We start from the raw sequence: 56618 nt of genomic DNA, 5'->3' as shown, positions 1-56618 counted from the left end.
GCCGGGCCGCGGGTCCGGCGCGGGGTCCCTGGTCGCGTGGTCGCTCACGATCACCGATCTCGACCCGATGCGCTTCTCACTGCTGTTCGAGCGATTTCTGAACCCGGAACGTGTGTCGATGCCGGACTTCGACATCGATTTCTGCCAGACACGGCGCGAGGAGGTGATCCGCTACGTCCAGAGAAAATATGGCCGTCAGCAGGTTGCGCAGATCATCACGTTCGGGTCGCTGCAGGCCCGTGCCGTTCTCCGCGACGTCGGCCGGGTGCTGCAGATGCCCTATGGCCAGGTTGACCGGCTGTGCAAGCTGGTGCCTGCGAACCCGGCCAATCCGGTGACACTTGCCCAGGCGATTGCGGACGAACCGCGCCTGCGCGAGGCGGAAAAGGAAGAAGAGATCGTCGCCCGGCTTTTGAACATGGCGCAAAAGCTTGAAGGGCTTTACCGGCACGCTTCGACCCATGCCGCCGGCGTCGTCATTGGCGACCGGCCTCTCGAACAGCTTGTTCCGCTATATCGAGATCCGCGCTCCGACATGCCGGTCGCGCAGTTCAACATGAAGATGGTGGAAGACGCCGGGCTGGTGAAGTTCGACTTCCTCGGCCTGAAGACGTTGACGGTGATCGACACCGCTGTGAAGCTGATCGAGCGCCGCGGCGTGACCGTCGATGTGGCGGGTCTGCCCATCGACGACGAGAAGACCTATCAGCTTCTTGCTCGAGGCGAGACCTTCGGCGTGTTCCAGCTGGAAAGTCAGGGCATGCGCCGGGCAATCGCCGGCATGAAGCCGGACCGGTTCGAGGACATCATTGCGCTTGTCGCGCTCTATCGTCCGGGACCGATGGAGAATATTCCGGTCTATAACGCGGTGAAACATGGCGAACAGGACCCGGACTGCCTGCATCCGCTGCTCGAACCGATCCTCATGGAGACGAATGGCATCATCGTCTACCAGGAGCAGGTGATGCAGATCGCCCAGGTGCTGTCCGGCTACTCGCTCGGCGAAGCGGATCTGCTGCGCCGCGCCATGGGCAAGAAGATTGCCGCGGAAATGGAGATCCAGCGAGCCCGCTTCGTTGACGGCGCGGTGGAACGCGGCATCAACAAGACCCAGGCCGGAACGATCTTCGACCTCGTTGCGAAATTCGCCAACTACGGTTTCAACAAATCGCACGCGGCCGCTTACGCCCTGGTCTCTTATCACACGGCCTGGCTCAAGGCGAACCACCCGGTGGAGTTCATGGCTGCCTCCATGACGCTCGATCTCGGCAACACCGACAAGCTTGGGGATTTCCGGCAGGAAGCGCGGCGCATGGGGATCGACATCGTGCCGCCGTCGATCAATCGGTCGCAGGTTCATTTCGATGTTGCGGACGGCAAGATCCTTTACGCCATGGGGGCGATCAAGGGTGTCGGCGAACAGGCGGTGGAACACATCGTCGAGGCGCGGGGTGACAAGCCTTTCAAGAGCCTGGGCGATTTTGCAAGACGAATCTCGCCGCGGGCGCTTAACAAGCGGACGCTCGAGAACCTGGCCGCCGCCGGTGCCTTTGATGAATTGGAACCGAACCGGGCCAGGGTCTTTGAAGGTCTCGACCGGGTTATGGGGCTTGCGCAACGCACGGAAGAAAACCGGACGCTCGGTCAGGATGAACTCTTCGGCGCCAGCGACAGCGAGGAACCGTTGCAGCTCGACGAGGTCCGACCGTGGACCAACGAGGAAAAGCTGCAGCGCGAACATGCTGCCATCGGGTTTTATCTCTCCGCCCATCCGATCGACGAATATGAGAAAATCCTCGCCAAGATGCGGGTTCAACCCTGGACCCGTTTTGCCGAGGCGGTGAAGAGCGGCAAGTCTGCACATGGCCGATTGGCCGGAACCGTCATTTCCATGCAGGAGCGCAAGACCAAGTCGGGTACCCGTATGGGAATCGCGCGGCTGTCCGACGCCACCGGACAGTACGAGGCTCTGCTTTTCCGTGAAAAGCTTGAGCAGTTCCGCGACGTCCTTCAGGCCGGACGGTCCGTTGTCGTACTGGTCGGCGCGGATATGCGCGACGACGAACCTTCCTTGCGCATTGAGAAAGTCGATCCCATCGAGACCGAGGTTGCGCGCCTGCAAAAAAGCATGCGCGTCTTTGTGCGCGACGAACGTCCGATCCAGAGCCTCGCCCGCCATCTCCATGTGCGCGGCGAGGGGGACGTGACGGTGATCGTGCTTCTGGAAAACGGTGCGCGCGAGGTTGAGGTGAAATTGCCCGGCCGCTTTCGCCTGTCGCCGGAAATCGCCGGGGCGCTCAAGGCTGTGCCGGGCGTAACCGATGTGCAGATGGCGTAGGCCTGCGCGCTTTCCAGGGTCTGGCCGTTGTGCGGGGCCGGCAGGTGCCGCGTGAACCGGACGGCTGTTTCGTGATCGGCCGATTCGAAGCTTTCCGACAATCGAGCTGAATGGCTCGGCGGCGGACATGACTTCCAAACCCTTGGAGAACCAGGAAGCGCGGGCGTGCCTGCGGTTCAGGTCAGTACGATAATCGCCGTGCCGACAATCGCGGCAACTGCCCCAAAGACCGCCCTTGGGGCGGGTGCCCGTCCTTCCCGCACCCAGAGAATCGGAAGCACGAGAACGGGTGAGAGTGATCCCAGAACGGCGGCGAGCCCGGCGTGGAAGTTGGCGAAGGCATAAAGCAGCAGGGACGAAGAGACGACGTAGCCGATAAAGCCGGGCAAAATCGTCCGGCCGAGCAGAGAAGGTGTCAGTTTCTCGCCAGGCCGGAAAGCTTCCGCGGGCCAAAGGCCGATGATCGAGATCAGGAACGCGGCTCCCAGCAAACGAACGGCCGAGACGGCGAGGGGGGGCATGCCTTCCGCCATTGCAGGTTTCACCACCAGGAAGCCGAAGCCCTGGCTGACGACGGCAAAAAGGCCCAGCAGGACAACGATGCCTAGGCTTCCGCTGACCCTGTCGCTTCGTGATGTTTCCGGACCGGAAAACTGAACCGAGAGCCAGATGCCGGAAATGACAATCAATCCGCCAGCGACATCCCAGAGGTTCAGGGTCTCTCCGAACCACAGATAGGCCATCAAGGCGACGACAGGCCCTCTTAGCGCGAGCAGGAGTTCGGTCCTGCGCGGGCCGCCCCGCCGCAGACATTCGATCATTGCGAGGTTCCCGGCAAGAATGCCGAAGACCGCGCTCAGCAAGAAAGAAGGCCAATGGTGCCAGGGGATGGCGGACCAATAGCCGAGGCCCGCCGAGAGCAGGGAAACGAGTGCCGCGCAGGCGGTGAGCTGTATCCGCGTGAATTCAAAGGCTCCCAGACGTCTCGCAGGTTGCTGGGCAAGCACGATGCCGGAGGCCCAACCCAACGATGCGCCGACGGCGGCGGCAACTGGCAAAAGCAACATGACAGTCAACCCAATATTTGCTACATAAACGGTAGCAATATGGCTGCTACATAAAAAATAGCAAGAGGGGTGAATGGCAGTATCCATTCCAAGACCGGGAACGCCCGTCCGGGGCTCGAAGACCGGGAAGCCGATTATGGCTCTTTTCGACCTGCTGGGACGAAGCTGGACGCTCGGAATCATTTGGCAGCTCTCGGAAGACGCCCTGACCTTTCGCGATCTTCAGAGCCGGTGCGAGGGCGTATCGCCGACAGTGCTCAACAAACGCCTGAAGGAGTTGAAGGAATGCGCTCTGGTCGACCACGGCGGCGAGGGATATCGCCTGACGGCGCTGGGGCAGGAGCTGTTTGCTCTTCTTGCGCCGTTCGGCAGCTGGTCGCAAAACTGGTCGCGTAACGTGTTCGGCGAGCAAGGAGGGGAGGAATGACCGGCTCCGGGCGGTCTTTCGTTCAAGCGTAAGGCGGAAAGAAGCAACTGTGTGGCTGGGTGAAGAAAACCAGCCGTTGGCCCTTGAAATAAAATTCCTCTCCCACTATAAGGCGCGCATTCCACACGCAAGGGGCGGAACCTGAGCTTATCGGGGTCCATCCGGTGGCCGATCGGGAGCGATCCTCCGGCCCAAATCCTCTTGCGGAGGTTAAACCGGAAAACTCAGGAGATATAGGGCCATGGCATTGCCCGATTTCACCATGCGTCAGCTCTTGGAAGCTGGCGTGCACTTTGGTCACCAGAAACACCGCTGGAACCCGCGTATGGGTCAGTACATCTTTGGTGTACGCAACGACGTCCACATCATGGATCTGTCCCAGACCGTTCCGCTTCTGCACCAGGCGCTGAAGGCCGTGTCCGACACGGTTGCAGGCGGTGGCCGCGTGCTGATCGTCGGCACCAAGCGTCAGGCACAGGAAGCCGTTGCAGCATCCGCGCGTAACTCCGCCCAGTATTTCGTCAATGCCCGCTGGCTCGGCGGCATGCTGACCAACTGGAAGACCATTTCCCAGTCGATTCAGCGCCTGCGCAAGCTGGAAGAGACCCTGTCTTCGGACGCGGCCAACGCCCTGACGAAGAAAGAGCGCCTGTTCATGGACCGCGAGCGCGAGAAGCTTGAGCGGAACCTTGGCGGCATCAAGGACATGGGCGGTATCCCCGACCTGATCTTCGTGATCGACACCAACCGCGAAGCCATCGCCATTCAGGAAGCTCGTCGTCTGGGTATTCCGGTTGCCGCGATCCTGGATTCGAACTCCAATCCGGATGGGATCACCTACCCGGTTCCGGGCAACGACGACGCCGGACGCGCGCTGTCGCTCTACTGCGACCTGATCGCCCGCGCCGCCATCGACGGTATTTCCCGTGCGCAAGGTGCCGCTGGAATGGATATCGGCGAATCGGAAGAGGCGCCGGTTGAAGAAGCTCTTGCCGAAGCCTCCGAAGAGGCGGCTCCTGCCGAAGAAACTCCGGCCGAAGCAGAACCGGCTGCGGCTGAAGCTTGATGATCTGCTGCCGCGGCTGCCCGCGGCAGTTTCTTGTTAAATTCGCTAGACGGGCTGCAATTTGTTGCGGTCCCGTCATAAAGGCGCGGAAAGCCATCGGCTAAACCGTGTCTCATCTGAAACCCCCATCCACGAGGCAATCGATGAGCATTACCGCTGCGATGGTAAAAGAGCTCCGCGAGAAATCCGGCGCTGGCATGATGGACTGCAAGACCGCCCTCAATGAGTCGGGCGGCGATATGGAAGCGGCTGTTGACTGGCTGCGCACCAAGGGCCTGGCGAAGGCGGCCAAGAAGGCCGGCCGTGTTGCCGCTGAGGGTCTGGTCGGTGTTGCCGCCGAAGGCGGCAAGGCTGCGGTGATCGAGCTGAACTCCGAGACCGATTTCGTTGCGCGCAACGAAGGCTTTCAGGAGCTTGTCTCCAAGGTTGCCAAGGCGGCTGTCGAAACAGACGGTTCCGTCGAAGCTGTTGCGGCCGCCGATCTCGACGGCAAGCCGGTTTCCGACGCAATCACAGATGCTATCGCGACCATCGGCGAGAACATGACCCTGCGCCGGTCCGCGATCCTGTCGGTGAACGAAGGCGTCGTCGCCACATACGTACATGGCTCCGTTGCCGATGGACTTGGCAAGATCGGCGTTCTGGTCGCTCTTGAATCGTCCGGCGACAAGGACAAGCTGAACGCCCTTGGTCGTCAGATCGCCATGCACGTTGCGGCAACCAGCCCGCTGGCTCTGAACACGGAAGAACTGGACCAGGCTGTCGTCGAACGCGAAAAGACCGTGTTCTCCGAGCAGGCTCGGGAATCAGGCAAGCCGGACAACATCATCGAAAAGATGGTGGAAGGACGTTTGCGCAAGTTCTACGAGGAAGTTACCCTCGTCAAACAAGCCTTCGTCATCAACCCGGATCTGACGGTTGAAAAGGCTGTCGAGGAACTTGCCAAGGAACTCGGCACGGAAGTCAAGCTCACCGGATTTGTCCGCTTCGCCCTAGGCGAGGGGATCGAAAAGGAGGAGCAAGACTTTGCCGCGGAGGTGGCGGCAGCCACCGGGCAGTAAGCTTCAGAAAAAGCGCCGGCCAGTCCGGCGCTTTTTTTATAGAAAGACAATTTGACCAGGGTGCACCTATGACGACCTCCTTACGTTGGAAACGGATTCTCCTGAAACTCTCCGGTGAGGCCCTGATGGGGTCCCAGGCGTTCGGAATCGATCCCTCCATCGTTCAGAGGATCGCGAAGGAAATTGCGGACGCGGTCGCCCTCGGTGCCCAGGTCGGCGTGGTTGTCGGTGGCGGCAACATTTTCCGCGGCGTTGCTGTGGCCGCCAAAGGCGGCAACCGGGTGACCGGCGACCACATGGGCATGCTCGCGACGATCATGAACAGTCTGACCCTTGCGGACGCTCTCAGGCGGCTGAAGGTGAATGCCCGGGTTCTGTCCGCCGTTGCCGTTCCATCCATCTGCGAGACGTTTTCCCAGAGGGTTGCGGACCGCTATATGGAAGACGGCGACGTCATCGTGTTTGCGGGCGGAACGGGCAATCCGTTTTTTACCACGGACAGCGGTGCGGCCCTGCGCGCCGCCGAGATGAAATGCGATGCCTTTCTGAAGGGAACTCAGGTGGACGGTGTCTATTCCGAGGATCCGAAGGTCAATCCGGATGCCGAACGGTATGAAACGCTCGGCTATGAAGAAGTTATTCAGCGCAACTTGAAGGTCATGGACACCACGGCCATCGCTCTGGCGCGGGACAACTCAATTCCCGTCATCGTGTTTTCCATCCACTCGCCCGGCGCCTTGGTCAGCGTGCTGCAGGAAACCGGAACCTACACGGTCGTCGGCGACTGAAAGTTTTCAACCGTATCACCGCACAAGCACTTGTGTTTCGGCGCGTTTATGCCATGTTGGCGCGCGCCGGGACTCTATGAAACCAAGTACAAAACAACTGTGAGGACAAAATGTCGGTAGAAGGTGTAGATCTGGACGATCTGAAGCGCCGCATGCAGGGGGCTCTTTCGGTGCTGAAAACCGATTTCGCCGGCCTTCGAACCGGCCGGGCATCTTCTTCCATGCTGGACCCGATCTCAGTTGAGGCCTACGGACAGTCCATGCCGATCAATCAGGTGGCAACCGTTTCGGTCCCCGAACCGCGCATGGTCGCCGTTCAGGTGTGGGACAAGAGCATGGTTGCGGCGGTTGAAAAGTCGATCCGCGAATCCAACCTGGGCCTGAATCCTGTTGTTGACGGTCAGTTGCTTCGCCTGCCGATTCCCGAACTCAACCAGGAACGCCGGCAGGAACTCATCAAGGTCGCGCACAAATATGCCGAACAGGCGAAGGTCGCTATCCGTCATGTCCGCCGCGATGGCATGGACGATGCGAAGAAGGCCGAAAAAGACGGTGACATTTCCCAGGACGATAGCCGTGTCGCTTCAGAAGAAGTGCAGAAACTGACCGATCAGATGATCGCCGAGGTGGACAGCATGCTGGAAAAGAAAGAACAGGAAATCTCTCAGGTCTGATTGAACCAGACCTGAACAGCGGGGTAGCCCATGAGCGCCAGCCAGAACCGGAAACCGCATGTGCTTGCTGCGGATGGCTCCAGCGTCAAGCTGCCGCGCCATGTCGGCTTCATCATGGACGGCAACGGACGTTGGGCGACTTCGCGCGGTCTGCCGCGCACCGAGGGGCACCGGCACGGGCTCCAGGCCCTGCGCAACGTGATCCGGCATGCGGGCAAGATCGGTATCGAAGTCATCACGATCTACAGTTTTTCGTCGGAGAACTGGAACCGGCCGGAAACGGAAGTCGCTTTCCTCATGAGTTTGCTTCGCCGGTTCGTGCAACGGGACCTGAGCGAACTTCACGACGCCAATGTCCGTATCCGCATAATTGGCGGGCGCAGCGATCTTGAGCCGGGCATTTTGTCCCTGCTCGAGGAGGCGGAGGAACTGACGCGCAACAACACGGGCTTGAACCTTGTCGTGGCTTTCAACTACGGCGCCCGTTCCGAGATTGTGCGTGCGGTGCAAAGTCTGGCAAAACAGGTCGCGGCAGGGGACTTGAAGCCCGAAGACATTTCCGAGGAACGCGTGTCCAATGCATTGGACACCGGGGGGCTGCCGGATCCGGATTTGATTGTGCGAACCAGCGGTGAAATGCGTTTGTCGAATTTCCTGCTCTGGCAGGCAGCATATTCGGAATTCTATTTCTGCGATCTGCATTGGCCCGATTTCGACGAAGCGGCCTTTGACAAAGCGCTTGAATGCTATGGTAGCCGCGAGCGCCGGTATGGCGGACTTGACGCCAAGGCGCTGTGACGGCCGGCTGATGTGATGGCGGTTTCCGATCGACCTCCCGGGAAAAACTCGGATCTTGGCTTGAGAGTGGCATCCGCCGCTGTCCTGGCACCCGCGGTGCTTGGTCTCACGTATCTGGGGGGGGCGGCGTATTCCGTTCTGATGTTTGCCGCTGCCGCCCTTTTTCTGTGGGAATGGTTCAAGATCACGGGAATTGGTGTTTCGTCGGGTGCGGCTCTGACCGGTTTCGCGTCGCTCTCTGCTCTCGCTGTCCTGGTCTTTTTCGGGTTTCCGCTGGCAGGGCTCGCCGTTCTGCTTGCGGGCGTCGCCAGCGCATATGCGCTTCTCCGGTTTCAACGGTCCGCGCGCTGGTGCCTGGAAGGTATTCTCTACAGTGGGTTTGCACTCTATTCGCTCCTTCTCGTCAGGGAAGGGGAGCATGGGTTGCTGTTCTCTTTCTTTCTCCTGATTGTGGTTTGGGCCACAGACATTTTCGCCTACTTCACCGGACGCGCGCTCGGCGGCCCGAAACTCTGGAAACGGGTTTCTCCCAAGAAAACCTGGTCTGGTGCGATCGGTGGCCTGGTCATTGCCACGTTGTTTGGGGGGGGCATTGCCTATTTCTCCGGGGCGCGCAACGTTGCGGCCTGGACTGCGCTTGCCTTGGCTCTGTCTGTTGTTTCCCAAGGTGGAGACCTTTTGGAATCCGCGATCAAGCGACGGTTCGACGTCAAGGATTCCAGTCAACTCATACCCGGCCATGGCGGCATTATGGACCGTATTGACGGGCTCGTTGCAGCGGCCATCGCCGCCGTCGTCGCCGGACTGGCGTTCGGCGGGACGCTGGACGATCCGATTTCCGGTTTCGGACTGAGTTAGGTTCGCGGAACATCCGAGACGTCTTGAGCGGGGATGTTCGATGCGACAGGACCCGGTAAAACAGGACCTTTGATCTTCGAGGCCTGATCCGGTGTGGCGCTCAGGTGCCTGACGTGGCCTGACGGCCAGGCCGATACGGAGTTCAGGCCGTTACGGAGTTGATGGCGTTTGAAAATTTCTTTTTGACCATTAACACGCCGTAATTTTCTTTTTAGTACAGAGCTAGGCATACGTCCAAGCTGCGCAGGTGGGATACACTCAATGGATCTTGTTCTTTCCGCTTATTCTCTCATTGTCGGAACCATTGTTCCCTTCCTGTTTGTTTTGACGATTGTCGTTTTTTTTCATGAGCTTGGACACTTTGCGGTCGCACGTTGGTGCGGTGTGAAGGTGGATGCGTTCTCGGTTGGCTTCGGCCGGGAGATATTTGGCTGGACAGACAGCAAGGGAACGCGCTGGAAGCTGTCCTTGATCCCCTTGGGCGGTTACGTGAAGTTTTCTGGCGACGAAAACGCGGCCAGCGTGCCAAATCGTGACGCGATCGCACAAATGAGTGAGGAGGACCGTAAAACGGCCTTCATCGCCAAACCCGTGTGGCAGCGAGCGGCTGTGGTTGCCGCCGGTCCTCTCGCGAATTTCCTGTTGGCCATTGTCATCTTCAGCGTTCTCTTCATGTCTGCCGGGAAACAGGGATTCGTGCCGGTCGTGGAAGAAGTGTTTCCTGGCGGCGCTGCCCAACGGGACGGCATTCAGGCAGGGGACATCGTCCGGGAAATCGACGGTCGAAAAATCGATACCTTCGCGGATCTGCGCCAGATCGTGCTTATGAGCCCGCATACGCCTCTCCTGTTTCAGGTGGAGCGTGGCGGTGAACTGGTCGACCTGACCGTTACGCCCGGCGCAAAGGAAAAGGAAGTCATGCTCGGCGAGCGCCAGATGGCGGGGGATGTCGGGCTGCGCGGAACCAATGATCCGGAAAACATGGTCCGCATCAAATATTCGCCGCCCGAAGCGGTGGGCGAGGGTGTCAAGGAGACATACCGGATCATCGAAGGAACCTTCAGCTATGTCTGGGGCATGATCAATCAAACCCATTCGGCTGATCAGCTCGGAGGTCCCATCCGGGTTGCGCAGATTTCCGGAAAAGTTGCCGAGATCGGTATTTTGCCGCTAATTTCTCTCACGGCTGTTCTTTCGGTGAGCATTGGCCTGATCAACCTGGCACCGGTGCCGATTCTGGATGGCGGGCATCTTGTCTATTACGCCGCCGAGGCCTTGAGAGGAAAGCCGTTGAGCGAAAAGGTTCAGGATGTGGGATTCCGGATCGGATTGGGGCTGGTTCTGATGCTTATGGTGTTCGTGACGTGGAAGGATATTTTAAGACTTGTCGGTACCAATTCTTAGTTGCCGTGACATTGACGCAACGTCTTCTGACTAAATCGCTTTCAGCCACGAAGGGCGGTTGCGTTATCGGTAAAAACCTATAAAACGATCCTCGGTTCCGAGAATCCGCTGGGGTGAAGCGGGTCTCGGGAGGGGTTTAAAAACAAAGGCATAGCGCACTAATGCAGCGATTGCAGAAATACATACAGGCCGTTTTGATGGCCGTCGCCATGTTCACAGCGGGAGCGGCGCTGCCTCATGGGAATGGGTCCTTTTCCTTCGTTACGCCGGCAGAAGCCGCCGTTGCCAGAACCATTCAGGTCAATGGCAATACGCGTGTCGAGGACGAGACCGTTATCAGTTACCTGACCATCGTTCCCGGGCGTTCCTACAGCGCGTACGACGTCGATGAGTCTCTGAAGGCGTTGTACGCTACCGGCCTGTTCGCCACGGTCGACATCACCCCTCGTGGCAGCGTTGTCGTCGTTACCGTTACGGAGAACCCGATCATCAACAGGGTTTCCTTCGAGGGTAATCGCAAGATCAACGACGAGGCGCTCGGTACGGCAGTCCGTTCGCAGCCGCGGGCGATGCTGTCGCGCGCCAAGGTTCAGGCGGACGTTCAAAACATTCTTGAATCCTATCGTCGTTCCGGCCGTTACGGCGCGTCCGTTGAACCGAAGATCATCGATCGCGGCCAGAACCGCGTCGACCTGGTCTTCGAGATCAACGAAGGTGCGAAGACCGGTGTGGAGCGCATCAGCTTCATCGGCAACAAGGCTTTCAGCGACGGGCGCTTGAGGGAAGTCATCCGGACACGGGAGAGCGGGTTGTTGAGCTGGTTGCGCAGCTCGGACACCTATGATCCAGACCGGTTGGCCGCGGATGAAGAGCTGCTGCGTCAGTACTACAACAAAAAGGGCTATGCGGACTTCCGTATTGTCTCCGTGAGCGCGGATCTCGATCGCGAGCAGAACATCTTCTACGTGACCTTCACGGTCGACGAGGGTGAAAAATACAAGATCGGGGACGTGGAAATCGTTTCGACGATCTCCGATGTCGATCCCGATGAGCTTCGCCGCTTGCTGCGGACCCGTTCGGGTCAGACCTTCAACGCCCTCCGTATCGAGCAGACTGTTGAAGACATCACGTTGCGCGTGTCGGAAGAAGGGTATGCCTTCGCTCGCGTTCGTCCTCGGGGTGCGCGCGACTACGACAACAACACGATCTCGTTGATTTACTACATCGAGGAAGGTTCGCGGGCCTATGTCGAGCGGATCAATATCATCGGTAACGACCGGACTCGCGAGTATGTCATTCGCCGCGAATTCGACATCGCCGAAGGGGATGCCTTCAACAGGGCGCTTCTCGACAAGGCGGAGCGCCGGCTGAAGAATCTCGGTTTCTTCGAGCGTGTCGCGATCACGACGCAGCAGGGCAGCTCTCCGGACCGCGTGGTCGTCAACGTAAGGGTGGAAGAGAAGCCGACTGGAGAAATCTCCTTCGGTGTCGGCTATTCCACGGTCGATGGAATCGTTGGCGATATCTCGATCACGGAAAAGAACTTCCTGGGCCGCGGTCAGTTCGTGAAGATCGCCGTTGGTGGCGGTACGGATACCCAGTCCTACGAGTTCCGCTTTGTCGAGCCGTTCTTCATGGGTCGGCGCATCGCCATGGATCTGGACCTGTATCGGCGGGTTGACGATGCCAACGACTACCGATCCTTCGATCAGGAAACGACCGGCGGTGCGATTGGTTTCACGCTTCCTCTTCGGGAAGACGAGCTGACGGTTCGTTTGTTCTACAACCTGTTCCAGGAGCAGAACACGGATCCGGACGACCAGTCCACGAACATCAACAACTGTAACACGTCCAAGCTGTCCCTTGCGGTCTGTGACTCGCTCGGTACCTATCTGACGTCGTTGGTCGGTTATGAGTTCCGCTACAACACGCTGGATCGTTTCCTCGATCCGACGGATGGCATCTACGCGTCCTTCGGGCAGGAATTCGCCGGCGTGGGTGGCGACAGCTACTACATCAAGACCGAAGCCGAGGCACGCGCCTACAAGGAAATTCTGGCGGATTACGGTCTTGTCGGCAGCCTTGCGGTTCGCGGTGGTAACATCATGGCCATCGGTGACGAGCGCCTGAGGGTTTCCGATCAGTTCATGCTTGGCGGCACGCTTGTTCGCGGCTTTGAAAATCAGGGTATCGGCCCCCGGGATGCGCGCACGGAAGATGCGATTGGCGGTCGTTTCTACTTCGCCGCAACCGCCGAGTCCGTGTTCCCGTTCCCGATCATCCCCAAGGAAATCGGGCTCAGCGGCGCAGTGTTCGCGGATGCCGGCTCACTCTGGGACGCAGATAGCGATCTGGTCAATCTCGTGGAGAACAACGGCGGCGTGATCGACTCCAATGACTTCGCGCTGCGTGCGTCGGTCGGTGCGGGTATCCGCTGGCAGTCGCCCTTCGGGCCGATCCGGGCCGACTTCGCTTATCCGCTCGTGAAGGAAGATTCGGACCAAACCCAGATCTTCCGGTTAAGTGGCGGTACCCGCTTCTAAAGTGCGGTCATATGAGATAAAAAACGGCCGCCGAAGCACCGGCGGCCTTTTTTGTTGGCTGGCCAACAAGGATTAAATCATGTCCGAGCCAAGATTCTTCGAAACGCCTGCTCCCGTTTCCCTATCCGATATCGCCGACTGGGCTGAAGCCGAGGTCGCGCGGGGAGAGGGAACTTTGGAAATAACCGGCGTTGCTCCCTTGGAGGAGGCCGGGCCGGGCAGTCTCGTATTCTTCGACAACACCGCCTACCTCAAACAACTTGAGACAACGACTGCCGCTGCCTGCCTCGTCGGCAAACGCCACAAGGACAAGGTGCCGGAGGGCGTTGCATTGCTGGTGTGTGCGGATCCCTATCGGTCCTGGGCCAAGGTTCTGGCGAAACTTTTTCCCGCGGCAATGGTGCCGAAAGACGATGTTGATCCGTTCGTTTCAGAACGGGCGGCGGTCGACAGTCAGGCGCGTCTTGAACCGGGAGTTACGGTCGAACCCGGGGCGGTGATCGCAGCCGGCGCCGAAATCGGCACGGGGACGGTAATCCGGGCCAACGCCGTGATCGGACGCGGTGTTAAGATTGGCCGTGATTGCGTGATTGGGCCAAATTGCTCTGTTCAGCATTCTGTTCTTGGCAATCGTGTCTATTTCCATCCTGGCGTATGCTGCGGGCAGGATGGCTTCGGATACGCGATGGGCCCGCAAGGCCATCTGAAGGTGCCACAGGTCGGTCGCGTGATCGTTCAGGACGATGTGGAAGTCGGCGCGAACACGACCATCGACCGGGGCGCCAATCGGGATACCATCATTGGGGAAGGCACAAAAATCGATAACCAGGTTCAGATCGGACATAATGTGGTTATCGGTCGTCACTGTGTTCTCGTTTCCCAGGTCGGTCTTTCGGGTAGCTGCACGCTCGAGGATTTCGTTGCGATTGGCGGTCAAACCGGCGTTCGGGGGCACGTGACAATCGGCATGGGGGCGCAGGTCGCGGCGGTCAGCGTGGTGGGCGACGATTTGGCGCCGGGAGGCCGCTATGGCGGCGCACCCGCAAAACCCGTCAAACAGTGGTTCCGCGAGGTCGCGGCGGTCAGAAAACTTGCAGAGCGTGGCAGCGGGTCGTAAACGACAACATATTTGGATCTGAAGGCGCTCATTTGCCGAGGGGCTTTACATGGATGAAATAGAAAACAAGGTGCTGGCCAGCGCGGATATCATGCGCATCCTGAAGCTTTTGCCGCATCGTTATCCGTTTTTGCTTATCGATAAGATCATCGAAATGGACGGCGATAACAGCTGTATCGGCATAAAGAACGTCACGATCAACGAACCGCATTTCAGCGGTCACTTTCCGGAGCAACCGGTTTTTCCCGGCGTGCTTCTGATCGAGGCGATGGCCCAGACCGCCGGGGCGCTTTGCGTTCATTCGAGAGGCGACGATGCGCCGCCGCAACTTGTCTATTTCATGACCATCGACAAGGCCAAGTTCCGAAAGCCGGTTATGCCCGGCGATCAGGTCCATTTTCATGTCAAGAAAATCAGGCAGCGGGCCAACATCTGGAAATTCGATGCCGTCGCCCTGGTTGAAGGCGCCAAGGTTGCCGAAGCCGAGGTGAGTGCCATGCTGGTGGATGCGTGAGGATACATGACTAACATTCATCCGACAGCCGTCATCGAAGACGGGGCCGTCATTGGCGAAGGGGTTCGCATCGGACCCTTCTGTGTGGTCGGTCCGCAGGTCTCTCTTGGCGACGATGTCGAGCTGAAGTCGCATGTGGCCGTGGCCGGGGAAACGTCGATTGGCGCCGGTACCTCCATTTTTCCCTTCGCCTCCATCGGGCATCAGGCGCAGGACCTGAAGTTCAGGGGCGAGAAGGCGACCCTTACGATCGGCGAGGGCTGCATCATCCGTGAAGGGGTGACAATCAATCCGGGGACGGAGGCCGGCGGTTCTTCGACGACGATCGGCGACAATTGCGCCTTTCTGGCGAATTCTCATGTCGGTCACGACAGCCATCTCGGAAGCCGGATCATCCTCTCCAACAATGTCATGATCGCCGGACATGTGGACGTCGGAGACAATGTCATCTTCGGTGGAGGCTCAGCCGTCATTCAGTTTGCGCGTATCGGCAGGAATGCTTTTGTCGGCGGTCTGTCTGGCTTGGAAAACGATCTTATTCCCTTTGGCATGGTCACCGGAAACCGCGCGAAACTGGGCGGTTTGAATCTTATCGGTCTGAAGCGGGCGAATTTTCCCCGCGAGCAGATCCATGCCCTGCGGGCGGCCTATCGGGACCTGTTTGAAAGCACTGAAGGCACGTTGCGCAGCCGGGCGGAGGCAATCGCTGCGGAGATGACCGATCAGCCGCTGGTCAGGACCGTGACCGATTTTATCCTGGAAAAGGATGACCGGCGCTTCTGTACGCCTGGGCTCGAAGACTGATGCGATGGCAGGCGCGGGGGAAGGGCAGATAAGAAGCCTTGCGCTTGTAGCCGGCAACGGCAGTCTGCCAGGGCAGATTGCCGATGCGTTGACCGGTTCGGGGCGAACCTTTCGGGTCGTTGCGATCAAGGGCGAAGCGGACGAGCGTACGCGTGCCCTGGCCGATACGGAACTCGGCTGGGGAGAAATCGGCCGCCTTTATGAGTTTCTGAACAAAACGGGCGCGCAGGATGTGCTTCTCATAGGCGGGGTTTCCAAAAGACCGGATTTCACGTCGATCCTGGGCGATTTCGGTACCTTAAAGCGCCTGCCGACCATCATTCGTGCGCTGGCGGGCGGCGACGACAGTTTGCTGACCAAGGTGATCCGTCTGTTTGAAGTCGAGGGGTTTCGTATCGTGGGGATCAAGGACGTCGCTCCTCAGTTGTTGGCTTCAAGCGGGGTGCTGGGAAAGGTAAGGCCGAAGGACGCGGATTGGCGGGATTTGCAGCTTGCCCTGCAAGCGACCGAGAAGCTGGGTGAACTCGATATCGGCCAGGCAGCGGTGGCGGTTGGCGGGCGTGTCGTCGCGCTTGAAGGCGCAGAAGGAACCGATGCCATGCTTGCCCGCTGTGCGGAGCTGAAACGCATTGGCCGGGTACGGGCTAAGGGGCGTTCGGGTGTTCTCGTAAAGACGGCCAAGCCTGATCAGGATTTGCGGGTGGATCTTCCGACCGTCGGTCCACAGACAATCAAGCTTGCGGTTGATGCGGGTCTTGCGGGCATCGCGGTCGAAGCCCATGGCGCGTTGATCGCGGAAAAAGACGAAACCCTGGCCATGGCCGACAAATCCGGATTGTTTGTAATCGGCATAGACCGGGCGCGGGACACCGAGGACGCCTTCTAATGACTGGTGCGATGCCAACGATTTGTATAGTCGCGGGCGAGGAATCGGGGGACCAGCTTGGATCCGAGCTGATGAAGGCCCTCAATGCCAGGTTGGGGGAAGGGGTCAGGTACTGCGGCGTCGGTGGCGAGCGCATGACGTCGCTTGGTCTGGCCAGCTTTTTTGAGATGTCCGATGTATCGGTCATGGGCATCAGCGCGGTTCTTGCCCGACTGCCGCTTATCGTTCGCAGAATCTATCAGACGGTTGATGCCGTTATTGCCGCGAAACCGGATATTCTGGTGATCGTCGATAGCCCCGATTTTACCCATAATGTCGCGAAAAGGGTTCGCCGCCGCGCACCGGAGATACCGGTGGTCGGTTATGTTTCTCCTTCGGTTTGGGCCTGGAGGCCGGGCCGGGCGAAGAAGATGAGCGCCTATGTCGATGAGCTTCTGGCGTTGCTCCCTTTCGAACCGGAAATTCATAGAAGGCTGGGTGGTCCGAATACCCACTATGTCGGTCATCCGTTAAGCGAGAACGTCGCTGAATTGCGCCCTGCCGACGGAGAAAGGGCTTCCCTGGACGATCGCGGAGCGAAAAAGGTTCTGCTGGTGCTGCCCGGCAGCCGCCGATCCGAGATCGACCGTCTTTTGGATGTGTTTGGTGAAACCGTCGCAAAGGTGAAGCAAACCGAGCCGGATATCGAGGTCACGCTGCCTGCGGTAAGCCACCTGGAAGACCGCATTCGCGCAGGCGTGGCCAATTGGCCGGTTCAGCCGGAGATCGTAACGGGTCTGGACGCCAAGAAGGCGGCATTCCGGCGCGCCCATGCGGCTCTTGCGGCATCCGGTACCGTGTCGCTGGAGCTCGCTCTTGCCGGCGTTCCGATGGTCGTTGCCTACAAGATCGATTGGTTCTTCCGCCGCATCAAAGAGCTCAACAAGATCTTCAAGTTCTCCAGTGTGGACTCTTTCGTTTTGCCGAACATCATTCTCGGCAAGATGGCGATACCTCAATTTCTGGATGACGAGGTTGAACCGGAAATTCTGGCACGCCACCTGACGAATTTGCTTTCGGACAGTGAGGAGCGGCGGGACCAGCTTTCCGAGCTGGCCCGGCTCGATGATGAGATGCGGCTGCCGGACGGATACAGTCAAAGCGCTGCGGCAGCCGATGTTGTCGTGTCTTTGATGCAATCGCACCGGGCTCGCCCTGAGACGATCTCCCGGACATGAAGCAAAAAAGCTCCCGGAACATTTCCGGGAGCTTTTTCTTCTCAGATGAGCTGACCTTGAAGGTCCTTTGCCAGGTTCAACGCCGCTGATCGATCGGCGTGTAGTCGCGTTTGGAGGCGCCTGTGTAAAGCTGGCGCGGACGGCCGATACGCTGGGACGGATCTTCCACCATTTCCTTCCACTGGGCGATCCAGCCGACCGTGCGCGCGAGGGCGAACAGAACGGTGAACATGTTGGTCGGGAAACCAAGAGCGCGCAATGTGATGCCGGAATAGAAGTCGATGTTCGGATAAAGCTTTTTCTCGACGAAATATTCGTCGTTGAGGGCGATTTTTTCCAGCTCGATCGCGACATCCAGCAGCGGATCGTCCTTGATGCCCAGTTCTCCGAGCACTTCGTGAGTGGTCTTCTGCATGATCCGCGCGCGGGGGTCGTAGTTCTTGTAGACCCTGTGGCCGAAGCCCATCAGGCGGAACGGATCGTTTTTGTCTTTCGCGCGGGCGACGAACTCGGGGATCCGGTCGACACTTCCGATTTCCGAAAGCATGTTCAGGGCCGCTTCGTTCGCGCCGCCGTGGGCGGGGCCCCACAGACAGGCGATGCCGGCTGCGATGCAGGCAAACGGGTTGGCGCCCGAAGACCCGGCCAGACGCACCGTGGAGGTGGATGCGTTCTGTTCGTGGTCGGCGTGCAGGATGAAGATACGGTCCATGGCACGGGCGAGAACCGGGTTCACCTTGTATTCCTCGCAAGGCACGGCAAAACACATGTGCAGGAAGTTCGCCGAGTAATCCAGATCATTGCGCGGATAAACGAAAGGCTGACCGATGTGGTACTTGAACGCCATTGCGGCGATCGTCGGCATTTTGGCGATCATGCGCAGAGACGCGACCATGCGCTGATGCGGGTCGGTGATGTCGGTGGAGTCGTGATAGAAGGCCGACAGGGCGCCGACCGTGCCGACCATGATCGCCATCGGGTGCGCGTCGCGGCGGAAGCCGGAGAAAAACCGGTTCATCTGCTCGTGGATCATCGTGTGATAGGTGACCCGTTGAACGAAGTCGTCCTTTTGAGCCTTGGTCGGAAGCTCGCCATACAGCAGCAGATAGCAGGACTCGAGAAAGTCGCCATGGTCGGCAAGCTGCTCGATGGGATAACCGCGGTAGAGCAGCGTGCCTTCGTCACCGTCGATATAGGTGATTTTGGATTCGCAAGACGCGGTCGAGGTAAAGCCCGGGTCGTAGGTGAACATTCCCGTGTCCTTGTACAAGGACGAAATGTTCACAACCGACGGTCCGATGGAGCCGTCAAGAACGTCGAAAGAGTGGTCGTTGCCACCGACGTTGAGCTTGGCGTTGTTGTCGGCCATTCAGAAAACCCCTTTGCGTTAACCTGGCGAACCGTCCTGAAACCGGCTGTCTCGCAAAGGGAGATGGCGGGTGCCGGACGGCACTGGAGAATTTTTCGCGTCTTGCGTAGCCCATTTACCGCACTGCCGCAAGCAGGTCGGTATAACCCTTTGGTCAAATGTAATTTTCCGCCGGACAAAGGGCGCTTATCGGCGGAAAACGGTCAACGAGAGAATTGTTGCCGGTTGTGGCGGCGGACAGTTCCCTAGGCACCTTGATCGTCAATTCTACCGAGGGATTCTTCCTGCCCCAGGGCGACCAGAACGTCATAAATGCCGGGTGAAGTGCCGCGGCCGGTCAGAGCTGCGCGAAGCGGTTGCGCCACCTTGCCGAGCTTCAGGTCCTTTTGCTCGGCATAGGCTTTGACGGAGGTTTCCAGCGGTTCCGCAGCCCATTCGGGCACGGTGGAGAGAACGCCGTGGAGGTCCCGCAAAATCTGCCTTGCTTCGTCGGTTAGGATCTTTTCGGCCTTTTCATCGGAGTCCAGCGGACGCTGGCGCCACAGATAAGAGGCGCTTTCGGTCAACTCCACAAGGGTCTTGGCGCGTTCTTTCAGGCCGGGAAGGGCGGTGAGAGCGGTTTTCTCGTTGTCCGGATTCGACATCCATTGGAGAACCGGGGCTCCGTCTTCCGCGTGGGTGAGATAGGTTTTCCAGTGGCCCAGCAGTTCGGCGTCGTTTGTGGCCCGCATGTAGTGGCCGTTTAGATTTTCAAGTTTCTTGAAATCGAAACGGGCCGCGGACTGGCCGACGGCGTCCATCCTGAACCATTTTATCATGTCCTCCAGTGACATGATTTCCTCGTCGCCATGGCTCCAGCCCAGACGGGCGAGATAGTTGCGCATCGCCTGTGGCAGGTATCCCATGGCACGGTAAGCTTCCGCACCCGTTGCTCCATGACGCTTTGAGAGCTTCGCGCCGTCGGGACCATGGATAAGTGGAATATGGGCCATCTGCGGTACGTCCCAGCCAAGCGCCTTGAAGATCAGCGTCTGGCGGGCGGCATTGGTCAGATGGTCAACACCACGAATGATATGCGTGACGCCCATGTCGTGATCGTCGACCACGACGGCGAGCATATAGGTCGGCGTGCCGTCGGACCTCATCAGAACGAAGTCGTCCAGATCCTTGTTTGGGATCACGACGCGGCCTTGCACCATATCGTCGACAACCGTTTCGCCTTCCCGTGGCGCCTTGAGCCGGATGACCGGAGCAACACCCTCAGGGGCTTCGGACGCGGAACGCTCGCGCCAGGTGCCGTCATAGCGCGGCGGTCTGCCTTCCGCGCGTGCCTTCTCGCGCATGGCGTCGACTTCTTCCGGGGAGCAGTAGCAGCGATAGGCGGTTCCGTCGGCGAGCATCTGGTCGACAACTTGCCTGTGACGGTCGACGCGGGAGAACTGGGAGACCGGCTCACCGTCCCAATCGAGCCCGAGCCAGGTCAGGCCGTCGATCAGGGCGTCGACTGCCTCCTGTGTTGAACGGGCGCGATCCGTGTCCTCGATGCGAAGCAGCATCTTGCCGTTGTGATGCCTGGCGAACAGCCAGTTGAAGAGCGCGGTGCGGGCTCCGCCGATATGGAGGAAACCGGTCGGGGACGGCGCGAAACGCGTGACGATGTCTTGTGCCATGGTGCTTTTTGAAAGTCTCTGTCAGAATGCTGGCGCAAGGAGCGCCTCTTGTCGTGGCGCGGTCTTAGCACAGGCTTTTGCCGGGGCAAAGTGACCAGGAGTTCTCTTCAATTTTGGCCGGAAAGGTGAGAGCAATTGGTGGCGCGTGACCCGCCGCCATCGACACTAAAAATCAAGCGCCGTGTGAAACCGGCTCGGGAAGCTGATTCCGGTTCGGTAATACAGAAACCAGCGCAGGACGATGGGCGGGCGGCGGAGGGGAAATGGCCCGGTGAATTTTGGCGGCGGTCGACGACCGGTGCAGGGGACCGGCGCGGTGAGGCGTCTGACGACGGTTTTTGGGACCGCCAGGGTCTTCTCTGGCTGAGTTTCGCCTTCGCGGCCGGAATCGCCGGATATTTCTTTTTGCCCGAGGATCCCTTTTGGCCCCTGCTGGTCTTCCTCTGGCTATCGATAGGGGTGGTTGCAGCCTGGCAGGGGCGCGGACGGTCTCTCGGCAGGCCGGTTCTTTTTGCGTTCGCCGTCGTGAGCGGGCTCACGGCTGGAGCGGTCCGGACTTCTTCAGTGGACGCGCCGCGGCTCGCGGAGGCGATGAATGTCACGGTGACGGGCCATATCGCCGAGCGCGTCCGGCTGGGGTCCGCTTTGCGGCTGCTATTGAAGGTTGAGACTGCGGATGGGCGAAGCCGGGACGAAGTGTTGTTTCCCGAATACGTGCGGGTGCGGGTTCCGAAGGAGACAGACGCGCGCGTCGGCGACCTTGTTCGTGTTCGTGCCAGGTTATTTCCGCCCTCGGGACCGGTCAGCCCGGGCGGTTACGATTTTTCGTTTCGGGCCTATTTCTCGCAAATCGGCGCGACAGGCTTCAGTTATGGTGCTCCTGAAACGATTGGACCGGGCGACACGCCTTTCCGTGTTTCGCTTGCGGCCAGGGTGCAAGGCGTTCGGGACTTTCTGTCTTCCAGAATAAGAAACAGTCTAGCCGGACATCCGGAGGCTGAATTGGCCGTCGCCTTACTGGTCGGCGAGCGCTCGGGTATTTCCGAGGAACAGGAAGACAATCTGCGGGCGGCGGGGCTCGCGCACATCCTGGCAATCTCCGGGCTGCACATGGCGTTGTTCGCAGGCGGGGCCTACAGTGCCTGCTATCTGCTGCTGGCGCTGGTGCCATCCTGGACGCTTCGCTGGCCGACGCACAAATGGGCCGCGCTCATCGCGTTGTCGGCGGCCTTTGCCTATCTGGTCGTCTCGGGGGCCGCCGTCGCGACGCAGCGTTCTTTCCTGATGATCGCGCTTGTGTTCTTCGGCGTGCTGTTCGGCCGCAGGGGGCTGACCCTGCGCAGTGTCGCGCTGGCCGGCTTGTTTTTGTTGCTCCTTGCGCCCGAACGTCTGTTTTTTCCAGGGTTTCAAATGTCTTTCGCAGCGGTGATCTGTCTGGTCGCGGTCTATGATGTCTGGCGGCGGCGGGAAAGATTGACTGTGGGACAAGACGCCATGCCCGGCACCGCGGGCCGGATCGGCCGGTTCCTTTTCAAATGGGGGGCGGGCGTTTTCGTGACCGCGCTTGTTGCCGGACTGGCAACGGGTATCGTCGGAGCGCATCACTTTGGACGAATTGCCCCCTTCGGTCTGCTGGGCAACCTTCTCGGAATGCCGGTTTTCACACTGCTGGTGATGCCCGCGGGAGCATTGGCGCTGGTTCTGATGCCCTTCGGCCTCGCCTGGATGCCGCTTGTGGCGATGTCCTACGGCCTCTCAATTCTTCTCGATATTGCGGAGTTTACTGCCGGACTGGGAGAGGGGGCCGGTTCGGTTGGCCGATTGAGCGCCTTCGCCGCCTTCCTGCTTCTGTCCGCGCTGTTTCTTGCCCTTTTGCTTCCGGGACGCAGGCGTCTGACGGCAGCTATTCCGCTTATTCTGGGCGTCGTGTTGGTGGCTGTCTCACGGCCTCCGGATATCCTTGTTGCCGCGTCAGGCACTTTGATCGCCGCGCGGGATGAAACCGGAACCTTGAGACATACCGGGCGGCGCGACACTTTTGCCAGCGAGCTATGGCTGCAGGATGAAGGTGTCTCGAGCGAGGCGATTACATCGCGCAAGATGAAATCGCCTCAGTTGAGCTGCGATCCCAAGGGGTGCGTTGCATTCGGCCATGGTGGTGCAGGACGAGACGGAAGCCGATACACACTCGTAATTGCCACACCAAAGCTTGCCGGAGCCCTGGAATCCGACTGTCGCTTCGGCGATATCATCGTGAGCGATCTAATCGCTCCTGAAGCGTGCGGCGCGGCTCTACTTCTCGACAGGAAGATCAGAAAGAAGAGAGGTGCGGTCGCAATCTGGTTGTCGTTGGAAAGAGAAAACGAAAGCACCACCAAGGGTGCGGGGCCGGTCGACAGGGGCAGATCGGAAACCAGGCCGAACGGGGTGAAACGCCCCCGGATCGAAAAGGTCGTTTTCGCAATTCCCGATCCACCAAGACCCTGGCACCGGCCGGGTGATGTCACAAGAACAAGTCTGAGGAGACAATCGCGCGCGCCCCGATAAGAGGGCGCGCGGTTCGTGATTTCGTGTCAATACTGACGGAACAGGGCGACGAGCCGGCCCTGGACCCTCACGCGGCCGGGGCCGAAAATACGGGTTTCGTAAGCCGGATTGGCCGCTTCCAGCGCGATCGACGCGCCTTTTTTCCGCAGGCGTTTCAGTGTCGCTTCCTCGTCATCCACAAGGGCGACGACGATATCGCCACTGTCCGCGGTGTCGGTTCGGCGGATGAGGACCGTGTCGCCGTCAAGAATGCCGGCATCGATCATGGAGTCGCCACGCACTTCCAGCGCGTAATGCTCTCCCTTTCCGAGCAGTTCCTGCGGCACGGTGATGGAGTGGCTGTGGGTCTGGATGGCTTCGATCGGTACACCGGCGGCAATCCGGCCCATCACCGGAATTTCGGTTCCAAATGTCTCCGGTTCGGGGGCAAGCTTCTCGGCCTCCGGTTTGCCGAGGGACCCCTCAATCACTTCCGGAGAGAAACTGCCTCGCGGTCGCGGATGACCGAGGCCGGGCGAAATCGAATCCGGCAGTCGCACGACTTCCATTGCCCGGGCACGGTTCGGCAGACGCCGGATAAAGCCGCGTTCCTCAAGCGCCGTGATGAGGCGATGTATGCCCGATTTCGAGCGCAGATCCAGGGCATCCTTCATTTCATCGAAAGACGGCGGCACGCCGGTTTCCTTCAGTCTTTCTTGAATGAACATGAGCAGTTCGTACTGCTTGCGTGTGAGCATTTTGGAATCCCCTGACCGTATCTCGGGCTGGTACAAATCAAGAACATCATACCTGTTCCCATTGTGTTCCGCAAGGGTAAATGTTCTCTTACTGTTCCGGGTGCGTCCTGTCCGCTGCGGCTGGTCGGGCACGGGTTTGCAGGTCTTGCGGCAACGTGCCGTTTGTCCGCTCAGGCCGGCGCAACGGTGCGGATCAGCAGCAGTTCGCAGGTGATCAGGGTCGGGCCTTCGCCTGCCAGGATCCGGCCCTCATGAAGACCTCCGTCGAGGTCGACGGCCCTTACCGGCAGATTCGAAACGCGTCCTTTCTTCGGGAGGTCAGGGGAATTGACGAAGATTTCCGAGATCAGCGCGGTCATGGGAGGGGCTTCCGCGAATCGCGCGCCGGCAAGGCTGCCGACACCGTAAACGGCACATGTGTCGGCGTTGAGTTTAGACGAGAGGTCTTCCACGCTTCTCTGGAGGTCTTCGAACGGGGCCAGGGTGGCAATCAGGGCGTTTGGCTCGCCGCCGGTCCAGCTTGCCGCATCCGGCTTGACGCGAAAGAGCGAAAATTCCGTTTCGGGGTCCGGGGCGACCTCGAATTTTGCTCCTTTCAGCCCATAACCTGAAATCCTCGAGCAGGTGCTGGCGACGAGGGTGTCGGGCAGCAGGTGCGCGAGATGGCCGGTTCCAGCGTCTTCCCAAAATGCATGAATGTGCGCAAACCAGTGGCCGTTCCTATGGCCCAGTATGGCAACCCCATCGCTCATGCAGGCGCCTCCGGATGACCTGGTATCGCTGTACCAGGCGACATGCCGGTCATCCGTGGCACGGTCGGGCATGACATAGTCGAACGGACCGAGTTCAAGACCCGTCAGGTCGAACACCGCGGAAGAGTATCCGTTGCGGCCAGCCCAGGATCCCAGGGCATCGAGCAGCGGCGCGTTTGCGCCGAACTCTATCGTGGCGGCTTCGGCGTGGCAGGGAACATGGGGCCTCCGGTCATCGGCTCTTGGACCGGGGTGCTTAATATCCTGCAGGGTTCCGGGCGCCGGCCGTCTCATAGAAAACCCTGCTCCTCAAGGAAGGTCCGAACCAGCTTTTTCGTGATCTTTCCATAGGCGCTTGTGGGCATCTCATCGATGAACAGATAGCGCGAAGGCTGCTTGTAGCGGGCGACCTTGCCGGACAGAAAGGTGGCGATCTCCTCCTGGTCGGGTGACGCACCTTCCGCCGCCACGCAAACCGCAAGGCCGATTTCCCCCCATTGTGGATCGGGTATTCCGAGAATGGCCACTTCGGACAGGGAGGGGTGGGCGAGAAGAACCTCCTCGACTTCCTTCGGATAGACGTTCGAGCCGCCGGATATGTACATGTCCGAGGCCCGGCCGGTGAGATAGAGATAGCGCGCGTCGTCCATGTGGCCGATATCGCCCGTGCGAAACCAGCCGTTCCGGAAGGATTTGGCATTCGCCGCATCGTCGTTCAGATAACCCGCACAGACGGCCGGGCCGATAACGCAGACCTCCCCGGTTTCGAAAGGGGGAAGGATCTTTCCCTCGTCATCCTGAATGGAGATCTCGATCCCGGTTCGTTCGGTGCCGCAGGTTCCGGCACGGGTCTGCGGTCCGTCCTCGAGCGAATGATCCTGCGGGCGCAGAACGGTGATGTTGCCCGTCACCTCTCCGAGCCCGTAGTACTGAACGAGCACCTTGCCGAGTTTTTCAAGCGCAAGCTTCTGGTCTTCGCGATACATGGGGGCGCCCGCGTAAATCACATGCCGCAGGCTGGAGTGATCGAAGCGCTCGAGGGCTGGATCCTCGACCAGCCGTTTGACGATTGTCGGCACGGTGAAAAGGTTGCCGATATTGTGTTCTTCGATCAGCTGGAAGGCGTTCGCAGGATTGAAACCGCCCTTCGGCATCAAGACGTGCGCGCTTCCTGCGGAAAGCTGTGCGATGAGATGCAGTCCCGCGCCATGGGACAGGGGGGCGATGACAAGCGAGGCGTCCCTTTCCGTCGTGCCGGAGAGAAGGTCGGTCATGTAGTTGACGCAGACAAACCCGATTTGCCCATGGGTGAGGACAACCGCCTTGGGCCGGCCGGTCGAACCGGAGGTAAAGAACAGCCAGCAGGGGTCGTTGTAGTCGACGGGGGCGTTGTCGCAGGGAGATGACAGGTAGGCGGAGACCAGATCTTCGTAGGAGGCCGCGAACGGGCTGTCTCCGATGCTGACGATGCCGGCCAGATCCGCTCCGGCTTGTCTGACCGCCTCGGCCTGATCCTCATATTCCGCGTCGCACAGGAAAACCCTGGCGTTGGCTTTCTGCGCGGCGTAGGCGGTCTCGCCCGGAGCCTGACGGAAATTGCAGGGCACCCACACCGCACCCAGCCGAAAGGCGGCCAGCATGATTTCAATCATCTGGTTGGAATTTTGAGCCTGAACAAGCAACGCGTCGCCCTTTGCAACGCCATACTCCTTGTGCAGGGCCTGGGCCAGCGCCGACACACGGGCGTCAAGTTCCGACCAGGTCCAGGCTTTTTCCTCCCAAACAACCGCCGTGCGCGCAGGCCAGCGGCGCGCGTTCTTGGTCAGGAAATGTGCCAGGTTGGCCACGCGATTGGATGAGCGCTCCATTGTTCCTCCCGTAGTTTTCGTTTTCAAGCGACGTTATGCCGGGCTCGGTCGATTTGACAAGACAGGCACTTGCGGGATCATCCGTCCAGCGGTTTGTTGTGCCTACCTGAACGCAATATCCGACAGAGTCGCTTGAGGGGGATTTGAGATGACGGAACCGCAGATCGACGATTGGGACGACGCTTACGCCAATGCGGCGCATATCGAAGGAGCGGCGGAGTACCCGGTCCGCTGGGCAAAAGAGGCGGAAGCGTTCCGGTCCGGCTGGGCGGGCAAGGAATTGGACATCTGCTACGGTAAGGGCGACCGTCAACGGTTCGATCTGTTTTTTCCGCGCGGTAACTCCAAAGGGCTCGTTGTCTTCGTTCATGGCGGGTACTGGCTGAGGTTCGACAAGTCCACCTGGTCTCATCTGGCAAGGGGCTGTCTTGAAAACGGCTGGACGGTCTGTCTACCGGGATACGATCTGGCGCCGGACGTTCGCATCGCGGAAATCACGCAGGAAATAACCGAGGCCATCGAGACAGCGGCAGCGCGCGTCGCAGGACCCATACGCCTGACAGGACACTCGGCTGGCGGTCATCTGGTGACACGCATGCTGTGCGAGGATGCGGCCTTGCCTGCGGCCGTGATTTCCCGGATCGAGAAAGTGGTGTCGATCAGCGGGCTTCACGATTTGCGCCCGCTTCTAAGAACCGAAATGAACCGTAAGTTCAAGATGACGGAAGAAGATGCGGTGGCGGAAAGTCCCGCCTTGAAGACGCCGGTCGGGAATTGTCCCGTCGTCGCCTGGGTGGGGAGCTCGGAATTACCGGAATTTCTCCGACAGTCTGAGATGCTTGCGGCGGCTTGGCCGCTAACAGTTTGCCGGCACGACCCGGGCCTGCATCATTTCAACGTCATCGACGGGCTGAAGGAGCCTGGAAGCCCCCTGACCTCGGCTTTGTTGGGGCCGTGAAACCGAGTCGCCCGGGGTGGCTGTCACTCTTCCACGGCGTAGAATTTCTGGGCGAGCTTTCTTATGCCGGCGTTGGCGTAGAACTTGATATCCGCAGGGGGGACGAGATAGACGACCCCGGCGGCCACGCCATCGCGCCAGCGAAGCTGCACTTCCGCAACGGTTTGCGCCACGGCGTCAAATACATAGAATTCCTTTGGCAGACTGGCGTTCCGATCCAGTACGAGACGCAGGCCACCCTCCGAGATATCCCGGATGGTGCAATCGCACAGGTACTCGTTGTTGAGACTTGCCAGTTTTCCTGGGCGAAGGCGCGTACGCTGACGTTCGTGAATGCGCCGTTGAGCGGCCTTTGCGGAAGCGCTTTTCTTGTCGGACATGAATGACAACATCTCGCTTCCTCAGCGTGAAGGGGCCAGTGGCGCCGTCGGCAGCGGCGGGGCTGGCGGTTCCAGCGATCCAAAGGGTGGTTGCGCGGGACGATAGGACGGATCGCCGAGAGTCGTTGGACGATGCGTAACCGACGACTGGCTGTTCCGGCACATTCTGTAGGCCATGTCGTAGAGGCCGCGCCAACCGGAAGGATAGTTCCCCAGGGAGTCGAGAACCGAAAGGGCTGCTCCGGCTGCCGCGCCACGGCGGGCCCCGCCCGGTCCCTCCCAGGCTCCGCCGATAACAGCACCACGCATGCCGCCGTCAGCGACGGACAGGTTGCCCGGATCGGAAGTGACATGGGCATCCGCGTAGGCTCTCGCATAGGACGCGCAATCGACGCCCTGTAAATCCGCGGCCTCTGTTGGCGACAGGCCAACGAACAATGCCGCCGCGCTCATGGGCAGACCCGTTCCAGTCAACAGTCCGGAAACCAAACGGTTTCGTTTCCTTCTTGTCGGCAATGACATCACGAACATTGTGTCGTCTCTCCTCAACAAGGTTGCGTCCGGTCCGCGCGCGCACCGGATAAGTGCAATCCTGTCTGTCGAAGATTGCGCGAGGCTGACGATAGGTCAGTTTTTCGAATTTGCCGGTACAGCCTCAGACAAGCTTGCCCGCTTACCTTCCAACCCAACCCGAATTGAGAGGAGACTTTCGATGGAACCGGTGTTCCTGAACAAACTCGTTTCAAACAACAATGAATGGCTTTCGGTGCGCGAGGCGACAATCGCCGAGAACATCGCAAATGCCAATACGCCCGGGTTCCGGGCCAAGGATCTGGAGCCGTTCACCTCGGTGATCAGCAAGACCCAGCTTGCCATGACCGCGACTCACGACGGACATCTCGGTCAGACGACTGAGGCGGCTCGTCAGTCCGAAGTCGAAAAGGCTGAGAGCTGGACCGTCACCCATTCCGGCAACTCGGTCAGCATCGAGCAGGAACTCATGAAGGTCGGTGAGGTGGCGCGCGATCACTCGCTGAACACGTCCATCGCGAAGTCCTTTCACCGAATGTACCTCTCGACCGTGAAATCCTAAGGAAACCAGTCATGTCGGATCCGTTAGCCGCCACCCTTCATATTTCAGCAGCGGGACTGAGGGCTCAGTCCGAAAGGTTGCGTGTCGTATCTGAAAACCTGGCCAACGCGCGTTCGACTGGCGAGACGTCCGGCGACGATCCCTACCGGCGCAAGACGATCACGTTCGAAAGCGAGTTCGATCGCGCGCAACAGGCCAATCTCGTGTCTGTGAAGGGCATAGGAACCGACAAGGCCCCCTTCACCGTCGAGTACGACCCTGGGCATCCGGCAGCCGATGTCGACGGCTATGTGAAAATGCCGAACGTCAACACGCTGCTTGAGCTTGCGGACATGCGCGAGACCAACCGGTCCTACGAAGCCAATCTGAAAGTAATGACGCAAGCCCGTGAAATGGTCATGCGCCACATCGATCTTTTGAGGAATTGAGCATGATCAACGAAATTTCCGCCCTGTCTTCCGCGACCACCGACGGCATTCTCAAGAGCGCGTCAACGACGCGCTACACAGCCGGCACCCCCGATCTGGGTGGCGCCGAAGCTGCCGCCGAGGTCAGTTTTTCCGATGCCATGGCTCAGGTTTCCCAAGGGGCCATCGAAAAGATCAAGGAAGGAGAGGCGGCTTCGATCGCTGGCGTCGATGGACAGGCTTCCGTTCAACAGGTCGTTGAAGCCGTGATGGCCGCCGAGAGCACTTTGCAGACGGCTATCGCCATTCGCGACAAAGTCGTGTCCGCCTATCAGGAAATCAGCCGAATGACGATCTAGGCCGCGAATTTCCGGCTTGAACCGTCACGCGACCCTCCAAGGAGACTATCCATGAAAGCTCTGGCTATCGCAGCGACAGGCATGAGTGCGCAACAGCTCAATGTTGAAGTTGTCGCCAACAACATTGCCAACATGAACACGACCGCATTCAAACGCTCGCAAGCCGAGTTTTCCGACCTTCTTTACCAGGCGGAACGGCTGCAGGGCGTCCCGAACCGCGGCGGAGAGGACCCTGTTCCGGAAGGCGCGCAGCTCGGGCTTGGCGTCAGGACGGCCGGTATCCGGAAACTGCATGCCCAGGGGTCGCTGACCAACACCGGCAACCAGTTCGATGTCGCGCTCGACGGTCGTGGCTGGTTCGAGATTACCGGACCGGACGACGAGACGCTCTACACGCGCTCCGGTTCCTTCAACAAGAACGCGGACGGGCGGCTCGTCACCATCGACGGATATACCGTCGAACCGGCCATCGTGGTCCCGGAAGACACGATCGAGGTGGCCATCAATGAATCCGGTCAGGTCTATGCGAAGATCGACGGTGAAATAACGCCGCGCGAACTCGGTCAGCTGACGCTTGCCAACTTTGCAAACGACGTCGGCCTTGAGCCGGTGGGGGGCAATCTCTTCAGAGAGACGGAAGCCTCCGGCGCTCCCGTTGGCGGCGTGCCGGGCGATCCCGGATTCGGCGTGATCCGCCAGGGCTATCTGGAAAGCTCGAATGTCGATCCGGTCAAGGAAATCACAGCCCTCATCAGCGCGCAGCGCGGCTACGAAATGAACTCCAAGGTCATGAAGGCCGCCGATGAAATGGCCGGAACGGTCACCAACGGTATCCGATAGGGAAGGTTTGAGGCAATGAGCTTCTGGATCAGATCGCTCCTGGTCATCCTCTTTACGGCCGGTTCCGGACTGGCCGTACAAGCGGCCAGTATCGAGCTTCCCGTACCGCGCCAAACGATCCATCCAGGGTCTGAAATTGCGCACAAGGACCTGATTGAACGCAAATTTCCCAGCCGGACCGCTCAGCAATTCGCCGTGCACACCAATCGTGGCCAGGTCGCGGGCATGGTCGCGCGGCGGACACTGCTGCCGGGTCAGCCGATTCCCGTCAACGCAATCGAAAAACAGGTTCTGGTTCGTCGTGGCGAGCCCGCGCGGCTGGTCTTTCAAGAGCAGGGCCTGACCATCGTCATGCAGGTTGAAGCGCTTCAGAACGGCGGAGCCGGAAATTTCGTCCGGGTGCGCAACATCGACAGCGGACTGATCGTATCCGGTCGGGTGCAGCAGGACGGGTCGATCCGCGTGGAGAATTGATTGATGAATCGGCTAATCATTGTCTTCCTGGCTGTCCTGACAGCCGCCACCCCGGTGTCGGCGATGGTCCGGATCAAGGACATCGCCAGTCTGCAGGGGGTGCGCGACAACCAGCTTGTCGGCTACGGGCTCGTCATCGGTCTTAAAGGGTCGGGCGACAGCCTGCGCAATTCGCCCTTCACAGAGCAATCGCTTCAGTCGATGCTCGACAGTCTCGGCGTCAACGTCCGAGACACGGCATTGCGTACCGATAACGTTGCCGCGGTTGTCGTGACTGCCGAGATGCCGTCGTTCGTCGGTATCGGTTCGAAAATTGACGTGACCGTCTCTTCCCTCGGCGATGCTACCTCGCTTGCCGGAGGGACACTGGTCGCGACACCCTTGCTCGGCGCCGACGGTCACATCTATGCGGTGGGCCAGGGACCGGTGGCTGTGTCCGGCTTTGCCGAAACCGGCGATGCGGAAAGCCTGACGCAGGGCATTCCGACCGTCGGAAGGGTTCCCAACGGCGCCTTGATCGAGCGGGACCTACCCGCCAAGTTTGCGCAGATTCCGGGTCTGGTCCTGGAGCTGACCAATCCCGATTTCAGAACGGCCGTCCGGATCACGGATGCAATCAACCGTTATACCAAGGAGCGATACGGACTTGTCGTCGCCAAGGAGCGGGATTACCGGACGGTTGACCTGACGCCGCCGAAGAACCTGAGCATGACCCGTTTCATGGCAGAGATCGAGGCGATCCGCGTTCGGCCGGACCAGACGGCCAAAGTCGTGATCGACGAACGAACGGGCACGGTCGTGATCGGCAAGGACGTACAGATTTCCACGGTGGCGATCACCCACGGCAATCTCACTGTCCGAATATCAGAGGCTCCGGAGGTGTCGCAGCCGTCGCCTTTCTCCGACGGGGAAACCGTCGTGGTTCCGCGCACCTATGTCGATGCGCAGGAAAGCGGCGGACAATTAGCCGTCGTCGGAGGCACGGATCTTCCGACCCTGGTGCGCGGGCTCAACCGGATCGGTCTTCGGCCGACGGGTATCATCGCGATCCTTCAGGCGATCAAGACCTCCGGTGCGCTCCAGGCGGAGCTGGTGGTTCAGTAGGGTCATTTCCCGAGCCAAAGGAAGAGCGCTGCCTCAACGGCGGCGCTCTTTTTCGTTGGCACCGCCAGCCTCGCGCAAGCTCGATCCCTGAAGGTGCATCCTAATGGGATCAGCACAAAGGACGGCTTCCATGCCCCCGATAATGGACGGCTGCCGCGCGGCAGCTCTTCTGGCGTTTTCAGCTTTCTTCATCACGTTGAACGGCTCTCCCGGAGCGGCGCAAACTCCGCGGTTGAAGCCGCGTACGCTGGTGGAAGTGGAAGCGGTGGAGCCGCCTTCCGACAGTGAACTCTATTGCAAGAATATTGCCGAGACCGCTTCCGAGGCCCGCCTCAAGTGGCAGACTTGGAAGCTGATCAGTCTCGAGGCCCGCCTCAGAGACAGGATAGCGGAGCTCCAGCGCAAGGAAACCGAGTTCGAAAAATGGGTCGAACGGCGGGAGGTCCTCCTGAACGAAGTCGAGGATCAGGTTGTTTCGATCATCGGCCGCATGCGCCCGGATGCAGCCGCGGCCCAGCTGTCGACGACCGACGAGGAAGCAGCGGTCGGAGTCCTCCTGAAGCTCAAGGCCCGTGCCGCCAGCAGTATTCTGGATGAAATGGAACCTTCCCGGGCGGCTCAGCTTACTCAGTCCATGATGGGTCTCACCGATCCGGAAACACAACGGAGCTTCTAATGCGTGCCCTCATTGTCACCCTCGGCGCACTTGCGGTGTCGGGTTGTTCCGGCCAGTTGCAGGATGTCGGCAAAGCTCCGGAAATGTCGCCGGTCGGCTACGGTCTGGCGGCGCAGTCCAACGCGGTCTATCCGCTCAGCACGTTCGCGCCGGGTGGTGTGAAGGACTACAACTCGCTCTGGATGAGCGGACGCGACAATTTCTTCGCCGATCCGCGCGCCAAGAAGATCGGCGATGTTCTCACGGTTACGATTGAAATCAACGACCGCGCCAATCTGGACAACAGTTCCGACCGCCGGCGCACGTCCGACATCGGGCTGGGTGGCTCGTTCGAAGGCACCTGGGATGGGACGACGAGCGGTGGAGACGCCAACCTTGGCGTTGACAGCGGTTCCGGTTCCTCGGGATCCGGCTCCATCGACCGCTCAGAGGTGATCGAGCTTTCGGTTGCCGCGGTCGTGACCGACCGTTTGCCGAACGGTAACCTGGTGATCTCCGGATCTCAGGAAGTTCGTGTGAATTACGAAATGCGGATTCTTCAGATCGCCGGAATCGTCCGGCCCAGGGATATCCAAAGCGACAACACCATTCCCTACGACAAGGTGGCCGAAGCGCGTGTCTCCTATGGCGGTCGCGGCAGGATTACCGAAGTTCAGCAGCCAGGCTGGGGACAGCAGGTCTACGACATCATTGCGCCGTTCTAGAGCAACCCGGGAAGGCAAATATGGCTAACATCATAGTGGCTCCTGGCGGAGGTTCACGATCGTCTTCGGACAACGGCGGCTTCCTGGCCGCAGTCGTTCTGCTGACCCTCATCGCCGGTGCGGCGGGCGCGGGACTAGCAGCCTTCGTCTACCAGTATTCGGAAGACGAAGTGCGCGGGCGCATGCGGTTTCAGCAGACCTTCGCGGAAACGCTGCCGTTCTCGACCTCCGCGCGGGTACAGCAACTTGAGCCGATCGTCACCAATCTCGCAGCTCCCAAGGACGCCTGGATCAGGCTGCAGGCATCCGTCCTGCTCGACAAGGATGCGAAGGTCGATATCGGCATCATCCGCAAGAAGGTCGAGGACGATTTCCTTGCCTACATGCGAACCGTCACCCTGTCGCACCTCGAAGGAGGCAGTGGCCTGCAACACCTGCGCGAGGACCTGACCGAACGAGCCAGGACGCGGACGAAAGGTCAGGTTCAGGAAGTCATGCTGGAGTCAGTGGTCATTCAATGAGACAATTGTTCCTGATCCTCGCCGCGATGCTGGTCATGACCGGCGCGGCTTCCGCCCAGGTGCCGGACCTGTCGACGCTTTTGCCCGCAGGCGAAGGCAGCGCCAGCGGGCGGATCATCCAGATGATCGCGCTGCTGACCGTATTGTCGCTGGCGCCGGGTATCCTGATCATGGTGACCAGTTTCACCCGTTTCGTGATTGCTTTTTCGTTCCTTCGCTCCGGCATCGGTCTGCAAACGACTCCCGGCAATCTGATCCTGATCTCCCTGGCCCTGTTCATGACCTTTTACGTGATGGGACCGACCTTCGACAAAGCGTGGCAGGACGGTGTCCAGCCGCTGATGAACAACGAGATTACCGAAGAAGAGGCTTACACACGGATAACGACGCCGTTTCGGGAGTTCATGCTCAGCCAGGTGCGCGAACAGGATCTGGTTCTTTTCGACGATCTGGCCGCGGGCCGGGTCACTCAGTCCGAAGCTGCCACGCCTGAAGACGTCGAGCTGAGGGTCCTGATCCCCGCCTTCATGATTTCGGAACTCAGACGCGGGTTCGAAATCGGTTTTCTGATCGCGCTGCCATTTCTCGTGATCGATATGATCGTGGCAACGATCACAATGTCGATGGGTATGATGATGTTGCCGCCGACCGTGATTTCCCTGCCGTTCAAAGCGCTGTTCTTTGTCCTGATCGACGGCTGGAACCTTCTGGTCGGCAGTCTCGTGAGATCCTTTTTCTGAAATCTTGCCAAGTCACCGGGACTGAAAGGCGGGGCCGGAAGGCTCCGCCTTTTATCGTTTGCGATGAGGTCATAAGCGATCAAGGCGCGTATTGGACCAGGCAACAAGAAAAACGGCAATCGATAGAATTGGATCTAACGCCGTAAGCTTCGCGCAAGGTTGGACCTCTAGGGTCTCAATCACAGCAGGTTGAACCGCAACTCATTCGAGTTCAAAAGCATGACGCTGCCCCTGCTGTGCCGGACAAGCCCGGCATGTCCCAATCTCACAATCTTATGAAAAAGGGACACACTCATGTCTTCCAGCTTGATGACAAACGCGTCTGCAATGACGGCATTGCAGACCCTCACTGCAACCAACAAAAACCTCGCAACCACTCAGAGCCGCATCTCCACGGGTTACCGTGTGAACGGTGCTGAAGACAACGCTGCCTACTGGTCGATTGCCACAACCATGCGTTCCGACAACAAGGCGCTGTCCGCGGTTTCCGATGCTCTCGGTCTTGGTGCTGCAACGATCGACGTCATGTACACCTCCATGGAATCCACCGTGGATGTCATGAACGAAATCAAGGCCAAGGTTGTTGCGGCTACGTCCGAAGGCGTCGACCGCGCGAAAATCCAGGAAGATATTTCGCAGCTTCAGGCACAGCTGAAGTCGATCGCCGACGCCTCCGTGTTCAACGGTGAAAATTGGCTGGCCAACGATGAATCCGGTGTCACCACCGCGAACATCGTCAGCTCGTTCTCCCGTGCCGGCGGTTCGGTCGACATCCAGACCCTGACCCTCGACCTGGACGAACTGCGCCTGTTCGACAGTGGTACCGCAACGACTGCTGTTAACGGCATCCTTGAGTTCGACCTGACCGGCGTCGCCGCGACTGTCTCCAGCACCGGCGCCACGTACAGCGGTCTGGTCGACGACACGGGCACCGCTTACACGCTCAGCGGTAACTTCTCCGGCACCAGCATCTATGACTTCGACATTTCGGGTGTCTCAGATGCGGACACCGCCGACCTTGAAGCCTGGACCGGCGCCATCGACTTCGCTCTCGGCCAGATCACCGACGCAGCGACGGTTCTCGGTTCGGTCAAGAGCCGCGTCGATCTTCAGGCGGACTTCGTGTCCAACCTGATGGACGCCATCGATCGTGGTATCGGTCAGCTGGTCGATGCTGACATGAACGAAGAGTCGACCCGCCTGCAGGCTCTGCAGACCCAGCAGCAGCTCGGTATTCAGGCCTTGTCGATCGCAAACTCCAACAGCCAGAACATTCTGTCGCTGTTCCGCTAATCTCCGCGGATTTTTGGAAATGGGACCGCGCCTCCGGGCGCGGTCCTTTTTTGTTTTGGCTGTTCGACCGCCGTTTCTTCCATATCAGGCTCGCGCAAGCTCCGTTTCCGATAGTGGCACGAACAAAACGATACGTGCATGAAGGGGTTATGCATGCCGGGCCGCGAACACGCCGAAAAACTTTGGGCAAATCTGATGGAACTTGGCGCGCGCCGATTGATCGCGCTCGCTATAATCGGACTCGCCACAATTGCGACCGTCGGTGCGGGCGCCTTTTATCTGAGCCGTCCGGAACAAACAGCACTCTACACCGGACTGGACGGCGAGGACGTTACCCGCATCGGGTCCGCGTTGAGAGATGCCGGCATTTCCTTCGATATCAGTTCGGATGGCAGTTCGGTTCTCGTCAGCCATGCCCAGACCGCCAAGGCGCGCATGCTCCTTGCCGAAAAGGGCCTGCCGCGCGGCGCAAATTCCGGGTACGAGCTGTTTGACGATCTCGGATCGCTCGGCCTGACGTCGTTCATGCAGGAAGTCACGCGTGTTCGCGCCCTGGAAGGAGAGCTGGCCCGGACCATTCAGCTTATGCAGGGCATACGCGCCGCGCGCGTGCACATCGTTCTGCCTGAAAAAGGGTCATTCCGCCGCGATCAGCAGCCACCGTCCGCGTCGGTGGTCATCCGCTCGGATGTTCCTGATGACGTTCGCACAGCCGACGCGATCCGGCATCTTGTCGCCGCCGGCGTTCCGGGCATGAAGGCCAGCGAGGTTACCGTTCTCGATACGTCGGGAGGCATTCTGGCCGCCGGCGAGGATCCGACCAAGGCATCCGCGGGCCAGATGGCGACGCTTGAATCCGCGGTGAGCAACCGCATTCAGGAAAATATCCGGAAGACGCTGACCCCTTATCTGGGATTGGACAACTTTCAAGTCAGCGTTGCCGCGGAATTGAACACGGACAGGAAGCATATCGCCGAAACGATCTTCGATCCGGATTCGCGGACCGAGCGCTCCGTCCGAACGATCCGCGAAAACGAGAATGCCCAGAATTCCAGCGTCGCCGCGCCGACAACGGTTGAGCAGAATCTCCCGGAAGAAGATGTCACCGCCGATAACGGCGAGCGGTCCTCGGAGGAAAACGAACGCCGGGAAGAAACGGTGAATTATGAAATTTCCTCCAAACGCATCGAAACTTCGCAAGACGGTTACCGTGTCGATAAACTTTCCATTGCCGTCCTGGTGGACAAGGCCCGTCTGGCGCAATCCTTGGGCGGAGACCCGACCAAGGTGCAAATCGACGAACAGCTTCTGGAAATCGAAGCCCTCGTCGCCTCGTCAGCAGGGGTCGACAAGGCCCGCGGCGACAATGTCAAGGTGGCGGTCGTCGACTTCGTGGACGGTGGCCGTGCACTCGCGCCGATACCGCCTCTCAGCGTAAGCGAATACCTCTTGCGCCAGTCCGGAAACATCATCAATGCACTCGCCATCCTGACCGTCTCGATGCTCGTGATCTGGTTCGGTCTGCGTCCGGCTGTTGCCGCCCTGGTGCCGCAGGTCGGCAAGCAACAGGTCGAAATGGCGGAACTCGGCATGCTGCCGGAAGACGCGGAAGGGCATGTCGAAGGGCTTGCGGAAGACCAGGCCTACCTCCTGCCGCCAGATCATTCGGACATGCTTCACGACCTGAACAGCAAGCGCAATCAGTCTGCGCTGAAGAAGCTGGAATCTCTCCTGGAATACAACGAGGAACAATCCGCCGCGATCCTGCGCCAATGGCTCTATGAATCGGAGCGCGTATAATGTCGACATCCATCGTTTCCCATATTCCCGTCCTTTCGGTTCCCACTTTCAAATCCCTGGGGGCTTACGATCCGGCCCTGGTCGATGTGCTGGAGCCGGAAGAGGAGTTCGTTGCCGAGGCAACCGAGGAAGAAAGGCTGCAAGCCGAATTTCAACGGGGTCTGAGCGAAGGCGAGGAACGTACGCGGAGCCATTATGAAGCGCTTCTGGAAAAGGAGCGCGACGCGCACGCCAAAGCGCTCGAGGAAGAGCACTTGCGCTTCGATATGCGCGAGGCGGCGAACATCAGTGCCGCGATCGACGGTTTCCTGAACGTCGTCGAACAACGCATTTCCTATTCGATCGCCAGGCTTCTCCAGCCGTTCCTGAAAGAAAAGATCATCGAGCAACTGGTGCATGCCTTCACCGGCAACCTGCGTCAGATCGCCCAGGAGTGTGACGGCAAACTGATCCGGCTGAGCGGACCGGAGACGCTCGTCCGTCAGGTTCTGGAGCAGATGCCGGGATTGCGGGAGCAGATCGAGGTTCAGGTGTCCGATCAGGTCGAACTCGTTGCCCTGCTCGACGACACGACGGTCGAAACGCGTCTGGGCCAATGGCTGAGCCAACTGGATGACCTTGAGAAGGAGTCGGATTGATGCTGGACGGCGTGCCGAACGAAATTGTCATTGTCCGGCGGAAACATGGCTGGGATGACGACGAGAAGCCGCATGGCGTGTGGAAGATCGCCTACGCGGATTTCATGACGGCGCTGATGGCGTTCTTTCTCGTCATGTGGCTGATCAACGTCACCGACGACAGCGTACGCAAAGGTGTCGCCCAATATTTCAATCCGGTCAAACTCGCCTCGACGGCGCCGAACCGCAAAGGTCTGAACGATCCGAGTCTCGACGGGGAGACCAACGAAAACGGTGAGAAGCTCTTCAAGGGCAAACTCGGCGGTACGGACAAGCCGGCGGAGCAGGGGGATAACCTCGGCGAAGGCATCAAATACGAACGCAGCGCGACCGGCACAAAAGACCAGCCGGACCGGTCCAGTGTTCCGGCGACCGGTCAATTCACGCAAATACACGCTGAATCGATCCTGTTTTCCGACCCTTATGCGGTTCTGGACACGCTGTCTGAAAAGATCCGGGTGGTGGATTCCCAGGAAGACAATCCGCAGGGCATCGGATCAGGCATGCGCAAGAACCAGGGTGTCCAGGGCGGTCAGGCGTATCGCGATCCCTTCGATCCCATGTTCTGGCAATTCCGTCCCGGGCGTGGCGTGGACAGTGCAGGACGGGCGTCCGAGCCTCTTGCGGAGACAGGCAGGAACGGCGCCGGTCCGGCGGAGGTCGAACTGGAAGGCGTTTATGCCTGGGGCGCCCCCTTCGAGGAAGGTCAGTCACGCGCACCGGGGCAAATCGAGGAGCAGTCCAAGCCGGATGCCGCCGATCTGCCGGACGGCGAGGGAGGTCTTCCTGCCGAAAGGACAGCTTCGGGTTTCGAAAAAGAACAAACCGATCCGCTCGAGCCCGGTGCAAAGTCGGTCAATCCGGTCATCGCCCATGTCATGGGGCGGACATCCGGTTCATCGGTCGGCGCGATGGAAACCTCTGAATCGGAAGCGGTGGAGATTGAGACCGAGACTGTAATCGCGGCCGAGCCCGACGAGGATCTTGAAGAGATACTTGTAACCAGGCTGTCGGACGTTTTGGAGAGCACCGAAGGGACCGTGCTGGAAGAGACCGCGCGCCAGATAACGGTGACGCGGGCGGACGAAGGAACATTGATCAGCCTGACGGACGATCAGGACTTCGGAATGTTTGCCATTGGCTCCGCGGAGCCCCGGCCTGAACTGGTCAAACTGCTTGAGCGTATCGGGAAAGTCGTGTCCGAGGCACCCGGGCGGATCGTGATCAAGGGGCATACGGATGCACGGCCGTTCCGAAACAAGGCCTATGACAATTGGCGTCTGTCTTCGGCGCGAGCCCATATGGCCCTTTACATGCTGTCCCGTGGCGGCGTTGCCAAGGACCGTTTCGAGCGGGTGGAGGGCTACGCGGATCGGGACCTCAAAACGCCCGCAGATCCTTATGCGGCAAACAATCGGCGCATAGAAATCTATCTGCTTGAGGGGCGTGACTGATGCGAGCGATTTTTCATAGAGGATTACGTTTCCAGTTAGTGGTTTTGGCCTCGATGCTGAGCCTGGCAACCTTCGATTCCACTGATGCGCAAACCTGGGAAGACCGGTCAACGTATCCGCAACCCTTCGAGATGATCAGAAGTCTTCAGTCGCTTCAGGAACAGGTGGCTCAAGGCAACAGCCACGCGATGTTCGCGCAACGGACCTTGCTGACAAAGATCGACGAGACCTTCCTCGCGCTCCCTGTCGATGTCTGGCAGGAACCGAGGAATGCGCGGGCGGCGGTCATCCATATTCTCAGCGGCGGCCACCCTCTGGTGATGCGCCGCCTGCTGACTGTCGATCCGGAACCCAAAATCGATCGACGTCTCATGGAGGCCTCTCTCGCCTATGTGGAGGGGCGGGAAGAGGAGATGCGCACGCTTCTTGAAGACATCGATCCTCTCGATCTGCCGGCGGGGCTCGGCGGACACGTCGCCCTGGTCAAGGCCGCGCCCTATATCCGGACCGATCCCGCCAAGGCCCTGGAGCTGCTTCAGGTCGCCAGTCTTCTGATGCCGGGAACCCTCGTCGAGGAAGCGGCCCTGCGCAGAGAGGTGTTTGTCGCGGGCATCCTGGGCGATGTGGAACGCTTCCGCATGCTGAGTATCCGATATCTGCGCCGTTTCAGAACATCAATCTATGCCGGCGACTTCCGACGCCGCTTCGCACTGGCGCTGGACTCGCTCGGCTTTGTACAAAGCGAAGGCAAATATGCCCTCTTGAACGATGTTCTTCTTGAATTCGATGCCGATTCCCGGCGCGCGCTCTACATGCGGCTTGCCCGGTCCGCTCTATTGGCCGGGAACCTGAACGTTGCCCGCACTTCGACGGAAGAAGCGCTGCGGCTCGCGGTCGAAGGGACCAGGGAAAAAGAGATTTTGAAAATATACCTGGTCGCGACCAGGCTCGACCCGGAAACGATGCTGGCGAACCGCGATCTGCTGTGGTCGATCGACAAGGCCGACCTCGAAGAGCAGGATCTCGACCTTCTCGACGGGGTCTATGCGGTCTTCAATTCCGTCCGCCATTTTCCCGAACCGCCAGTGAACGTCATCGGGGAGTTCAATGTTGCCAGCAGCATTGGCGAGCCCGAAGAGCGTGACTGGCTTTCCGCCGACATGGAATTGGCGGAGAGCCTGCTGCGCCGAACCGACATGACCCTTGGGCGGATGGGAGAGTGACATGAGCCTTAGCACGCAAGCGTTTGTTCCCGCGGCGACGAAGAAGTCCGCGAACACCGGCGACGGGTCCACTGCTGAAAAAGGTCAGGAGTCCGCGCAAACCGCAGCCGAGTTCCGGTCGTTGCTGCAAGGCATGAAAAAGGACGAGGCCACGCCGAGTCGGGGCTCGGAGACGACGGGATCTTCCGGGAACCAGGTAGAAACGCCTGCCATGGGTGAGGTTGAAGGCGGAAATTCGTCCGTTTCGACCGACGGACCGGCAAAAGCCATCGAGACCGGTAAAACCGGCTTTGCGGCCAGTAACATTGCCGACGCGCTGAGGCAGGTTTCGCAGACCGTGATGTCTCAAAAGGAGCAGCCACTGCTTCCAAAGGAGGGGGCAGACGGTGATGCAGGACCTTCCGACGCGGTTTCAGGTCCGCAACTGCCAGGTCACCTGTCGGCGTCATCTTCCGCGTTGGCGGTCAATGCCGTCCTTGCGGCTCGTGCGGATGCACAAGCTCAAGGGTCCGGGACTGCGCAGCAGGGCCGCCCTGTGATGCCTTATCAAGGCGCGGGCGACGCGGCCGCATCCCGGAAAGGTGCAGGCGAGGGGGAGATCTCCAAGACCGGGACCTCCTCTCTCTTTGCCCAGTTCGGCGTCGAACCGGAAAAGGTTGCCGATCCCCTGTCCGATCGTTCAGCAGGCCGTTCGCTCCTTTTGGACGAGGCGGCTGGATCCTTGAAAGTCCTTCGTCAGGAAACGCATTTCGCTCCCAACATGAGACTGTCGCCCGCGCAACAGGTGGGTGACCAGGTTACGACCGCGTTGAGCGAGCTTACCGCTGGCAAGACGTCCCTGTCCGAGGGGATTTCCACCAAGGCGGAAGGACCTGTGCTGAAAACGCTGGATATCCAGCTTACGCCACATGAACTCGGAACCGTAAAGGTGTCTCTGAAGATTGTTGGCGATACCGTCGAAGTCTCGATGGTGGCGAGTAACGCGCAGACCGCCGAGCTGTTGAAGCAGGACAAGCAGATGCTTGACCAGATGTTGCGCGCGACGGGATTCAAGGCGGATACCGTAACCGTCCAGGCTGCCGACGACCGCACTGCGGTTCAACAAACAAGTCAGGCGGGTACCAGCGGGTCGGCGACAAGCCAGAACGGCGCGGGGCAAAGCGCGGCCGGCGATGGGTCAGCGCAGAACTTCAATGGCAGCGGTTCCGGACAGCAGAACGGCCGCGCCGGGCAGAACGGCCCTGAAGAAGTTTTCCGTAATTCCGATACCACGAAAGGAAAAGGTCATGAAGAAAGCACTGGCGTCAGCCTTTCTGATGGCATCTATCTGTAGTTTCGCCACCCTGAGCGGCGGTGTCCGGGCGCAGGCCGAGGTGCAGAATGTCTGCGAACGGGAAATGATCTCTGCCGCCCAGAAATACCGTGTGCCTCTCGGCGTTCTTTATGCTGTCGGTCTTACCGAGACTGGACGCCGGAACTCGCTTTATCCCTACGCCCTGAACATTGAGGGAAAGTCGGTGTTTCCGCCGAGCCGGTCGGCCGCCCAGCAGGATATCGCCAAGGCGCGTCAACATGGCAAGAAGCTGATCGATGTGGGTTGCATGCAGATCAATCACTATTACCACGGTAGCCAATTCAGGTCGGTCTCGCAGATGCTCGAGCCCCGCGCAAACGTGCAATACGCAGCCCGCTTTCTAAAGGACCTCCGCAAAAGCCAGGGATCCTGGACCATGGCGGTTGCACGCTATCACGCCGGCCCCAACAATAATCCCGCCCAAAAGCGGTATGTCTGCACGGTGATCAGGAACATGATCGCATCCGGCTTCGGCAACTGGACTAAAAAATCGAAGAAATTCTGTAGCGCCTGAGAAAAACGTTTCCAAAGCGTCTTTCAAAGGCGCTTTTTTCTTGAATAGTTAAAATTTAAAATAATTAAGTATCTGAATGTAAAGAAGAAATATTATCCAGAACAGCTTCACGCAAGATAGATCGGTTTGACTATGGTCTGTTGATTTGGACATAGGAGACCTGTCATGGGGCTTTTTGGAGTTATGCGGACTGGCGTGTCCGGCATGAATGCGCAGTCAAGCAAACTTGGTACCGTAGCGGAAAACATCGCGAACTCCAGCACGACTGGCTACAAGCGGGCCGAGACGCATTTTTCGTCCCTCGTGATTTCTCAGCAGGGAACGGGGTCCTTCAACTCCGGCGGTGTCCAGGCCAATACGGAATATGAGGTCTCCAAAGCGGGCACTATCAGCTACACGACGTCGAGCACCAACCTTGCGATTGAAGGGAACGGCTTCTTCGTCGTTGCCGACGAGGCCGGGGCAAATTATCTGACGCGCGCAGGGCATTTCGTTCCCGATGGAGAGGGGTATCTGGTGAATACCGCCGGATATTACCTGCAGGGCTATCCGATCAATGCCGGGACTGCGCCGACGGTCATCGCCAACGGCCTGGGCGGGCTTGAGCCGATCAACACGACCCAGAACCAGCTGGAAGCGACGCCGACAAGCAGCGCCTATTTGCGGGTCAACGTGAGTGAGGACGAAGCGATCGTTCCGGCAGGCTCGAGACCGTCAAACAACGTGGCTGGCTCAACATTCTCCCACAAGACCTCAATGATCGTTTTCGACAATCTCGGCAACGAGGTCCAGCTTGACGTTTACTACACCAAAACAACCGAGACGGCGGTTGATTCCGAATGGGAAGTCACTGTTTTCGATGCCGCGGACGCAGCGGCCGGCGGTGGATTTCCATACAGCTCCGCTCCGTTGAACACCGCGACGCTGATCTTTGACGTTACCACCGGAGACCTGACCGCCGCGAGCCCGACGACGATTAACGTCGCCGTTCCCAATGGCGGCACCTTCGACATCGATCTCGATCAATCGACTTATCTGAATGCCGATTTCACCGTGACCAACGTGGATACGGATGGCAACGCGCCGAGCGCGGTGAAAAGCGTCGAGTTCGACGACCTGGGCGTGCTCTATGCGGTTTACGAAAACGGGACCCGCACCGCGATTTACCAGATCCCGATCGCCAACGTCATCAGCCCGGACAAGCTTACGCCGGAAACGGGCAATGTCTTCAGCCCAACCCAGGAGTCCGGCGACGTGCGCGTTGACCTTGCCGGGCAGAGCGGCATGGGAACGATTGCAGTCGGCGGTCTTGAGAGTTCAAACGTCGACCTCGGCGACGAGCTGACGTCCATGATTGAATCCCAACGAACCTACACTGCGAATTCGCAGGTTTTCAAAGCCGGGTCCGATCTGCTCGAGCAGTTGGTGAACCTGGTCCGCTGAATCGTCGGGCCGCCGCTCACAACCGTCCGGCGGCCTCAAACAAAATCAACTGAAAGAGCGGCTTTACCGCAAACCCGAAAGGTGTCGTCATGAGTTTGTCCGTAGCCCTGCAGGTGGCGCAATCCGCCCTGGCAGCCCGGCAAACCGAGTCCTCCGTTGTGGCCCGGAATATTTCGGGCGCTCAAGAGAGCGGTTATTCCAGGAAGTCTGTCCTTCTGAGCCAGACCTATACCAGCTCCGGTCAGGCGGGGGGCGTGCGTGTCGACGGGATCGAGCGCACCACGGACAGTGCGCTCTACACTTCGCTCTTGAAGAATACGTCGATTGGAACATCGCAGGAGGCGGTGCTGACCGGGCTTGAGCGGCTCGCGGAAACAACCGGTGACACGGAGCTGCTGCTTTCCCCGGCGGCTGTGCTCGGCAAGTTGCAGCTGTCGCTGCAAAGTTTCGCGTCCGATCCGAACAACACCATTCTGGCGCAGGATGTTTTGCAAAGCGCCAAGGATGTCGCGGACACGCTGCAGTCGGGATCGGCGCTCGTTCAGGACGTTCGCGCCTCGGCCGATGCCGATATGGCGACTTCCGTCGCCAACATCAACTCGCTGCTGACCCAGTTGGAGGATCTCAATTCCGTCGTTGTCGAAGGGACGCAATCGGGAAATGACGTGACCGACGCTCAGGACGCGCGCGATCAGGTCCTCCTCAGTCTTTCCGAAGAGATCGGTATCACCACACTGAGCCGGGCCGACGGAGATATCGTCGTTTATACCGACAGCGGTGTGACGCTGTTCGAGACAACGGCGCGCGACGTCACTTTCGACGCGACACTTATCTACGATGCGACGACCGTTGGCGGCTCGGTGGTCGTGGACGGCGTGGCCGTCGCGGGACCTGGTGCGGTTATGCCGATCGATTCCGGCCGTCTGCACGGTCTTGCGCAGCTTCGCGACGATGTTGCCGTGACCTATCAGAACCAGCTGGACGAAGTCGCGCGCGGCCTCATAGAAGCCTTCGCGGAAGCCGACCAGACTGCTGTGGGACCGGATCAGGCGGGTCTGTTCACCTGGTCCGGCGCGCCTGCCGTTCCTGCCGCCGGCACCTTGATCAGCGGTCTGGCGGCGGACATCGAGGTCAATGCCAACGCCGACCCGGATCAGGGCGGAGACCTGGACAGATTGCGGGATGGCGGCATCTCGGATCCGGCGGATCCGGACTATGTCTACAACACCACAGGCGCGGCTGCCTTTTCCGACCGGCTGCAGGAGCTGGTTTCGGCGTTCGATGCCCAGAGAACCTTCGATCCCGGTGTCGAGCTTGATCCGACGGATTCCCTGAGCGGCTTTGCTTCCTCGTCCGTGAGCTGGCTGGAAGCCGGCCGGCAGGCCATGACCAGCAATGTGGAGGTTCAGTCCGTGCTGCTCAGCCGGACCGCTGAAAATCTCAGCAACGAAACCGGCGTCAACATCGATGAAGAGATGACGCTTTTGCTTGAAATCGAACGGTCGTATTCGGCCGCGTCGCGCCTGATTGCGGCGGTCGATTCCATGCTGGAAGACCTTCTGGACATGACGAGGTAAGCATCATGAAAACCACATTCATCTCCACGCTTTCAATATCCGACGCCTCGCGCCGCCAGATCATGAAGCAATCGTCTCTGGTCAACCAACTGAGCGTGGAACTGTCCTCGGGCCGGAAATACGATATCGGGCTGGATCTCGGCAGCAGCACCGGCGAAGCCGTTAATCTCCGGGCGGAGTTCAATTTTCTGAACGGCATTGTCGATACCAATGCCCTGACGGCCTCCCGCCTGGATGTGAGCCAGGCGGCGATGGACGACATCCTGACCGACGCGCAGGAGTTTCTGAGCACGCTGGTCGCGTTGAGCGAAGATCCCTCAAACGCGGACATCGCCGCCGCGGATGCCGCGGGCAATCTCGAACTGCTGATGTCGCGGCTCAACACCCAGCTGAACGGAAACTACGTTTTCGCCGGTATCAATTCCGATCAGGTACCGTTCAACGACTATTCCGATTTGACCTCGGCGAACAAGATCGCCGCGGACGCGGCGTTTCTGACGGAATTTGGTTTCGCTCAGGATAACCCCAACGTCGCCACGATCACGCCGGCAGCCATGGAGACATATCTGACAGGCGCATTCGATGCGATGTTCGGCGATCCCGCCTGGGGTGCGAACTGGTCGAATGCCTCCGACAGCGTCGTCGTGAGCCGGATATCGGCCAGCGAGACCGTCAACAGCTCGGTCAGCGCGAATGAGCAGGCTTTCCGGGAACTGGCTGAAGCCTACGTCATGATGTCGGATCTGGGCAACTCTGCGCTGGATGGCGAAACCTACAAGACAGTCGTCAACAAGGCGATTGAAAAGGTCGGATCCGCGATCAGCGGCGTCACCACCTTGATGGGAAAGCTTGGAACCGTACAGGAGCAGGTCGCCCTGGCGAGTGACCGCCTGTCGGTTCAAACCGACATTTTGAACGCGCGTATCAACACGCTTGAGAATGTCGATCTGGAGGCGACCTCGGTGCGGCTCAACACGGCTTTGACCCAGCTGGAGACCACTTATGCCGTGACGGCCCGCATGCAGGGCCTGTCCATTCTGAACTACATCTGACCCGCCTAAGTTGACGAACTATCGACATCGACACGGAAAACCTTGAGAGGACCCATGTACAATCTGTCTTACGCCGAGGTTATGGACGATCTTTGCAGCGATCAGCGGTTAAACGAGCATCAGGCCATGTCGATTGTCATCGACAAGCTGTCGGTCGCGAAGGAGAGGGGGGTAAAGTCGGCCGAGGCGGTGGACGCGCTTTTCTACACACGCCGGCTGTGGAGTTACTTCCTCGAACACCTGGCGGACGATGCCAACGAGTTGCCTCTAGAAACGCGAGCCAACCTGATCTCCGTCGGGATCTGGGTACTGAAGGAGGTCGAGGCCCTGCGCCAAAGAAGGCAGGACGATTTTTCCGACATCATCCAAATCAACTCCATCATTCGCGACAGTCTGGACGGATAACACATGAAGATCGGCTTGAAGGCGGGAGAACGCCTTTACATCAACGGTGCGGTGATCCGTGCCGAACGCAAGACCAATATCGAACTTCTGAACGACGCGGTGTTTCTGCTTGAAGCCCATGTCCTTCAGCCGGAGGACGCGACGACACCTTTGCGGCAGCTCTATTTCATCCTTCAGACGATGATCATCGATCCGCAGTCCGCTGCAACCGCGCAGGAAATGTTTCATCTGGTGCTTGGTTCGGTCAAAGCGGCGTTTTCCACGGAAGAGGTCTTGAACCGCCTGGAAGAGGTGGAAGAGCTTGCCAAGACCGAACGCTGGTTCGAGGCGATGAAGATCGTTCGCAGCCTTTACCCGATCGAGGCGAAGGTGATGCAGGAGAACCATCGCAGGGAAGCGCACACGAATTCGTCGATTTCGCCTGTCCCGGCGCGCGGGACGTTTCAGTCGCGTGCCGAGATGGCAGCCATTTAAGGAGATGCAAGATGACGACAGTTGAGAGTGTCAGTGCAACCACCGCCACCACGACGGCCGCGGCCGCCCAGGAACAGCTGACCGTGGACTACGACACGTTCCTGCAGCTTATGATGGCCCAGATGCAAAACCAGGATCCCACCGATCCGATGGATGCTTCCGAGCAGCTGTCCCAGCTGGCAAGCTTCAGCCAAGTTGAGCAGGCTATCCAGACCAATGCCAAGCTGGAATCAATGCTGATGAACATGTCCTTCGGTCAGGTGGACGACCTGATCGGGCGGACCGTAACGGACGCGAACGGAACGACGGGCGTGGTCACGTCGGTTGAGGTTTACTCCGACGGCACGGTTCTCGGTCTGGATAACGGCAGCGGCGTCCTGCTTGGCGCGGGTGTGACGATTACCTGATCGGACGAGGCAAAATGAATGAAGTTGACGCGCTGGACCTCGTGAGGTCCGCCATATGGACGATCCTGGTTGGGTCTGCGCCAGCGATCGTGCCGGCAATGGTTGTCGGCATCGGCATCGCCCTGCTGCAAGCCCTGACCCAGGTGCAGGAGATCACGCTGACCTTCATTCCAAAAATTGTCGCCATTCTCGTCATGATCGTCATCGCAGGCCCCTTTATCGGTGGCCAGATCTACGGACTGACCGCGTTGATCTACGGCCGGATCGAAAACGGTTTCTAGCGGTCTCCGTCTATCGACACCTTCTCTGGCGAGTTCGGCACCGGCCTGCATTCCAGCCTGCAGGCCGGTGTCCGCCGTTTGTGGTCTGCTCAGTCGCGGCCAAAAAATCCTGACCGAACGGCCCCATAAAAGCCTCACGCAAGCCTGACCCCTGATTTTACCTTCCATCGGACCAGCTCCAGAGGGAAGGCATGACGGACACCTCCATTTCTTCTATACCCGGCGACACGCCTGAAAGCCGGCGCGATGTCTTGTTCGCGCTCGGCATCGTCGTCATTCTGGCGGTTCTTTTCCTGCCAATTCCGACGTTCCTCATCGACCTGGGACTGGCCATGTCGATCGCGTTGTCCGTCCTGATCCTGATGGTGGCGCTCTGGATTCAGCGGCCGCTTGATTTCTCGTCCTTTCCCACGATCCTGCTGATCGCGACAATGCTCCGGCTGTCCCTCAATATTGCGACGACCCGCGTCATTCTGGCCCACGGTTATGAAGGCACGGACGCGGCCGGCTTTGTCATCAACGGGTTTTCGCAATTCGTCATGAGCGGCGATTTCGTGATCGGTCTGATCGTGTTCGCCATCCTGATCATCGTGAACTTCATGGTGATCACCAAGGGCGCCACCCGTATCGCGGAGGTCGGCGCCCGGTTCACGCTCGACGCCATTCCCGGAAAGCAGATGGCCATCGACGCCGACCTGTCGGCGGGGCTCATCGACGACAAGGAAGCCCAGCGCCGGCGCAAGGAACTGGAAGAGGAGAGTTCGTTCTTCGGCGCCATGGACGGTGCGTCCAAATTCGTTCGCGGGGACGCGGTTGCGGGTCTGATCATCACGGCGGTGAATGTGTTCGGCGGCATCGTCATCGGTGTCACGCGCTACGACATGTCGGTCTCCGACGCAGCAGACGTTTTCACAAAACTTTCCGTCGGTGACGGTCTGGTGTCCCAGATTCCGGCTCTCGTGGTTTCCCTGGCCGCGGGCCTTCTCGTGTCGAAGGGCGGAACGCGCGGCTCGGCCGACAAGGCCGTTCTCGGCCAGTTGGGCGGTTATCCGCGGGCCCTGTTCGTCGCTGCGATCCTCATGGGTGTGTTCGCGATCATGCCGGGTTTGCCCATGCTGCCATTCCTGCTTCTGTCGGGTCTTATGGGCTTCATCGGCTATGCGATACCGAAGCGTGTTGCCGCGCAGAAGAAGGTCGAGGACGACAGAAAAAAGGCGGCTGCGGACAAGGAAAGGGCACGGGAAAAGGACTCCGTCAAGGAAACCCTGAAATCGGCGGAGATCGAGCTTGTTATCGGCAAGCAGCTCTCGGCCGGATTGCTTGCCAAGCATGGCGAACTTTCGCGCAGGGTCGCCAAGATGCGGAGAAAATTCGCCGAGCAGTTTGGATTCGTGGTGCCTGACATCCGGGTGACCGACAGCCTGACCCTCGATCCGAAATCCTACCAGATCAAGATCCACGGCACGATCATCACCGCCCAGCAATTGAAGGTAGGCGAGCTGCTGGTGATACCTCCGGCCGACGAAACGCTTCCCGTTCCGGCCGATCCGACCAAGGAGCCCGCTTTCGGCATGCCTGCCTACTGGGTTCCGCCCGCCTATGCGGAGGAACTCAAGCGCAGCGGTCTGGCGCCGGCGGAAAACATCACGGTGATCCTTACGCACTTGAGCGAGGTGATCCGGAACAATCTGCCGCAGCTCTTGTCCTACAAGGACATGCGCCAGCTGTTCAACCGACTGGAACCTGAGTACCAGAAGCTGCTCGAAGATATCTGCCCGGCCCACACCTCCTTCTCCGGTCTGCAGGCCGTGTTGAAGTTGCTGCTTGCCGAAAGGGTTTCGATCCGCAACCTCAACCTCATTCTCGAGGCGGTCGCGGAAATCGTTCCCCATGTGCGTCGCTCCGAGCAGGTCGCGGAACATGTGCGCATGCGGATTGCCCAGCAGATCTGCGGGGATCTCGCCGAAGGCGGGCCGCTGAAGGTGCTTCGTCTCGGCAACCGTTGGGATCTGGCGTTTCACAATGCGCTGAAACGGGACGCCAAGGGTGACGTCATCGAATTCGATATCGAGCCTCAGCTTGTCGAGGATTTCGGGTCTCAGATGTCCGACGCGGTCAAGAAACACATGAAGGAAGGCAGCCGTTTCGCCGTTGTCGCCGCACCCGATGCCCGGCCTTACGTTCGTATGATCGTGGAGCGCATGTTTCCAAATCTGCCGGTGCTGTCGCATCTGGAAATCGCCCGTGGTGTCGATGTTGCAGCTCTTGGAAGCGTCTCGTGATTTCCGGTGGCCTGGTGTTCAGCACCTACAGCGCGTCGCTTCTGCTGGCCGTGTTTCTGCTGTTTTGCCGGATCGGCGCATGCCTGATGGTCATTCCGGGTTTCGGCAGCAGCCGCATCCCCGTCCGGGTCCGTCTTTTCGTGGCACTGGCCGTGTCGCTCGCCCTGTCACCGTTGCTTGCCGGCGGGGTTCAGGACGCCTTGCCCGACGAAAAACTGGCGACGGTTGCCTGGTTCATCGGCTCGGAACTCCTGACCGGCGCGTTTATCGGCTTTCTGGGGCGGGCCTTTCTGGCCGCGCTGGAAACGCTGACGACTTTGGTGTCCATGGCGATCGGCATGTCCAACATGCCGGGCATGCCGATCGAAGGAACCGATGCGTTGCCGCCGGTCGCAAACATTTTCACCGTTACCGCGACCGCGATGGTCTTTATCACTGATCAGCACTGGGAAATCCTGCGCGGCCTGGCGGCCTCCTATGAGGCCATTCCGGCCGGTCAACCGATTGCGGCGGTCACCAGTCTGGAACAGTTCGCCGAACAGATGGGGCGAACCTTCGTTCTGGCATTGCGGGTGTGCAGTCCCTTCATCGTTTACACGATCGTGATCAATCTGGCGGTCGGTCTGGTCAACAAGCTGACGCCGCAGATCCCGGTGTACTTCATCTCGATGCCCTTTGTTATCGCAGGGGGATTGTATTTTCTTTACCTCACCATCGTCGAGGCAATCATGATCTTCCTCGACGGGTATTTCACTTGGCTTCAGGTAGGATAGTCCGATGGCGCGAAACAGTCAGGAACTCGAACGGTTGTTCCGTATGCAGAAGCAGATCTTCCTGTTTTCCTCGTGGCTTCTGCAAAAACTTGACTCGCAGGTCTACCAACTTAACGAAAAGGAGCGACGCATCCTCGTGGCGCTGTCGAACGGCGACCTTGCACAGCACGATCGTTTCATCGCCAACGCAGCCGAACGCCTGCGACGGATCATCGAAGAGCTGGCTCAGGTCAGCGAGGCCCGGGCGAAGGTCAATTCCGAGTTCGATCAGCAAAGGATGATGCTCAACCTGATGGCTGACCGGCTCGCCCGCATGCGTGGTGAGGAGCAGCGTGCGCAAGAGGAGCGCGACCTCATGGAACTTCTCGATCGGCGCTACGGGTAGGGCCGGGGGGCGGTTGGACGCCAGGCATGATCCGGCTTGCCTCATCGGACGGGGCGTATCGGAGAGCCGGCGCGTGTGCGGTCAGAAATGAAACGGGTCCCGTCTCTGTTGCCTGGAGAACCGGGTGCTGAGAGGCCCCTGTGTAGACCCTCCACAGACCAGTCCAGGTTCCAGCCTTTCAGTCGCCGTCCGAGACGGCGACGCAAGCCTCCCGCAAGCTGGATACCCTACAACGGAAAGCGCAAACAAGGTCCGGCTGAAAGCATCCCTGCTTGCCTTGCCCTGTCACCTGGCCGGGCCTTGTTTGCCCCATCGATCCGAAAGAGACCCGAGGAGTTGTTCCATGGCGATTACGCCTCCGTCAGACCTGATCCTGGATGTCGCCAAGGCCGCGGACCCGGTCAGTCGGCAAATCGCCACAAACCGGTTGCGGTCCATCGCCGCCTCAGGAACCGGGGAGGGATTCGGCCTTGCCTTTGCCGATGCTTCCGCCGGGTGGGAAGCGAATTTCAACAGGTTCAGTTCTGCCGCCGCCACCGGCAGCTCCGGAAGCGGCAAGTCGCCGGCGGAGAAATTCGAAGCCATGGTGCTGAGCCAGTTCGTCGAAACAATGTTGCCGCAAGATGCGGATGCCGTCTTCGGTGAAGGCGCGACCGGCGAAATCTGGAGATCGATGCTGGCCGAACAGGTTTCAAACCAGATTGCCGCGTCGGGAGGCGTCGGTATCGCAGACCTGATTTCTGACTCTCTCAAACAAGGAGCGAACGCCTGATGGAAACCGGCCAGGAGATTGCCGTACAAGAGGGACCTGTCCATCCGGGACAATTCGCGCCCCTGACCCTTGCCGTCCGGCGAGCCATCGATGCGGTCCAGTCGGAAACCCGGGCGCTCCGCGCGAACCCGACCGCTGATCTCAAAGCTTTTGAATATGGCAAGAGCCAGGCGCTTCTCGATCTTACCAGGGCGCGCGCAAACGTTCCGGGCACCATCCTGCCGCAACAGGTGAAGGACGATTTGCAGGAATTCAAGGGTGTTCTGGACGAAAACGTCAGACTATTAAAGCACCACATGAATGCTGTAACAGAAGTCGTGGAAATGATGTCAAAAACAATGATTGCCTATGAGTCGGATGGAACCTACCAGGCACCGTTTCCGGAGCCGGCGCGATGATGAAGATCCTGGCGGCAGGGGTCTGGTTGACAGCGACCATGCTGGTGTCCGGATACGGAACCGCGCATTATCTCGCCTCCAGGAACAGTGACGGCGGCGAGAATGAGGAAGTTTTCGTCGGACTGGACTACGAGACCGTCAATCCGGTCAACGTGCCGATCCTTTACGAGGGCACGATCCAGGGTTATGTGGTCGCCAAGCTCGTCTTTACCGCGGATGGCGAGACCCTCCGCCGGCTACCCGTCCCGCCGCATCCTTTTCTGGTCGATGAGGCCTTCCGGGCGCTCTACGCCGACGAAACGCTCGATTTCCAGCGTCTGGAGCGTTACGACCTGGACGGGTTCGTGGACCGGCTCAAGGAACAGACCAATTCCCGTCTGGGCCAGCCGGTAATCCATGACGTTCTGGTCGAGGAGTTCAATTACTTCGCCAAGGAAGACGTCCTGACCGAGCTGCCGGGCAGCGCGATCTGAGACCCGCCTACTGATTTACCTGCCGCCTCCCAGGCCCCGGCGCTTGTGTTCCATCGCAAGCGCCGTTTTTTTGTCCAAGGAAGGAAACCCGCTGGGGTCGTCTCCTGATGCCGGTGCACGAAGGCTGAGAGGTAAGGAGCGGTCCGAAAGAGGTCACGGTCTGGTGAAAACCGTTGCTTGATAGGCTGACGGACACCTCAGTGAGGCAACTGTAACGCACCCTTTGGGAGTTGCTTCCATTTTCAGACCGCAACGAACCGGTATCCAATCCGATGTCACGTTCCGGTTCGCCGGCAAGACGCGTTGCGCGGAACGACCCGGTTGGTTGTGCAAGTCAGCGCAACGCCTTACAGGAACCACCAAAGGCCGGTTTTTTGTTCGTTTCGGTTGGCGTTAAAGCGCTAGCGCACCGGGAAGAGCTACGTTCAAGCCTATGACCAGCCTGTCGCTGCGCGTTTCCTCATTTCGTTTTTGTCGTCATCGAGGAAGAGTTTCGCACAATCTCGCGTCCCGTATCGGCTTTTGGCGCCCGGCGCCTTTGGGAAGGCTTTTTCTGATTTTCACTGAAAGAGAGACCGGCAGGTTCTGGAATCTGCAGGAACCTATCGGAGCGCCTGAGGACCCTGTTTGCCCGGAAGCCTGGCCTCTACTTCAACCGTGCGTCCGCCAGCGCCTCGAGCAGCAACTCCGTTTCCTTGACCTTGTTGCCGGCGGCGTCCGGGATCTCGACGTAGGAAACGTTGACCGCGTTGTCCGGAGAGGCGAGCACGACGGTGAAGTAGATCCATACGCCCTTGTTGAAGAATTCAAGGTCCAGTGAAACCCTGGGTGTGGTGTCCCATTCGATTTCGGCCTGGGCGGCCATGGAGTAGCGCAGACTGCCTTCCTTGAAGAAGAGCTCGGCCGAAGATTTGATCAGTTCCTCGATGTTGCCGTGCCTGTCCGAACGGATGTAGGCGATGAAATCGACAACGTCGACCAGCTTCAGATCTTCGATGAAATCGGCAAGGGCGGAAGCGATGGCTTCCTGGCGCTGCCGGTCGCAACTGAGCGAGGACATTTTCTTTTCGCGCCCTCCAGGCAGATCCTGCATTCCCCCAGACCTCCGAAAATTCATTTATCTATACAGCAGCCTTCCCCTGGCGTGAGTACACGTAACAGATAATTTCTGCAACCGCCCTGTAGAACTCTGGTGGTATCATGCGTTCAACTTCCGATGACGCATAGAGAGATCTGGCGAGCTGGCGGTCCTCGATCACCGGGATCCCGTTGCTTTCCGCGATTTCGCGGATCTTGAGCGCGATCAGGTCCTGGCCCTTGGCGACCACAACCGGTGCGGGATTTTGGCCGCCGTCATAGCGGAGCGCAACGGCATAATGTGTCGGATTGGCGACAACCAGGGTTGCCTTGGGGACGGCGGCCATCATCCGGTTTCGGGCCCGGTCGCGTGCGAGGGAGCGTTGACGTGCCTTGACGATCGGGTCGCCTTCCATCTGCTTGTGTTCGTCCTTGATTTCCTGCTTGCTCATGCGCAGGTTCTTGCGCCAGTGAGAGCGCGACCAAAGAACGTCGACGGTGACCAGCAGGATCGTTACGATGCAGACACCGGCGATCAGACGCATGGAAATCTGCAGGATGACTTCGGGCAGGGCACTTGGATCGGTGAACATGGCGTTGATCAGTTCCGCTTCATTCGCCCGGAACTGGCCATAGACAATGGCGCTGACCGTGGAGAACTTGAAGACCGCCTTGAGGAATTCGACAAGGCCTTGGGCGCCGAATATGCGTTTCCAGCCTTTCGCGGGCGAAAGTTTGGAAAGCTCCGGCTTGATGCGGTTGAAGACGATGCGAGGGGTGTTTTGAAAGAACGCGGAAGCAAGCCCGGCCACGGTGAGCAACGCGATGATGGGCGCCAGGAATTTACCGGCTTCGATTGAAACCGCATGGCTGAGCAGCAAGGCATCCGCGCTGTTCCCAAGATCCACTCCTCCCGATATGTCCAGGAGGTGGGTCAGCGTCTTGACGAGCTGACCGGCTCCCGAAGTCACCACGAAGCTGCCGATCAGAAGAGAGGCGATGAAAGTCGCAAGGACCGGAGCTTCCTTGGAAACCGGTGTGTTGCCCTTTTCGATGGCATCGCTGATTTTCTTCTCGGTCGGTTCCTCTGTTTTTGAATCCTTGTCCGTATCTTCCGACATCGGCCCACCCGTTTATCCGGTGAACCCGGCGTAGCCGAAAGGTCGCCGGCGGTTACGCAAAATACGCACCTTCGTCCTGTTTCGGATTGAGCTCGATTTCTCCCCGCCCGGCCATTTCCAGCGCCAGGTTGGTGATGGCGCTTCTGGCGTCCAGGACGTCGCGCTGCGCGGCCGGCTCGCTCGCCGCGAGTTCGTGTTCGGCGATACGCCGCGCACGGGAAGTCAGGGATGACAGGATGACCTCCCGGAACTGTCCATTGGTGCCTTTCAGCGCCAGAACGATCCGGTCGGTTGGTATCTGATCGAAAATCGCCATCCGGGTGCGGGCGTTGAGGTTGATGATGTCGTCGAAGGTAAACAGCAGGCCCTTCAGGAGTTCCGCCGTTTTCGGCCTGACCTCGTTGAGGTTTTCCAGGGCATCCTCCATGTGGTCGCGGTCCATCTTGTTCAGGATGTCGGCCATGCGCGCATGAGAATCCGCCTCCAGGGTGCCGGACAGATTGAGCATGAAGTCCTCGTGCATCGTCTTTTCGATGTCGCGCATGATTTCAGGCACCACCGCCTTGATCGACAGCATGCGCCGAACAAGCTGGTTGCGAATTGGGGCCTGAATCTGGCTGAG

58 protein-coding genes (2 of these 58 running past the window's edge) are annotated in these 56618 nt (G+C 59.4%); 47 read left to right on the top strand and 11 right to left on the bottom strand.

Annotated features, from left to right (window positions below; translation table 11 throughout):
* On the top strand, positions 1-2338 hold the 3' portion of the coding sequence (gene dnaE, locus JF539_RS10495; protein ID WP_209017086.1) for a DNA polymerase III subunit alpha. 1166 nt of this gene lie to the left of the window's left edge; 2338 of the gene's 3504 nt are visible here — the last part of the coding sequence; its start codon lies off the left edge, out of view; it ends in the stop codon at positions 2336-2338.
* A gap of 176 nt (positions 2339-2514) precedes the next feature.
* Here dnaE and JF539_RS10490 read toward each other — a convergent pair whose 3' ends face one another.
* Positions 2515-3405 (bottom strand): DMT family transporter, encoded by an 891-nt coding sequence (locus tag JF539_RS10490; protein WP_207140312.1) that lies wholly within the window; start codon positions 3403-3405, stop codon positions 2515-2517.
* Positions 3406-3541: 136 nt separating this feature from the next.
* Between JF539_RS10490 and JF539_RS10485 the strand changes: the two genes are divergently transcribed.
* The 14 genes from JF539_RS10485 (at position 3542) to lpxB (ending at position 17562) form a co-directional block, all read left to right on the top strand.
* Positions 3542-3832, top strand: a complete 291-nt coding sequence (locus tag JF539_RS10485; protein ID WP_236042364.1) for a winged helix-turn-helix transcriptional regulator — start codon at positions 3542-3544, stop codon at positions 3830-3832.
* A 241-nt stretch (positions 3833-4073) separates the two neighbouring features.
* On the top strand, positions 4074-4898 hold the full coding sequence (rpsB, locus tag JF539_RS10480; RefSeq protein WP_207140308.1) for a 30S ribosomal protein S2: 825 nt from the start codon (positions 4074-4076) through the stop codon (positions 4896-4898).
* Between the two features lie 143 nt (positions 4899-5041).
* Positions 5042-5959, top strand: a complete 918-nt coding sequence (tsf, locus tag JF539_RS10475; protein WP_207140307.1) for a translation elongation factor Ts — start codon at positions 5042-5044, stop codon at positions 5957-5959.
* A gap of 68 nt (positions 5960-6027) precedes the next feature.
* Complete coding sequence (pyrH, locus tag JF539_RS10470) at positions 6028-6747, top strand: UMP kinase (RefSeq protein ID WP_207140305.1); 720 nt, start codon at positions 6028-6030, stop codon at positions 6745-6747.
* A 110-nt stretch (positions 6748-6857) separates the two neighbouring features.
* Entirely contained in the window at positions 6858-7421 is a 564-nt protein-coding gene (gene frr, locus JF539_RS10465; protein WP_207140303.1) for a ribosome recycling factor, read from the top strand.
* A 30-nt stretch (positions 7422-7451) separates the two neighbouring features.
* Positions 7452-8219 (top strand): isoprenyl transferase, encoded by a 768-nt coding sequence (locus JF539_RS10460; protein WP_207140301.1) that lies wholly within the window; start codon positions 7452-7454, stop codon positions 8217-8219.
* A 66-nt stretch (positions 8220-8285) separates the two neighbouring features.
* Positions 8286-9077, top strand: a complete 792-nt coding sequence (locus JF539_RS10455; protein ID WP_328809246.1) for a phosphatidate cytidylyltransferase — start codon at positions 8286-8288, stop codon at positions 9075-9077.
* A gap of 261 nt (positions 9078-9338) precedes the next feature.
* Positions 9339-10481 (top strand): RIP metalloprotease RseP, encoded by a 1143-nt coding sequence (gene rseP, locus JF539_RS10450; protein WP_207140298.1) that lies wholly within the window; start codon positions 9339-9341, stop codon positions 10479-10481.
* 161 nt (positions 10482-10642) lie between these two features.
* Positions 10643-13024, top strand: coding sequence for an outer membrane protein assembly factor BamA (gene bamA / locus JF539_RS10445; RefSeq protein ID WP_207140296.1), 2382 nt, complete (start codon positions 10643-10645; stop codon positions 13022-13024).
* A gap of 79 nt (positions 13025-13103) precedes the next feature.
* Positions 13104-14141, top strand: coding sequence for a UDP-3-O-(3-hydroxymyristoyl)glucosamine N-acyltransferase (gene lpxD, locus JF539_RS10440; RefSeq protein WP_207140293.1), 1038 nt, complete (start codon positions 13104-13106; stop codon positions 14139-14141).
* A 49-nt stretch (positions 14142-14190) separates the two neighbouring features.
* Positions 14191-14655 (top strand): 3-hydroxyacyl-ACP dehydratase FabZ, encoded by a 465-nt coding sequence (gene fabZ, locus JF539_RS10435; RefSeq protein WP_207140291.1) that lies wholly within the window; start codon positions 14191-14193, stop codon positions 14653-14655.
* A gap of 6 nt (positions 14656-14661) precedes the next feature.
* A complete protein-coding gene (gene lpxA, locus JF539_RS10430; RefSeq protein WP_207140284.1) occupies positions 14662-15459 on the top strand; it encodes an acyl-ACP--UDP-N-acetylglucosamine O-acyltransferase in 798 nt (265 codons plus the stop codon).
* Positions 15422-16345 carry an LpxI family protein gene (locus JF539_RS10425; RefSeq protein ID WP_209017084.1) on the top strand — a complete coding sequence of 308 codons (924 nt, stop codon included), beginning with the start codon at positions 15422-15424 and terminating at the stop codon, positions 16343-16345. The genes lpxA and JF539_RS10425 overlap by 38 nt, the downstream gene beginning before the upstream one ends.
* The gene (lpxB, locus tag JF539_RS10420; protein WP_207140282.1) at positions 16345-17562 is read left to right on the top strand and encodes a lipid-A-disaccharide synthase; all 1218 of its coding nucleotides are present in this window, start codon (positions 16345-16347) and stop codon (positions 17560-17562) included. The genes JF539_RS10425 and lpxB overlap by 1 nt, the downstream gene beginning before the upstream one ends.
* Before the next feature lie 76 nt (positions 17563-17638).
* On the opposite strand, the gene gltA is transcribed toward lpxB, so the two are convergent.
* Positions 17639-18931, bottom strand: a complete 1293-nt coding sequence (gltA, locus tag JF539_RS10415; protein WP_207140280.1) for a citrate synthase — start codon at positions 18929-18931, stop codon at positions 17639-17641.
* 245 nt (positions 18932-19176) lie between these two features.
* Complete coding sequence (gene gltX / locus JF539_RS10410; RefSeq protein WP_207140278.1) at positions 19177-20601, bottom strand: glutamate--tRNA ligase; 1425 nt, start codon at positions 20599-20601, stop codon at positions 19177-19179.
* A gap of 138 nt (positions 20602-20739) precedes the next feature.
* Here gltX and JF539_RS10405 point away from each other — a divergent pair, with 138 nt between their 5' ends.
* The gene (locus JF539_RS10405) at positions 20740-23148 is read left to right on the top strand and encodes a ComEC/Rec2 family competence protein (RefSeq protein ID WP_328809227.1); all 2409 of its coding nucleotides are present in this window, start codon (positions 20740-20742) and stop codon (positions 23146-23148) included.
* A gap of 26 nt (positions 23149-23174) precedes the next feature.
* On the opposite strand, the gene lexA is transcribed toward JF539_RS10405, so the two are convergent.
* From lexA to JF539_RS10390, 3 genes are all read right to left on the bottom strand, one after another.
* The gene (gene lexA, locus JF539_RS10400; RefSeq protein WP_207140274.1) at positions 23175-23885 is read right to left on the bottom strand and encodes a transcriptional repressor LexA; all 711 of its coding nucleotides are present in this window, start codon (positions 23883-23885) and stop codon (positions 23175-23177) included.
* 170 nt (positions 23886-24055) lie between these two features.
* Complete coding sequence (locus tag JF539_RS10395) at positions 24056-24931, bottom strand: hypothetical protein (protein WP_209017083.1); 876 nt, start codon at positions 24929-24931, stop codon at positions 24056-24058.
* A complete protein-coding gene (locus tag JF539_RS10390; protein WP_268957529.1) occupies positions 24928-26532 on the bottom strand; it encodes an acyl-CoA synthetase in 1605 nt (534 codons plus the stop codon). Before JF539_RS10390 ends, JF539_RS10395 begins: the two co-directional genes overlap by 4 nt.
* A 121-nt stretch (positions 26533-26653) precedes the next feature.
* Between JF539_RS10390 and JF539_RS10385 the strand changes: the two genes are divergently transcribed.
* Entirely contained in the window at positions 26654-27463 is an 810-nt protein-coding gene (locus JF539_RS10385; protein WP_207140270.1) for an alpha/beta hydrolase, read from the top strand.
* 23 nt (positions 27464-27486) lie between these two features.
* On the opposite strand, the gene JF539_RS10380 is transcribed toward JF539_RS10385, so the two are convergent.
* Positions 27487-27843, bottom strand: coding sequence for a PilZ domain-containing protein (locus JF539_RS10380; protein WP_209017082.1), 357 nt, complete (start codon positions 27841-27843; stop codon positions 27487-27489).
* A gap of 21 nt (positions 27844-27864) precedes the next feature.
* Positions 27865-28296 carry a hypothetical protein gene (locus JF539_RS10375; protein ID WP_207140267.1) on the bottom strand — a complete coding sequence of 144 codons (432 nt, stop codon included), beginning with the start codon at positions 28294-28296 and terminating at the stop codon, positions 27865-27867.
* Between the two features lie 259 nt (positions 28297-28555).
* On the opposite strand from JF539_RS10375, the gene flgB reads away from it, so the two are divergent.
* The 30 genes from flgB (at position 28556) to JF539_RS10225 (ending at position 53798) form a co-directional block, all read left to right on the top strand.
* A complete protein-coding gene (flgB, locus tag JF539_RS10370; protein WP_207140265.1) occupies positions 28556-28936 on the top strand; it encodes a flagellar basal body rod protein FlgB in 381 nt (126 codons plus the stop codon).
* Between the two features lie 11 nt (positions 28937-28947).
* A complete protein-coding gene (gene flgC / locus JF539_RS10365) occupies positions 28948-29364 on the top strand; it encodes a flagellar basal body rod protein FlgC (protein ID WP_207140264.1) in 417 nt (138 codons plus the stop codon).
* 2 nt (positions 29365-29366) lie between these two features.
* The gene (locus tag JF539_RS10360; RefSeq protein WP_207140262.1) at positions 29367-29702 is read left to right on the top strand and encodes a flagellar hook-basal body complex protein FliE; all 336 of its coding nucleotides are present in this window, start codon (positions 29367-29369) and stop codon (positions 29700-29702) included.
* 51 nt (positions 29703-29753) lie between these two features.
* On the top strand, positions 29754-30542 hold the full coding sequence (gene flgG / locus JF539_RS10355; protein WP_207140260.1) for a flagellar basal-body rod protein FlgG: 789 nt from the start codon (positions 29754-29756) through the stop codon (positions 30540-30542).
* 15 nt (positions 30543-30557) lie between these two features.
* Positions 30558-31016, top strand: a complete 459-nt coding sequence (gene flgA / locus JF539_RS10350) for a flagellar basal body P-ring formation chaperone FlgA (protein ID WP_207140259.1) — start codon at positions 30558-30560, stop codon at positions 31014-31016.
* 3 nt (positions 31017-31019) lie between these two features.
* Positions 31020-32120: a flagellar basal body P-ring protein FlgI gene (flgI, locus tag JF539_RS10345; RefSeq protein WP_207140256.1), complete on the top strand. Its 1101-nt coding sequence runs from the start codon at positions 31020-31022 to the stop codon at positions 32118-32120.
* Positions 32121-32250: 130 nt separating this feature from the next.
* A complete protein-coding gene (locus JF539_RS10340; RefSeq protein ID WP_209017081.1) occupies positions 32251-32796 on the top strand; it encodes a MotE family protein in 546 nt (181 codons plus the stop codon).
* Entirely contained in the window at positions 32796-33500 is a 705-nt protein-coding gene (gene flgH / locus JF539_RS10335; protein WP_207140255.1) for a flagellar basal body L-ring protein FlgH, read from the top strand. Before JF539_RS10340 ends, flgH begins: the two co-directional genes overlap by 1 nt.
* 20 nt (positions 33501-33520) lie before the next feature.
* A complete protein-coding gene (locus JF539_RS10330; RefSeq protein ID WP_207140253.1) occupies positions 33521-34021 on the top strand; it encodes a flagellar basal body-associated FliL family protein in 501 nt (166 codons plus the stop codon).
* Positions 34018-34761 (top strand): flagellar type III secretion system pore protein FliP, encoded by a 744-nt coding sequence (gene fliP / locus JF539_RS10325; protein ID WP_207140251.1) that lies wholly within the window; start codon positions 34018-34020, stop codon positions 34759-34761. The genes JF539_RS10330 and fliP overlap by 4 nt, the downstream gene beginning before the upstream one ends.
* A 294-nt stretch (positions 34762-35055) precedes the next feature.
* Positions 35056-36054 (top strand): flagellin, encoded by a 999-nt coding sequence (locus JF539_RS10320; RefSeq protein ID WP_236042363.1) that lies wholly within the window; start codon positions 35056-35058, stop codon positions 36052-36054.
* A 153-nt stretch (positions 36055-36207) separates the two neighbouring features.
* On the top strand, positions 36208-37854 hold the full coding sequence (gene fliF, locus JF539_RS10315; RefSeq protein ID WP_207140243.1) for a flagellar basal-body MS-ring/collar protein FliF: 1647 nt from the start codon (positions 36208-36210) through the stop codon (positions 37852-37854).
* Complete coding sequence (locus JF539_RS10310) at positions 37854-38492, top strand: hypothetical protein (protein ID WP_207140242.1); 639 nt, start codon at positions 37854-37856, stop codon at positions 38490-38492. The genes fliF and JF539_RS10310 overlap by 1 nt, the downstream gene beginning before the upstream one ends.
* Positions 38492-39985, top strand: a complete 1494-nt coding sequence (locus JF539_RS10305) for a MotB family protein (RefSeq protein ID WP_207140239.1) — start codon at positions 38492-38494, stop codon at positions 39983-39985. The genes JF539_RS10310 and JF539_RS10305 overlap by 1 nt, the downstream gene beginning before the upstream one ends.
* A gap of 53 nt (positions 39986-40038) precedes the next feature.
* Complete coding sequence (locus JF539_RS10300; RefSeq protein WP_209017080.1) at positions 40039-41208, top strand: chemotaxis protein; 1170 nt, start codon at positions 40039-40041, stop codon at positions 41206-41208.
* A 457-nt stretch (positions 41209-41665) separates the two neighbouring features.
* On the top strand, positions 41666-42541 hold the full coding sequence (locus JF539_RS10295) for a flagellar hook-length control protein FliK (RefSeq protein ID WP_207140235.1): 876 nt from the start codon (positions 41666-41668) through the stop codon (positions 42539-42541).
* Positions 42507-43076 (top strand): transglycosylase SLT domain-containing protein, encoded by a 570-nt coding sequence (locus JF539_RS10290; RefSeq protein WP_419247680.1) that lies wholly within the window; start codon positions 42507-42509, stop codon positions 43074-43076. The genes JF539_RS10295 and JF539_RS10290 overlap by 35 nt, the downstream gene beginning before the upstream one ends.
* A 165-nt stretch (positions 43077-43241) precedes the next feature.
* Positions 43242-44519: a flagellar hook protein FlgE gene (locus JF539_RS10285; RefSeq protein WP_207140233.1), complete on the top strand. Its 1278-nt coding sequence runs from the start codon at positions 43242-43244 to the stop codon at positions 44517-44519.
* A gap of 89 nt (positions 44520-44608) precedes the next feature.
* The gene (gene flgK / locus JF539_RS10280; RefSeq protein ID WP_207140232.1) at positions 44609-46096 is read left to right on the top strand and encodes a flagellar hook-associated protein FlgK; all 1488 of its coding nucleotides are present in this window, start codon (positions 44609-44611) and stop codon (positions 46094-46096) included.
* Positions 46097-46101: 5 nt separating this feature from the next.
* Positions 46102-47148 carry a flagellar hook-associated family protein gene (locus JF539_RS10275; RefSeq protein WP_207140229.1) on the top strand — a complete coding sequence of 349 codons (1047 nt, stop codon included), beginning with the start codon at positions 46102-46104 and terminating at the stop codon, positions 47146-47148.
* Positions 47149-47202: 54 nt separating this feature from the next.
* A complete protein-coding gene (gene flaF, locus JF539_RS10270; RefSeq protein WP_207140223.1) occupies positions 47203-47553 on the top strand; it encodes a flagellar biosynthesis regulator FlaF in 351 nt (116 codons plus the stop codon).
* A gap of 3 nt (positions 47554-47556) precedes the next feature.
* The gene (gene flbT / locus JF539_RS10265) at positions 47557-48027 is read left to right on the top strand and encodes a flagellar biosynthesis repressor FlbT (protein ID WP_207140221.1); all 471 of its coding nucleotides are present in this window, start codon (positions 47557-47559) and stop codon (positions 48025-48027) included.
* An 11-nt stretch (positions 48028-48038) separates the two neighbouring features.
* A complete protein-coding gene (gene flgD / locus JF539_RS10260; RefSeq protein ID WP_207140219.1) occupies positions 48039-48434 on the top strand; it encodes a flagellar hook assembly protein FlgD in 396 nt (131 codons plus the stop codon).
* Positions 48435-48448: 14 nt separating this feature from the next.
* Entirely contained in the window at positions 48449-48715 is a 267-nt protein-coding gene (fliQ, locus tag JF539_RS10255; protein ID WP_207140217.1) for a flagellar biosynthesis protein FliQ, read from the top strand.
* Positions 48716-48906: 191 nt separating this feature from the next.
* A complete protein-coding gene (gene flhA, locus JF539_RS10250; protein ID WP_207140215.1) occupies positions 48907-50997 on the top strand; it encodes a flagellar biosynthesis protein FlhA in 2091 nt (696 codons plus the stop codon).
* Positions 50994-51770 carry a flagellar biosynthesis protein FliR gene (gene fliR / locus JF539_RS10245; protein ID WP_207140207.1) on the top strand — a complete coding sequence of 259 codons (777 nt, stop codon included), beginning with the start codon at positions 50994-50996 and terminating at the stop codon, positions 51768-51770. The genes flhA and fliR overlap by 4 nt, the downstream gene beginning before the upstream one ends.
* Positions 51771-51774: 4 nt before the next feature.
* Positions 51775-52155, top strand: coding sequence for a flagellar biosynthesis protein R (locus JF539_RS10240; RefSeq protein ID WP_207140205.1), 381 nt, complete (start codon positions 51775-51777; stop codon positions 52153-52155).
* Positions 52156-52498: 343 nt separating this feature from the next.
* Entirely contained in the window at positions 52499-52927 is a 429-nt protein-coding gene (locus JF539_RS10235) for a rod-binding protein (RefSeq protein ID WP_207140203.1), read from the top strand.
* Positions 52927-53325, top strand: a complete 399-nt coding sequence (locus JF539_RS10230) for a hypothetical protein (protein WP_207140201.1) — start codon at positions 52927-52929, stop codon at positions 53323-53325. The genes JF539_RS10235 and JF539_RS10230 overlap by 1 nt, the downstream gene beginning before the upstream one ends.
* Positions 53322-53798, top strand: a complete 477-nt coding sequence (locus JF539_RS10225; protein WP_207140200.1) for a hypothetical protein — start codon at positions 53322-53324, stop codon at positions 53796-53798. The genes JF539_RS10230 and JF539_RS10225 overlap by 4 nt, the downstream gene beginning before the upstream one ends.
* A gap of 646 nt (positions 53799-54444) precedes the next feature.
* Here JF539_RS10225 and JF539_RS10220 read toward each other — a convergent pair.
* The 3 genes in view from JF539_RS10220 to JF539_RS10210 are tightly spaced (at most 52 nt apart) and all read right to left on the bottom strand, a layout consistent with a single transcriptional unit that may run on beyond the window.
* Positions 54445-54891, bottom strand: a complete 447-nt coding sequence (locus JF539_RS10220) for a hypothetical protein (protein ID WP_207140198.1) — start codon at positions 54889-54891, stop codon at positions 54445-54447.
* 28 nt (positions 54892-54919) lie between these two features.
* A complete protein-coding gene (gene flhB, locus JF539_RS10215) occupies positions 54920-55996 on the bottom strand; it encodes a flagellar biosynthesis protein FlhB (RefSeq protein WP_207140196.1) in 1077 nt (358 codons plus the stop codon).
* Between the two features lie 52 nt (positions 55997-56048).
* Positions 56049-56618: the 3' portion of a flagellar motor switch protein FliG gene (locus JF539_RS10210; protein WP_209017078.1), read on the bottom strand. 450 nt of this gene lie beyond the right edge of the window; only the last 570 of its 1020 coding nucleotides appear in the window; the start codon falls outside the window, past its right edge — the gene reads right to left on this strand; it ends in the stop codon at positions 56049-56051.

This window comes from Roseibium aggregatum (assembly GCF_017309185.1).
GTDB classification, from domain to species: Bacteria; Pseudomonadota; Alphaproteobacteria; order Rhizobiales; family Stappiaceae; genus Roseibium; species Roseibium aggregatum_B.
The sequence above is the reverse complement of the archived record's forward strand: the minus strand, read 5'-3'. Positions and strand labels throughout refer to the sequence as shown.

What these genes read in the sequence shown, in the direction of transcription:
- JF539_RS10490 (WP_207140312.1), bottom strand. Translation starts at nt 3,405, where the DNA reads ATGTTGCTTTTGCCAGTTGCCGCCGCCGTCGGCGCATCGTTGGGTTGG.
- JF539_RS10485 (WP_236042364.1), top strand. Translation starts at nt 3,542, where the DNA reads ATGGCTCTTTTCGACCTGCTGGGACGAAGCTGGACGCTCGGAATCATT.
- rpsB (WP_207140308.1), top strand. Translation starts at nt 4,074, where the DNA reads ATGGCATTGCCCGATTTCACCATGCGTCAGCTCTTGGAAGCTGGCGTG.
- tsf (WP_207140307.1), top strand. Translation starts at nt 5,042, where the DNA reads ATGAGCATTACCGCTGCGATGGTAAAAGAGCTCCGCGAGAAATCCGGC.
- pyrH (WP_207140305.1), top strand. Translation starts at nt 6,028, where the DNA reads ATGACGACCTCCTTACGTTGGAAACGGATTCTCCTGAAACTCTCCGGT.
- frr (WP_207140303.1), top strand. Translation starts at nt 6,858, where the DNA reads ATGTCGGTAGAAGGTGTAGATCTGGACGATCTGAAGCGCCGCATGCAG.
- JF539_RS10460 (WP_207140301.1), top strand. Translation starts at nt 7,452, where the DNA reads ATGAGCGCCAGCCAGAACCGGAAACCGCATGTGCTTGCTGCGGATGGC.
- rseP (WP_207140298.1), top strand. Translation starts at nt 9,339, where the DNA reads ATGGATCTTGTTCTTTCCGCTTATTCTCTCATTGTCGGAACCATTGTT.
- bamA (WP_207140296.1), top strand. Translation starts at nt 10,643, where the DNA reads ATGCAGCGATTGCAGAAATACATACAGGCCGTTTTGATGGCCGTCGCC.
- lpxD (WP_207140293.1), top strand. Translation starts at nt 13,104, where the DNA reads ATGTCCGAGCCAAGATTCTTCGAAACGCCTGCTCCCGTTTCCCTATCC.
- fabZ (WP_207140291.1), top strand. Translation starts at nt 14,191, where the DNA reads ATGGATGAAATAGAAAACAAGGTGCTGGCCAGCGCGGATATCATGCGC.
- lpxA (WP_207140284.1), top strand. Translation starts at nt 14,662, where the DNA reads ATGACTAACATTCATCCGACAGCCGTCATCGAAGACGGGGCCGTCATT.
- JF539_RS10425 (WP_209017084.1), top strand. Translation starts at nt 15,422, where the DNA reads ATGACCGGCGCTTCTGTACGCCTGGGCTCGAAGACTGATGCGATGGCA.
- lpxB (WP_207140282.1), top strand. Translation starts at nt 16,345, where the DNA reads ATGACTGGTGCGATGCCAACGATTTGTATAGTCGCGGGCGAGGAATCG.
- gltA (WP_207140280.1), bottom strand. Translation starts at nt 18,931, where the DNA reads ATGGCCGACAACAACGCCAAGCTCAACGTCGGTGGCAACGACCACTCT.
- gltX (WP_207140278.1), bottom strand. Translation starts at nt 20,601, where the DNA reads ATGGCACAAGACATCGTCACGCGTTTCGCGCCGTCCCCGACCGGTTTC.
- lexA (WP_207140274.1), bottom strand. Translation starts at nt 23,885, where the DNA reads ATGCTCACACGCAAGCAGTACGAACTGCTCATGTTCATTCAAGAAAGA.
- JF539_RS10395 (WP_209017083.1), bottom strand. Translation starts at nt 24,931, where the DNA reads ATGAGACGGCCGGCGCCCGGAACCCTGCAGGATATTAAGCACCCCGGT.
- JF539_RS10385 (WP_207140270.1), top strand. Translation starts at nt 26,654, where the DNA reads ATGACGGAACCGCAGATCGACGATTGGGACGACGCTTACGCCAATGCG.
- JF539_RS10380 (WP_209017082.1), bottom strand. Translation starts at nt 27,843, where the DNA reads ATGTCCGACAAGAAAAGCGCTTCCGCAAAGGCCGCTCAACGGCGCATT.
- JF539_RS10375 (WP_207140267.1), bottom strand. Translation starts at nt 28,296, where the DNA reads ATGAGCGCGGCGGCATTGTTCGTTGGCCTGTCGCCAACAGAGGCCGCG.
- flgB (WP_207140265.1), top strand. Translation starts at nt 28,556, where the DNA reads ATGGAACCGGTGTTCCTGAACAAACTCGTTTCAAACAACAATGAATGG.
- flgC (WP_207140264.1), top strand. Translation starts at nt 28,948, where the DNA reads ATGTCGGATCCGTTAGCCGCCACCCTTCATATTTCAGCAGCGGGACTG.
- JF539_RS10360 (WP_207140262.1), top strand. Translation starts at nt 29,367, where the DNA reads ATGATCAACGAAATTTCCGCCCTGTCTTCCGCGACCACCGACGGCATT.
- flgG (WP_207140260.1), top strand. Translation starts at nt 29,754, where the DNA reads ATGAAAGCTCTGGCTATCGCAGCGACAGGCATGAGTGCGCAACAGCTC.
- flgA (WP_207140259.1), top strand. Translation starts at nt 30,558, where the DNA reads ATGAGCTTCTGGATCAGATCGCTCCTGGTCATCCTCTTTACGGCCGGT.
- flgI (WP_207140256.1), top strand. Translation starts at nt 31,020, where the DNA reads ATGAATCGGCTAATCATTGTCTTCCTGGCTGTCCTGACAGCCGCCACC.
- JF539_RS10340 (WP_209017081.1), top strand. Translation starts at nt 32,251, where the DNA reads ATGCCCCCGATAATGGACGGCTGCCGCGCGGCAGCTCTTCTGGCGTTT.
- flgH (WP_207140255.1), top strand. Translation starts at nt 32,796, where the DNA reads ATGCGTGCCCTCATTGTCACCCTCGGCGCACTTGCGGTGTCGGGTTGT.
- JF539_RS10330 (WP_207140253.1), top strand. Translation starts at nt 33,521, where the DNA reads ATGGCTAACATCATAGTGGCTCCTGGCGGAGGTTCACGATCGTCTTCG.
- fliP (WP_207140251.1), top strand. Translation starts at nt 34,018, where the DNA reads ATGAGACAATTGTTCCTGATCCTCGCCGCGATGCTGGTCATGACCGGC.
- JF539_RS10320 (WP_236042363.1), top strand. Translation starts at nt 35,056, where the DNA reads ATGTCTTCCAGCTTGATGACAAACGCGTCTGCAATGACGGCATTGCAG.
- fliF (WP_207140243.1), top strand. Translation starts at nt 36,208, where the DNA reads ATGCCGGGCCGCGAACACGCCGAAAAACTTTGGGCAAATCTGATGGAA.
- JF539_RS10310 (WP_207140242.1), top strand. Translation starts at nt 37,854, where the DNA reads ATGTCGACATCCATCGTTTCCCATATTCCCGTCCTTTCGGTTCCCACT.
- JF539_RS10305 (WP_207140239.1), top strand. Translation starts at nt 38,492, where the DNA reads ATGCTGGACGGCGTGCCGAACGAAATTGTCATTGTCCGGCGGAAACAT.
- JF539_RS10300 (WP_209017080.1), top strand. Translation starts at nt 40,039, where the DNA reads ATGCTGAGCCTGGCAACCTTCGATTCCACTGATGCGCAAACCTGGGAA.
- JF539_RS10285 (WP_207140233.1), top strand. Translation starts at nt 43,242, where the DNA reads ATGGGGCTTTTTGGAGTTATGCGGACTGGCGTGTCCGGCATGAATGCG.
- flgK (WP_207140232.1), top strand. Translation starts at nt 44,609, where the DNA reads ATGAGTTTGTCCGTAGCCCTGCAGGTGGCGCAATCCGCCCTGGCAGCC.
- JF539_RS10275 (WP_207140229.1), top strand. Translation starts at nt 46,102, where the DNA reads ATGAAAACCACATTCATCTCCACGCTTTCAATATCCGACGCCTCGCGC.
- flaF (WP_207140223.1), top strand. Translation starts at nt 47,203, where the DNA reads ATGTACAATCTGTCTTACGCCGAGGTTATGGACGATCTTTGCAGCGAT.
- flbT (WP_207140221.1), top strand. Translation starts at nt 47,557, where the DNA reads ATGAAGATCGGCTTGAAGGCGGGAGAACGCCTTTACATCAACGGTGCG.
- flgD (WP_207140219.1), top strand. Translation starts at nt 48,039, where the DNA reads ATGACGACAGTTGAGAGTGTCAGTGCAACCACCGCCACCACGACGGCC.
- fliQ (WP_207140217.1), top strand. Translation starts at nt 48,449, where the DNA reads ATGAATGAAGTTGACGCGCTGGACCTCGTGAGGTCCGCCATATGGACG.
- flhA (WP_207140215.1), top strand. Translation starts at nt 48,907, where the DNA reads ATGACGGACACCTCCATTTCTTCTATACCCGGCGACACGCCTGAAAGC.
- JF539_RS10240 (WP_207140205.1), top strand. Translation starts at nt 51,775, where the DNA reads ATGGCGCGAAACAGTCAGGAACTCGAACGGTTGTTCCGTATGCAGAAG.
- JF539_RS10235 (WP_207140203.1), top strand. Translation starts at nt 52,499, where the DNA reads ATGGCGATTACGCCTCCGTCAGACCTGATCCTGGATGTCGCCAAGGCC.
- JF539_RS10230 (WP_207140201.1), top strand. Translation starts at nt 52,927, where the DNA reads ATGGAAACCGGCCAGGAGATTGCCGTACAAGAGGGACCTGTCCATCCG.
- JF539_RS10225 (WP_207140200.1), top strand. Translation starts at nt 53,322, where the DNA reads ATGATGAAGATCCTGGCGGCAGGGGTCTGGTTGACAGCGACCATGCTG.
- JF539_RS10220 (WP_207140198.1), bottom strand. Translation starts at nt 54,891, where the DNA reads ATGCAGGATCTGCCTGGAGGGCGCGAAAAGAAAATGTCCTCGCTCAGT.
- flhB (WP_207140196.1), bottom strand. Translation starts at nt 55,996, where the DNA reads ATGTCGGAAGATACGGACAAGGATTCAAAAACAGAGGAACCGACCGAG.